Origin of the sequence: Clostridium thermobutyricum DSM 4928 (assembly GCF_002050515.1) — a bacterium.
Taxonomy (GTDB): Bacteria; Bacillota; Clostridia; order Clostridiales; family Clostridiaceae; genus Clostridium; species Clostridium thermobutyricum.
Window position 1 is genome coordinate 57672 of sequence record NZ_LTAY01000103.1, and the last position, 57671, is coordinate 115342.

The 57671-nt window shown below is 26.6% G+C and carries 58 protein-coding genes and 2 pseudogenes (2 of these 60 cut by a window edge); 4 read left to right on the forward strand and 56 right to left on the reverse strand.

Going from position 1 to position 57671, the window contains the following annotated elements; translation table 11 throughout:
- From CLTHE_RS15355 to CLTHE_RS15405, 11 genes are all read right to left on the reverse strand, one after another.
- On the reverse strand, window positions 1-122 hold the beginning of the coding sequence (locus CLTHE_RS15355) for a P-type ATPase actuator domain-containing protein (protein ID WP_080024163.1). It extends 1444 nt beyond the left edge of the window; the window shows 122 of its 1566 coding nt (coding positions 1-122); its start codon is at window positions 120-122; the stop codon falls past the left edge of the window.
- A 65-nt stretch (window positions 123-187) separates the two neighbouring features.
- Complete coding sequence (gene spoVAE, locus CLTHE_RS15360) at window positions 188-541, reverse strand: stage V sporulation protein AE (RefSeq protein ID WP_080024164.1); 354 nt, start codon at window positions 539-541, stop codon at window positions 188-190.
- A gap of 14 nt (window positions 542-555) precedes the next feature.
- Window positions 556-1563 (reverse strand): stage V sporulation protein AD, encoded by a 1008-nt coding sequence (gene spoVAD, locus CLTHE_RS15365; protein WP_080024165.1) that lies wholly within the window; start codon window positions 1561-1563, stop codon window positions 556-558.
- A gap of 9 nt (window positions 1564-1572) precedes the next feature.
- A complete protein-coding gene (spoVAC, locus tag CLTHE_RS15370; RefSeq protein WP_080024166.1) occupies window positions 1573-2040 on the reverse strand; it encodes a stage V sporulation protein AC in 468 nt (155 codons plus the stop codon).
- A gap of 101 nt (window positions 2041-2141) precedes the next feature.
- Window positions 2142-2897 carry an RNA polymerase sporulation sigma factor SigF gene (gene sigF, locus CLTHE_RS15375; RefSeq protein WP_002597961.1) on the reverse strand — a complete coding sequence of 252 codons (756 nt, stop codon included), beginning with the start codon at window positions 2895-2897 and terminating at the stop codon, window positions 2142-2144.
- Between the two features lie 3 nt (window positions 2898-2900).
- A complete protein-coding gene (spoIIAB, locus tag CLTHE_RS15380) occupies window positions 2901-3338 on the reverse strand; it encodes an anti-sigma F factor (protein WP_002597962.1) in 438 nt (145 codons plus the stop codon).
- A 16-nt stretch (window positions 3339-3354) separates the two neighbouring features.
- Window positions 3355-3690 (reverse strand): anti-sigma F factor antagonist, encoded by a 336-nt coding sequence (gene spoIIAA / locus CLTHE_RS15385; RefSeq protein WP_002597963.1) that lies wholly within the window; start codon window positions 3688-3690, stop codon window positions 3355-3357.
- Window positions 3691-3856: 166 nt separating this feature from the next.
- The gene (locus tag CLTHE_RS15390) at window positions 3857-6145 is read right to left on the reverse strand and encodes an AAA family ATPase (RefSeq protein ID WP_080024167.1); all 2289 of its coding nucleotides are present in this window, start codon (window positions 6143-6145) and stop codon (window positions 3857-3859) included.
- 171 nt (window positions 6146-6316) lie between these two features.
- Window positions 6317-6991, reverse strand: coding sequence for a deoxyribose-phosphate aldolase (gene deoC, locus CLTHE_RS15395; RefSeq protein WP_080024168.1), 675 nt, complete (start codon window positions 6989-6991; stop codon window positions 6317-6319).
- A 96-nt stretch (window positions 6992-7087) separates the two neighbouring features.
- A complete protein-coding gene (locus tag CLTHE_RS15400) occupies window positions 7088-8134 on the reverse strand; it encodes a DNA polymerase IV (protein WP_080024169.1) in 1047 nt (348 codons plus the stop codon).
- A gap of 11 nt (window positions 8135-8145) precedes the next feature.
- Window positions 8146-9117, reverse strand: a complete 972-nt coding sequence (locus CLTHE_RS15405) for a DUF4003 family protein (protein ID WP_158082754.1) — start codon at window positions 9115-9117, stop codon at window positions 8146-8148.
- Window positions 9118-9419: 302 nt separating this feature from the next.
- Here CLTHE_RS15405 and CLTHE_RS15410 point away from each other — a divergent pair, with 302 nt between their 5' ends.
- Window positions 9420-9833, forward strand: a complete 414-nt coding sequence (locus CLTHE_RS15410) for a hypothetical protein (protein WP_002597968.1) — start codon at window positions 9420-9422, stop codon at window positions 9831-9833.
- A gap of 29 nt (window positions 9834-9862) precedes the next feature.
- Here CLTHE_RS15410 and CLTHE_RS15415 read toward each other — a convergent pair whose 3' ends face one another.
- From CLTHE_RS15415 to gshAB, 7 genes are all read right to left on the reverse strand, one after another.
- The gene (locus CLTHE_RS15415; RefSeq protein WP_080024171.1) at window positions 9863-10480 is read right to left on the reverse strand and encodes a hypothetical protein; all 618 of its coding nucleotides are present in this window, start codon (window positions 10478-10480) and stop codon (window positions 9863-9865) included.
- On the reverse strand, window positions 10477-11118 hold the full coding sequence (locus CLTHE_RS15420; RefSeq protein WP_080024172.1) for a hypothetical protein: 642 nt from the start codon (window positions 11116-11118) through the stop codon (window positions 10477-10479). Before CLTHE_RS15420 ends, CLTHE_RS15415 begins: the two co-directional genes overlap by 4 nt.
- A gap of 7 nt (window positions 11119-11125) precedes the next feature.
- The gene (locus tag CLTHE_RS15425) at window positions 11126-11977 is read right to left on the reverse strand and encodes an ABC transporter ATP-binding protein (RefSeq protein ID WP_080024173.1); all 852 of its coding nucleotides are present in this window, start codon (window positions 11975-11977) and stop codon (window positions 11126-11128) included.
- The gene (locus CLTHE_RS15430) at window positions 11967-12338 is read right to left on the reverse strand and encodes a GntR family transcriptional regulator (protein WP_080024174.1); all 372 of its coding nucleotides are present in this window, start codon (window positions 12336-12338) and stop codon (window positions 11967-11969) included. The genes CLTHE_RS15425 and CLTHE_RS15430 overlap by 11 nt, the downstream gene beginning before the upstream one ends.
- A 119-nt stretch (window positions 12339-12457) precedes the next feature.
- Window positions 12458-12748, reverse strand: coding sequence for a Dabb family protein (locus tag CLTHE_RS15435; RefSeq protein ID WP_002597973.1), 291 nt, complete (start codon window positions 12746-12748; stop codon window positions 12458-12460).
- Between the two features lie 45 nt (window positions 12749-12793).
- On the reverse strand, window positions 12794-13684 hold the full coding sequence (locus tag CLTHE_RS15440; protein WP_080024175.1) for a CehA/McbA family metallohydrolase domain-containing protein: 891 nt from the start codon (window positions 13682-13684) through the stop codon (window positions 12794-12796).
- Window positions 13685-13702: 18 nt separating this feature from the next.
- Window positions 13703-16030: a bifunctional glutamate--cysteine ligase GshA/glutathione synthetase GshB gene (gshAB, locus tag CLTHE_RS15445; protein ID WP_080024176.1), complete on the reverse strand. Its 2328-nt coding sequence runs from the start codon at window positions 16028-16030 to the stop codon at window positions 13703-13705.
- 269 nt (window positions 16031-16299) lie between these two features.
- Here gshAB and CLTHE_RS15450 point away from each other — a divergent pair, with 269 nt between their 5' ends.
- The gene (locus CLTHE_RS15450; protein ID WP_080024177.1) at window positions 16300-17343 is read left to right on the forward strand and encodes a hypothetical protein; all 1044 of its coding nucleotides are present in this window, start codon (window positions 16300-16302) and stop codon (window positions 17341-17343) included.
- A gap of 37 nt (window positions 17344-17380) precedes the next feature.
- Here the strand turns inward: CLTHE_RS15450 and CLTHE_RS15455 are convergent, their stop codons facing one another.
- Window positions 17381-18169, reverse strand: coding sequence for a MerR family transcriptional regulator (locus tag CLTHE_RS15455; protein WP_080024178.1), 789 nt, complete (start codon window positions 18167-18169; stop codon window positions 17381-17383).
- Between the two features lie 86 nt (window positions 18170-18255).
- Here CLTHE_RS15455 and CLTHE_RS15460 point away from each other — a divergent pair, with 86 nt between their 5' ends.
- On the forward strand, window positions 18256-19581 hold the full coding sequence (locus CLTHE_RS15460) for an MATE family efflux transporter (RefSeq protein WP_080024179.1): 1326 nt from the start codon (window positions 18256-18258) through the stop codon (window positions 19579-19581).
- A 41-nt stretch (window positions 19582-19622) separates the two neighbouring features.
- Here CLTHE_RS15460 and CLTHE_RS15465 read toward each other — a convergent pair whose 3' ends face one another.
- Window positions 19623-22154 carry a calcium-translocating P-type ATPase, SERCA-type gene (locus tag CLTHE_RS15465; protein ID WP_207651215.1) on the reverse strand — a complete coding sequence of 844 codons (2532 nt, stop codon included), beginning with the start codon at window positions 22152-22154 and terminating at the stop codon, window positions 19623-19625.
- A 168-nt stretch (window positions 22155-22322) separates the two neighbouring features.
- On the opposite strand from CLTHE_RS15465, the gene CLTHE_RS15470 reads away from it, so the two are divergent.
- The gene (locus CLTHE_RS15470) at window positions 22323-23963 is read left to right on the forward strand and encodes a putative manganese-dependent inorganic diphosphatase (protein ID WP_080024181.1); all 1641 of its coding nucleotides are present in this window, start codon (window positions 22323-22325) and stop codon (window positions 23961-23963) included.
- 45 nt (window positions 23964-24008) lie between these two features.
- Here the strand turns inward: CLTHE_RS15470 and CLTHE_RS15475 are convergent, their stop codons facing one another.
- The 36 genes and pseudogenes from CLTHE_RS15475 to CLTHE_RS15650 form a co-directional block, all read right to left on the reverse strand.
- Window positions 24009-24782: a flagellar hook-basal body complex protein gene (locus CLTHE_RS15475; RefSeq protein ID WP_080024182.1), complete on the reverse strand. Its 774-nt coding sequence runs from the start codon at window positions 24780-24782 to the stop codon at window positions 24009-24011.
- A 13-nt stretch (window positions 24783-24795) separates the two neighbouring features.
- On the reverse strand, window positions 24796-25566 hold the full coding sequence (locus tag CLTHE_RS15480; protein WP_080024183.1) for a flagellar hook-basal body complex protein: 771 nt from the start codon (window positions 25564-25566) through the stop codon (window positions 24796-24798).
- Window positions 25567-25762: 196 nt separating this feature from the next.
- Window positions 25763-26236 carry a DUF6115 domain-containing protein gene (locus tag CLTHE_RS15490; protein ID WP_080024185.1) on the reverse strand — a complete coding sequence of 158 codons (474 nt, stop codon included), beginning with the start codon at window positions 26234-26236 and terminating at the stop codon, window positions 25763-25765.
- Between the two features lie 15 nt (window positions 26237-26251).
- Entirely contained in the window at window positions 26252-26983 is a 732-nt protein-coding gene (locus CLTHE_RS15495) for a FliA/WhiG family RNA polymerase sigma factor (protein ID WP_080024186.1), read from the reverse strand.
- Between the two features lie 16 nt (window positions 26984-26999).
- Window positions 27000-27608 carry a flagellar brake protein gene (locus CLTHE_RS15500; RefSeq protein WP_080024187.1) on the reverse strand — a complete coding sequence of 203 codons (609 nt, stop codon included), beginning with the start codon at window positions 27606-27608 and terminating at the stop codon, window positions 27000-27002.
- Between the two features lie 11 nt (window positions 27609-27619).
- Window positions 27620-28462 carry a MinD/ParA family protein gene (locus CLTHE_RS15505; RefSeq protein ID WP_080024226.1) on the reverse strand — a complete coding sequence of 281 codons (843 nt, stop codon included), beginning with the start codon at window positions 28460-28462 and terminating at the stop codon, window positions 27620-27622.
- On the reverse strand, window positions 28462-29631 hold the full coding sequence (gene flhF, locus CLTHE_RS15510; protein ID WP_080024188.1) for a flagellar biosynthesis GTPase FlhF: 1170 nt from the start codon (window positions 29629-29631) through the stop codon (window positions 28462-28464). The genes CLTHE_RS15505 and flhF overlap by 1 nt, the downstream gene beginning before the upstream one ends.
- A pseudogene (locus CLTHE_RS16570) lies at window positions 29632-29805 on the reverse strand (FHIPEP family type III secretion protein); the annotation flags it as partial. It abuts the gene before it with no gap.
- A 1-nt stretch (window position 29806) separates the two neighbouring features.
- A complete protein-coding gene (locus CLTHE_RS17085) occupies window positions 29807-30250 on the reverse strand; it encodes a flagellar M-ring protein FliF C-terminal domain-containing protein (RefSeq protein WP_242945663.1) in 444 nt (147 codons plus the stop codon).
- Window positions 30228-30989, reverse strand: a complete 762-nt coding sequence (gene fliF, locus CLTHE_RS17090) for a flagellar basal-body MS-ring/collar protein FliF (RefSeq protein WP_080024189.1) — start codon at window positions 30987-30989, stop codon at window positions 30228-30230. Before fliF ends, CLTHE_RS17085 begins: the two co-directional genes overlap by 23 nt.
- 81 nt (window positions 30990-31070) lie before the next feature.
- Window positions 31071-31373: a flagellar hook-basal body complex protein FliE gene (gene fliE / locus CLTHE_RS15525; RefSeq protein WP_080024190.1), complete on the reverse strand. Its 303-nt coding sequence runs from the start codon at window positions 31371-31373 to the stop codon at window positions 31071-31073.
- 15 nt (window positions 31374-31388) lie between these two features.
- Window positions 31389-31613: pseudogene (locus CLTHE_RS15530) on the reverse strand (flagellar basal body rod C-terminal domain-containing protein); the annotation flags it as partial.
- Between the two features lie 32 nt (window positions 31614-31645).
- Window positions 31646-32047, reverse strand: coding sequence for a flagellar basal body rod protein FlgB (gene flgB / locus CLTHE_RS15535; RefSeq protein WP_080024192.1), 402 nt, complete (start codon window positions 32045-32047; stop codon window positions 31646-31648).
- A 181-nt stretch (window positions 32048-32228) separates the two neighbouring features.
- Window positions 32229-32636, reverse strand: coding sequence for a flagellar export chaperone FlgN (flgN, locus tag CLTHE_RS15540; protein ID WP_242945664.1), 408 nt, complete (start codon window positions 32634-32636; stop codon window positions 32229-32231).
- Window positions 32626-32904: a flagellar biosynthesis anti-sigma factor FlgM gene (flgM, locus tag CLTHE_RS15545; RefSeq protein WP_080024193.1), complete on the reverse strand. Its 279-nt coding sequence runs from the start codon at window positions 32902-32904 to the stop codon at window positions 32626-32628. The genes flgN and flgM overlap by 11 nt, the downstream gene beginning before the upstream one ends.
- Window positions 32905-33046: 142 nt before the next feature.
- Window positions 33047-34171, reverse strand: a complete 1125-nt coding sequence (fliY, locus tag CLTHE_RS15550) for a flagellar motor switch phosphatase FliY (RefSeq protein WP_080024194.1) — start codon at window positions 34169-34171, stop codon at window positions 33047-33049.
- Between the two features lies 1 nt (window position 34172).
- Entirely contained in the window at window positions 34173-35159 is a 987-nt protein-coding gene (fliM, locus tag CLTHE_RS15555) for a flagellar motor switch protein FliM (RefSeq protein WP_080024195.1), read from the reverse strand.
- A 19-nt stretch (window positions 35160-35178) separates the two neighbouring features.
- Window positions 35179-35574, reverse strand: coding sequence for a chemotaxis protein CheW (locus tag CLTHE_RS15560; RefSeq protein WP_080024196.1), 396 nt, complete (start codon window positions 35572-35574; stop codon window positions 35179-35181).
- Between the two features lie 28 nt (window positions 35575-35602).
- Window positions 35603-35962: a response regulator gene (locus tag CLTHE_RS15565; RefSeq protein WP_002598026.1), complete on the reverse strand. Its 360-nt coding sequence runs from the start codon at window positions 35960-35962 to the stop codon at window positions 35603-35605.
- A gap of 19 nt (window positions 35963-35981) precedes the next feature.
- Complete coding sequence (locus tag CLTHE_RS15570; RefSeq protein ID WP_080024197.1) at window positions 35982-36581, reverse strand: chemotaxis protein CheC; 600 nt, start codon at window positions 36579-36581, stop codon at window positions 35982-35984.
- Between the two features lie 16 nt (window positions 36582-36597).
- Complete coding sequence (locus CLTHE_RS15575; protein ID WP_080024198.1) at window positions 36598-38598, reverse strand: chemotaxis protein CheA; 2001 nt, start codon at window positions 38596-38598, stop codon at window positions 36598-36600.
- Window positions 38599-38611: 13 nt separating this feature from the next.
- Window positions 38612-39379 (reverse strand): CheR family methyltransferase, encoded by a 768-nt coding sequence (locus CLTHE_RS15580; protein ID WP_080024199.1) that lies wholly within the window; start codon window positions 39377-39379, stop codon window positions 38612-38614.
- Window positions 39380-39391: 12 nt separating this feature from the next.
- On the reverse strand, window positions 39392-40429 hold the full coding sequence (locus tag CLTHE_RS15585; RefSeq protein ID WP_080024200.1) for a chemotaxis protein CheB: 1038 nt from the start codon (window positions 40427-40429) through the stop codon (window positions 39392-39394).
- Between the two features lie 13 nt (window positions 40430-40442).
- Window positions 40443-40931 carry a chemotaxis protein CheD gene (locus tag CLTHE_RS15590; protein ID WP_080024201.1) on the reverse strand — a complete coding sequence of 163 codons (489 nt, stop codon included), beginning with the start codon at window positions 40929-40931 and terminating at the stop codon, window positions 40443-40445.
- Window positions 40932-40939: 8 nt separating this feature from the next.
- Window positions 40940-41383: a chemotaxis protein CheW gene (locus tag CLTHE_RS15595; protein ID WP_080024202.1), complete on the reverse strand. Its 444-nt coding sequence runs from the start codon at window positions 41381-41383 to the stop codon at window positions 40940-40942.
- A gap of 12 nt (window positions 41384-41395) precedes the next feature.
- The gene (locus CLTHE_RS15600) at window positions 41396-43132 is read right to left on the reverse strand and encodes a FapA family protein (protein WP_080024203.1); all 1737 of its coding nucleotides are present in this window, start codon (window positions 43130-43132) and stop codon (window positions 41396-41398) included.
- 96 nt (window positions 43133-43228) lie between these two features.
- A complete protein-coding gene (locus tag CLTHE_RS15605; RefSeq protein WP_080024227.1) occupies window positions 43229-43867 on the reverse strand; it encodes an HAD-IB family hydrolase in 639 nt (212 codons plus the stop codon).
- Window positions 43868-43991: 124 nt separating this feature from the next.
- Window positions 43992-45185, reverse strand: a complete 1194-nt coding sequence (locus CLTHE_RS15610; RefSeq protein ID WP_080024204.1) for a pyridoxal phosphate-dependent aminotransferase — start codon at window positions 45183-45185, stop codon at window positions 43992-43994.
- A 21-nt stretch (window positions 45186-45206) separates the two neighbouring features.
- Window positions 45207-46019: a PHP domain-containing protein gene (locus CLTHE_RS15615; protein WP_080024205.1), complete on the reverse strand. Its 813-nt coding sequence runs from the start codon at window positions 46017-46019 to the stop codon at window positions 45207-45209.
- 117 nt (window positions 46020-46136) lie between these two features.
- The gene (locus tag CLTHE_RS15620) at window positions 46137-46514 is read right to left on the reverse strand and encodes a DUF1292 domain-containing protein (protein WP_080024206.1); all 378 of its coding nucleotides are present in this window, start codon (window positions 46512-46514) and stop codon (window positions 46137-46139) included.
- A gap of 220 nt (window positions 46515-46734) precedes the next feature.
- The gene (gene nifJ / locus CLTHE_RS15625) at window positions 46735-50244 is read right to left on the reverse strand and encodes a pyruvate:ferredoxin (flavodoxin) oxidoreductase (RefSeq protein WP_080024207.1); all 3510 of its coding nucleotides are present in this window, start codon (window positions 50242-50244) and stop codon (window positions 46735-46737) included.
- A 335-nt stretch (window positions 50245-50579) separates the two neighbouring features.
- A complete protein-coding gene (locus CLTHE_RS15630; RefSeq protein WP_080024208.1) occupies window positions 50580-51662 on the reverse strand; it encodes an undecaprenyldiphospho-muramoylpentapeptide beta-N-acetylglucosaminyltransferase in 1083 nt (360 codons plus the stop codon).
- A 23-nt stretch (window positions 51663-51685) separates the two neighbouring features.
- Window positions 51686-53449: a single-stranded-DNA-specific exonuclease RecJ gene (gene recJ, locus CLTHE_RS15635; RefSeq protein WP_080024209.1), complete on the reverse strand. Its 1764-nt coding sequence runs from the start codon at window positions 53447-53449 to the stop codon at window positions 51686-51688.
- 10 nt (window positions 53450-53459) lie between these two features.
- The gene (locus tag CLTHE_RS15640; RefSeq protein WP_080024210.1) at window positions 53460-54008 is read right to left on the reverse strand and encodes a DJ-1 family glyoxalase III; all 549 of its coding nucleotides are present in this window, start codon (window positions 54006-54008) and stop codon (window positions 53460-53462) included.
- Between the two features lie 11 nt (window positions 54009-54019).
- Complete coding sequence (locus tag CLTHE_RS15645) at window positions 54020-56902, reverse strand: DNA topoisomerase IV subunit A (RefSeq protein WP_080024211.1); 2883 nt, start codon at window positions 56900-56902, stop codon at window positions 54020-54022.
- Between the two features lie 18 nt (window positions 56903-56920).
- Window positions 56921-57671: the end of a DNA gyrase/topoisomerase IV subunit B gene (locus CLTHE_RS15650; protein WP_080024212.1), read on the reverse strand. 1193 nt of this gene lie beyond the right edge of the window; the window shows 751 of its 1944 coding nt (coding positions 1194-1944); its start codon lies beyond the right edge, outside the window; its stop codon occupies window positions 56921-56923.

Genomic DNA, 57671 nt, shown 5'->3' on the forward strand with positions numbered 1-57671 from the left:
ATTTTATTATCTCCCCATTTTTGTTTTCTATATATACATTCTTCTTCTGTTAACCCTTTTTCTAAAGAAGTATCTAAACTTTTTAATACTTCTTTATAGCTTTGGTTATACGGTTTTACCATTTATTCATCCCCCATTTTATCCCCATCTAAATAAATTATAATGTATTTCCCAAATCTTTGAAAGTTTATTTACTTTTTGGATTAAATATAATTGCCATTAAATATCCAAAAATAATTGCTGCTGTTATTCCTCCAGCTGCCCCTTTTACTCCTCCTGTAAAAGCACCTAACAGCCCTTCTTTATTTACTTCTTCAATTGCTGCTTTAGCAAGCGTATTTCCAAATCCAGGTAATGGCACACTTGCGCCACCTCCTGCAAAATCTATTAATTTATCATATAATCCAAAAGCTCCAAGTATTACTCCTAGCATTAAAAATGAAACTAATATTCTAGCTGGTGTAAGTTTTGTTTTATCCATTAATATTTGTGCTATTACACATATTCCTCCACCTACACAAAAAGCTTTTACATATTCCATAAAAAATCCTCCTTTTACATTTCTATACTAACTGCATGTGCAATTCCAGGAATACTTTCTCCTTGCAATGATGATGTTGTACTCATTAAAGCTCCTGTTGAAATAAGAAGTATACTTTTTATTTCTTTTCTCATAAGCTTTTTATAAAAATATCCTGCTGCCACTGAAGCAGAACATCCACATCCACTTCCACCAGAATCTGTTCCTTGAGCTTGGTTATTAAAAATCATATCTCCACAATCCATATAGTTATTTCTTATATCATAACCATATTCAAGTAGAAGTTTTTGTGTTATCTCTTTACCTATACTCCCTAAATCACCTGTAACTATAACATCATAATATTCTGGTTTTCTTCCAGTATCTTTAAAATGATTATAAAGTGTATCTACTGCAGCTGGAGCCATTGCTGCTCCCATATTATTTGCATCTTTTATTCCATAATCTTTTACAACTCCAGTAGTTACATATGTTATCTTAGGAAAATTTCCTCCTTTTCCTAAAACCATTGCTCCAGATCCCGTTACTGTCCATTGACAAGTTTGACTTCTTTGTGAACCATATTCAAGTGGAAATCTAAATTGTCTTTCTGCAGAACAAAAGTGTGATGCTGTTGCACAAACTACATATTCTCCAATATCACTATCTATTAAAATACTTCCTAAACTTAGAGACTCTGTCATTGTAGAACAAGCTCCATAAAGTCCTAAAAATGGGATTTCTAATTGTCTTGCAGCAAAAGATGATGATATTATTTGATTTAATAAATCTCCAGCTAAAAGATAATCTATATCTTTATTTTTTAAGTTTGCTCTTTTTATTGCTTCTTGTATTGTATTAGTCAAAATTTTAGCTTCTGCTTTTTCATAACTCTCGGTTTCATATAATTCATCTTTTAATATTTCATCAAAATATTGTTTTAAAGGTCCTTCTCCTTCACGTGGTCCTACTATAGAAAAGGCACTTATAATTCTTGGTTCATTTTTAAGTTGTACTGTTCTATTTCCAATTTTCTTATTCATATTCCACCTCTAAAATAGCTTAATTATATAGTATACAAGTCCTACGATTACTGATGAACCAATTCCATATACAAGTACTGGCCCTGCTATCGTAAATATTTTTGCTGCAACACCAAAAACAAACCCTTCTTTTTTAAATTCAATTGCAGGTGCTACAACTGAGTTAGCAAATCCTGTTATAGGAACTACAGTTCCAGCTCCACCAAAAATCGCAATTTTATCATATATTCCAACACCAGTTAAAAGTGCACCTAGGAATATCATTACAATAGATACTATAGTCCCTTTATTTTCAGCTGGAATTCCTAACTCTAAAATAATCTTTCCAAAAAACTCTCCTATTACACAGATTATTCCTCCAACTATAAAAGCCATAATACAATTTTTAGCTAGCTTTGGTTTTGGTTCACTTTCCTGAGCTAATTGTTCAAATTTTTTCTGTAGTTTTTTTTCTTTTTTATTATTTTTATTATTCATAATTTCAATCACTCCTCTATTTTATTATTTCAAAATAATCAAATTTTATTAAATTAAAAAAATCAGCTTAAAAGATTTCTCTTTTAAGCTGATTTAAAATTTTACTCTTCTAATTTTTGTTTCATTTTCTTTAATACTTTCTTCTCTATTCTTGACACTTGAACTTGACTTATACCAAGCAATTTGGCTACTTGTACTTGTGTTTGGTCTTTAAAATATCTAAGCATTATTATTTGTCTAGATTTTTGATCTAAACATCCAATTGCTTCTTTTAGTGCAATTTTATCTATTAAAGAAGTATCTTCCTCTCCATTTTCACTTAATTTATCTATTAAAAGTACTGGTGAACCATCATCTTGATGTATTGTATCATATAAATATTGAAGGCTTGACGAAGCTTCAATGGCAATTACTATATCTTCTTTTGGAATTCCAGAGTATTCTACAATCTCTTCTATAGTTGGCTCTCTATTTAAAGTTTTAACTAACTCTTCTTTATAAAAATGAATTTTTCTTCCTAATGTCTTTACATTTCTACTTACTTTTATTATTCCATCATCTCTTAAGAATCTTTTTATTTCACCTATAATCATTGGGACTGCATAAGTAGAAAATTTTACGTTAAAAGAATCATCAAAGTTCTTAATAGCTTTAACTAATCCTATAGACCCAATTTGAAAAATATCTTCATAATCATATCCTCTATTTAGAAATTTTTTACTTATCGAAGATACTAAAGGTAAATTCATTTCTATAAGTCTATTTAAAGCTTTTTCATCTCCAGCCTTAGCTAAAGGCAAAAGTTTACAATTATTATCATAATCATATTCCTCTCTACTTAAATTCTCAATATTCATGCTTTATACCTGACCTATTACTTCAATTTTTTTTCTAATAACCACCCTAGTCCCCTTATTTTTTTCACTATATACTTCTAAAGAATCCATAAAACTCTCCATTACAGTAAATCCCATTCCTGAACGCTCTAAATCTGGTCTTGATGTATACAATGGTTCTTTTGCCTTTTCCACATTTTCTATTCCAACACCAAAATCACTTATAATTATTTCAACTTCATCATCTATTAGCGCAGCATCAATTCTTACTCTACCATCTTCTCTATTTTCATATCCATGAATTATTGAATTAGTAACTGCTTCTGAAACAGCTGTTTTAATATCAGTTAATTCTTCTATAGTAGGATCAAGCTGTGCTACAAATGCAGACACTGCAACTCTAGCAAAAGCTTCATTTTCAGATTTACTTAAAAATTCTATACTTATTTTATTATCGTACAATTTAAACCCCTCCAATTTAAATGCAATTTAATGCTTCCTCTACAGTACTGAAGTTTTTTATTATTTTATATAAGCCTGATAATTCAAAAACTCTATTTATACTTTTATTAGCTCCTGCTATGTAAAGTTCGCCGCCATTTTTACTTACCTTTTTTTGTCTCCCCACAACAACCCCAATACCTGAACTATCCATAAAAGTAACTGAATTAAAATTTAGGATTACTTTTTTTATATTTCCTCTTTCTATCCTATCATCCATTTTAACTCTAGCCTCTTTTGCATTGTGGTGATCTAATTCGCCAATTAAGGCTATTTCTAATATATTATCGTAGTCATTAAACTTAAGATACATACATATCACTCTAATATATTTATATTAGAGTAGCTCACCTCCCTATTTATTTTACTGTTCTTTTCTTCCATATTTTAACATATAATAATATTTATAGTCAATACGTTCATTATTTTTTAGAAATAAAAAGCAATTTACTTATTTTCATAAATAAATTGCTTTTAAATTATTTCTTATACTCTTCAATTTTTTCAACTAAATATCTATTAAAATCAGCTACACTTTCATTTTCATCTAAAATCAGTATTTCTATAGCTTCATCTAATTTATCCATATAATAAATAGAAAAATTTCCTTTTAGTATTTCTTCTTCAACTTCATCATTTAATACTAATTCATTTATATTTGTTCTAGGAATTAATACTCCTGAACCTTTCATTAAGTTTAATTCTTTACAAATTTTAAAGAATCCTTCAATTTTCTCATTTACCCCACCTATTGGCTGCACTTCTCCAAATTGATTTAAAGAGCCTGTAACAGCTATATTTTGTCTTATTCCTCTCTCAGTTATAGCAGATAACATACATATCATTTCTGCAACTGATGCACTATCTCCTTCTATTAATCCATAACTTTGTTCAAAACTTAAATAAAGATTGATAGGCAAATTTTCGGTTTTCTTCCACTTGCTCAAAAGTATACTTTTCAAAATTGAAATAGACTTTTCATGAATTTTTCCACTTAACTTAGCTTCTTTGTGTAAATCATGTACAGTCCCATCCCCTTTAAATACATTGCAAGTGATTCTCATAGCTTTTCCAAAAGTATGAGTTCCAGTATCTAATACTGCTAATCCATTTATATCTCCTACTCTTTTTCCTTTCAGATTAACAAAGACTTTATCTTCTTTATACATATTGATATATTCTTCTTCAATCATATCATCTTCATATATGACTTTGTTTATTATATCTTTATCAATTATTTCTTTTCCTTCGCTATATGCAATTTGCTCACTTAATAAAATAATTTTTTCAATTTCTTTATAATCTATATTTATATTTTCTCTACTAGAAGCAATTCTAACAAAATGCTTAAATATGCTATTTATTCCTTCTTCAGTTATTTCTAAATCACAATTTTTTTCTCTTATATTTTTTATAAGGTTTTTAATTTCTTTAACTTTGTCATTTAATTTAACTTCGATAGGAATCTGAACTTTAACTGGAAAAAGATTTTTAAAATCTTCATCATTATTATATAGAATATTATAACTTTCATAATCACCTATTAAAATGACTTTAACGTTAATATTTATAGGTTCAAGTTTTAATCCATTAATAGATAACACTTCTAAATAATTTCTATTTGAATCAAAATTTAATTTTTTTGATAATAAAGCCTTTTTTAAATATTGATATGAATTATTTGCTATAAGATCCTTTAATCTTAATATTATACATCCTCCATTAGCTTCTAATAATGATCCTGCACTTATAAGAGAAAGATCTGTTGTATAATTTCCATTTTGATTTTCATATTCTACAGTTCCAAGTAATTTTCCTATATTAGGATCATCTTCAAATATTACTCTAGGATGATTATACTCACTATTATCTACTATTACTTCAATAGAATATTTTTCTATAATTTTATCTAATTCTTTTTCTTCTTCCTCTATATCAACATTATAAATTTCTATAAGCTCTTCCTCTATTTTTTTATAGAATGTGTCCAAATAATTATATACATCATCATCTACAATATATTCTAATAGAATATCGTCTTTAAAATCTTTCAACTTTTCTTCTATATATTCACTTAAAATATTTTTTAATTTTTTTAAAGATGTTACCTCTACATCTTTTAATGCTAATAAAATTTCAGATGATTCTTCTTTTAGCTTTTCTGCTTTATCAATTAATTTCTCCTTTACCTCTTCATCTAAATTATCATAATCATTTTCACTCATTTCTTTTCCATCTTTTAAAGGTATAAATACAAAGCCGTCATTTGTTGCTTTCATCTCAAATCCTTCATTTGTTGCAAGTGTTATAAGTTCATTTAAATGATTATCTCTACTTTCTTTTAAATTATTTAATATATCATCTTTTTCTTTTGTATAACTATCTGATGTAAACTCTAATATAGTAGTTTTATATTTTTCTTTTAAAACTTTAATATCTTCTTTTAATTGAATCCCACGACCATTACTTACAAATATCGGAAATGGCTTTTCTTTATCATTTATAGAAGCATAACAAATATCATTTGGAGCTTCTAAACTTTCATATTCTTTTTCTATAATTGATATTAATGTATTTACTTTTTCTTTTAAAAATGAATCTATAAGATAAATATTATATTCAGATTTTTTTATCTTTAAAATTCGTTTTATTTTATCATAAGGAGTTTTAAATTCTTGTACATCCAATAAATCAATATTCTTTTCACTCACATTATCATCAGAATTTAAACAAAATATTATTTCATTAGGATTTAATTTGTTTTTCATATCTATATTTGAACCAATTTATAAAATAAATTGATCTAATTCCTCCTTAAAGCATTCGTATAATATATTAATATTCCAATATTTTGTTTTAGGGATACTTTTAACGTAAAAAGATATAATTTTATGAAACATAAAAAAAGCTAACTAGAAAATTTCTAATTAGCTTTTTTTTTAATAATCACTATTTGATTTTTTTCCTTCACATATTTCAATTGAAGCTGATGCTCCAATTCTTGAAGCTCCATTTTCTATTAAAGCTAAAGCAAATTCTCTATCTCTAACTCCTCCTGAAGCTTTAACTCCCATATCATTTCCTACAGTTTCTCTCATAAGTTTTATATCTTTTTCTGTTGCTCCTCCAGTTGAGAAACCAGTTGAAGTTTTAACAAAATCAGCTCCTGCTTCTTTTGATAATTTACATGCGATAACCTTTTCATCATCAGTTAAAAGACATGTTTCAATAATAACTTTAACTATACCTCTTCCTTTTGTTTCATTTACAACAGCTTGTATATCTTTTTTAACAAATTCAAGATCTCCATCTTTTAATTTTCCTACATTTATAACCATATCTATTTCATTTGCACCATTGTCTAAAGCATTTTTTGTTTCAAAAGCTTTAACTTCTGTTGTTGTTGCTCCTAAAGGGAACCCAATAACAGTACAAACTTTTACTTCACTACCTTTTAAAAGCTCACTAGCTTCTTTAACTCTAGTTGGATTTACACAAACAGATGCAAATTTATATTCTAAAGCTTCTTTGCAAAGTTTTTCTATTCCTTTCTGTGTAGCATCTTGTTTTAATAAAGTATGGTCTATCATTTTAGCCAATTCATTTTTATTCATCCTTGGTCACTCCTTAACCTTTTATTCACATTTTAATTATAGAAGCTTATATACTATTATGTCAATTAGTTAAACTCCTATAATAAAATGTTTTCATTAAAATAATTTCAATTGAACTTCCTTTTCTTCCCTAAACGAAGAAATGCTAAGTCCTATAAGTCTTATTTCTTCTTCTATAGGTGTTTCCTCTAAAAGCTCACATCCTACTTCATATATCTCTTCAAAACTTTTTATATATTTAGATAAAGTTTTACTTCTAGTATGATTTTGAAATTCACCTGTTTTATATTTTAAAGTTATAGTTCTTCCACTTTTATCTGTTTTATCTAAAATTTCATTTATTTTTTTAGCAAACTCCATTAAATATTCTTTTAATTCATCTATATTATTTGTATTACTTTTTAAAGTTCTTTCTTTTCCTACAGATTTTCTATCTCTACTTACTTTGACTTCTCTTTTATCTATTCCTCTTATTCTTTCATATATTTCAATTCCATATTTGCCTAAATATTTAATAAAAAATTCTTTATCCATTTTATAAAGATCTTCTACTTTAAATATTCCCATATTATTAAGCTTTTCACATGCCTTTTTTCCAAGGCCGTGTATTCTTCTTATTGGTAAAGGAAATAAAATATCTGGTAGCATATTTTCATCTATAATTTTTATTCCATTTGGTTTATTCCAATCAGATGCAAGCTTTGCTAAAAATTTATTATATGAAATTCCAATAGATAAAGTTAATCCTAATTCTCTATAAACTCTAGTTTTTATATATTTTGCTGCCTCTTCCCCTGTCTTAAAAGTACTTTCTGATAAATCCAAATAAGCCTCATCAATTGATAAAGGTTCAATTAATGGTGTTACTTCTCTAAATATTTTAAATATTTTTTCTGACACCTCTTTATATCTATTGTGTCTAACAGGTAAAAATATACCAGTAGGGCATTTTTGTCTTGCTATAAAAGCAGGCATAGCAGAGGAAACTCCATATTTTCTTGCCTCATATGAGCAAGTTGAAACTACTCCTCTTTCACTTACTCCACCAACAATTACTGGTTTTCCTCTTAAACTTTTATTATCTACTTGTTCTACTGATGCAAAAAAAGCATCCATATCTACATGTAAAATAATCTTTTTCATCGCTTTCCTCTCTAAACATAAGCTTCTTCAAATAGTCCTTGCTTTCTGCTTAATAAAAAAGAATATACTGAAAAAGCTAAAAGTTCTTCTAAATATTTATTATAATTTTGATCTCTTCTCCTATTATAAAATTCAACTATAGATATCCCTATCATAACTCTAAAAGTTTTATCCATATAATATGAATAAGCTCCCTCTTCTTCACAAAGATATTCTATAACCTCACTTACTTTAAAAATATAATTTTGAATATCTTCATTTCTACCTGCAGCTCCTACTAAAGATAAAAATTCATCACCAACTACCATATCATGCTCTCTAAAAGCTCTTATAAGCTCTTTTACTTCAAATTGAGATTCTATATTTTCATTTAATAAAACACTTGTAGCTAACATTTGAAGATGATTTTTAGAGTAATGTTTAAGACTTAATAAGTAATTAAACATATATTCAACAAATTCTCCTGTTTCTCTTGCATCTTCATTTTCTTTTGCACATTTTATCCCTAATAAAGCACAAATCAAATAATCATTTTCATCAGTTATATCTTTAAATTCTTTTCTTAAAAGATCATATATAAGCTTTGTATTATTAAAAATCTTATCTTCTAATCCATTAATTCCATGCTTACATATTGAATATGATGCTAGTATCAAGCCTGGTGAGTCTTTAAAACCTATATTTTGCAAATTTTCATTTATATCAATTAATTTATCTGCAAACAACTTTGGATTTTCTTCATTACTAATAAGTATAGAAATCATATAAAGAGTATCCCCTCTAAAATTTGATAATTGACTTGTCATTTTTTTCATGTATTTTCTTATTTTTTTAATTTCTTCTATATTTATCTCTTTTCCTTCTCCTCCAAATATAATTGAAGAAAAATGATTTATATATTCTCCATCAAATCGTAAGCCATCTTTTACTATTTTATAAGTATCCATTACGCTATTACATATATCTAATAACCCAACATTCATTTTTTCCGCTTCCTTTTCCCCCATTAAGATTTTAACTTTACCTATTAATTATACTATAAATCTATTTTCTTTTAATGCCCATAATTAAATTTATATATTTTATTGTTAAAATTCTCCCTTCATTAACAATTAGTATTTTATATTCATCCTATTATAAAATATTACTTAAACCCTATTATTTATGCTACATTAAATAAATTTTGATATTTTATTAAAAATATTTTTATGTTATAATGGATTTGTTATGTTCTATAATAAAAGCTAAGGACTTATTTTTATTATTTAATAAAGGAGAATTAATTATGGGATTCAAAGATAAATTTAATAATTATTTTAGAGATTCATATTTTCAAAAATACGGAGACAGAATAACAAGTACAGCTGGTACTGTTGTTTCATTTAAAATAGAAGAAAAAAATTATATTTTCTTTCACAGATTAATTGTAGATATTATTGTTAAACCTGACGCTGGTAAAGGTGCTGTTAAATGTAAATACAAGAAAAATAAATGGTTTAAGAAACCTGAATTTATTCCATTAAATAAAGGTCATAAGGTTATGATAATGGGTCTTACTGGTGTTAAAGGAAAAGCAGATGCTTCTGTAATTCAAATTCAAAACATATTAAACCTTACTGCTAAAAGAGATTTAATTCCAATAGACCATTCAGAAATCAAAAAAGCTCGTCAACAAGCTACAAGAATTCAAAGACGTTAATAAAAAGCACTCAAATCTGAGTGCTTTTTTTATTTCCATTCTAATTTTAAAATATTTTTTCTTATATTAAAAACTATCCCTGCACCAATTACACCTATAAAAATTATTAATAATATATCAGCAATTATTTTATAATTACCAAAAATAATTATATTTAACACTTGGAAGTAATTTGTAAATTCCATACCTAGTACTATAAGTACAGATAATATCCCACATAAAACACTTAATTTAAAAATAAATTTTTTTCCGGCATTTAAATTATTACTTGTAAATATTCCTACTTTAATTCCTAATAATCCTGATAATAAATATATCCCTACTATTTGAATTATTCCAAGCACCCCATAATTTCCAAAAATTCCTTCTAAGTTAAATAATTTAGATATAATCAAAATACATAAACAATATACTGTTGCCATTATTAGTGAACCTACTATAATATCTTTAAACATCTTTCCTCTTGTATATTTCATCATATTACTTAATTTAATATATTCTGTAATTATACTTGAATTAAATATAAAAAATATAAATACCATCATATCTCCATGACTATTAAAATAATTAAAGACAGATAAAAAAATTAATAACACTATATATTCTAATTTAAAAAAATATTTTAAATATACATTCTCTTTTATCATTCAAATATTCCTCCAATAACCTTAAACCTTTTAACTCTCCAATAAAATACAAAAATTAAAATTCCACTTAATAGACAAATGCTTGAAATAATAAAATTTAAACTTAAAGGTATATTCAAAATTGAGTCCTTAATCATTTTAAATAATATAAACATTGATATAATACTAATTAAACTAAAAAACTTATTTTCTCCTACTCTATAAATTAATAAAGCAAATATCCATATACAAATTAATCCTATAAATGTTATTCCAAAAACAAATATAATTTTAAAATATATTTTATTTAAATCTATATAATTTTCTATTATCATAGTTCCATTTAAGATATAATCTATTAAATTTACAATTAAACTGTTCATACTTGATAAAGTAATTCCATAAAATAAATAAACTATTCCTATAGTTCTTCTTTTGAAATTATTTCCTTTTAGAAATAAAAAATCAAATAAAATCTTAACACTATTAGGTATTAAAATCACTAAAGCACCTATTATTTCTACTCCACTTATCCTCTCAATTAAATTAAAATATTTAAGAGAATACATCATCATTAAAAACAATATTAAGCTAAGAAAATAAACTAATAAATTAAATTTAATATCTTTAAATACATATTTAATAACCCTTTTATCCATTTTACACCTACCTATTCGTAAAGCTTAAATACAAATCTTGTAGTTTAATTTTTTCTATCTTAATTTCTGATATAGCTTTCTCTTCTATTTCATCATAAATTACTGCTTTTGTTATTCCATTAAAATTCTCTTTACTAATAACATTTTTATTTTCTATAAATTCTTCCACTGCCCTACTTTCACCACTTATTTTAAAACTCTTAAATAAAATTTCATCTACATACCCATCTAAAATTATATTTCCTTTATTTATTAAAATAGCTTTTTCGATTATTCCGCTTACTTCTTCAATTAAATGTGTTGATATTATAATAGTATTTTCATTTTTATCATAGCTCTTAAGAAGCTCTTTATAAAATAATTCTCTATGATTTACATCTAACCCTAATACAGGTTCATCATATATTATAATTTCTGCATTAGATGCAAGTGCTCCTATAATTTTATAAATTGTTTTATATCCAGTTGATAAATAACCAAACTTTTTATTAATATCTAAATCAAATTTCTTACACAGTTCCTTTGCATAATTAACATCAAAGTTTTTATAAAATTTACTCATCCAATAAAAAAATTCTTTTACTTTCATGGATTTAATCATATAAATATTTTCACTCATAAAATAAATTTTTCTAAGAGCCTTTTCATTTTCATGTACATCTTCATTAAATACTTTTACTTCTCCAGACTCTTTGAATATTCTATCTGCTATAAGATTCAAAATAGTTGTCTTTCCAGCACCATTTCTTCCGATAAGTCCATATATTTTTCCTTCCTCAATACTAAAAGATATATTATCTAATACATTAATTTTTCCATAAGACTTACTTACATTTTTAAATACTATACTATTTTCCATAATTACCTCTCTCTTTAATTAATTCAATTATATCCAAGCTAGATATTCCTAGTTTTTCTCCCTCTTCTAAAGTTTTTTGAATATAATTTATAAAAAATTGATCTTTTCGTTTTTTCTTTATTTTTTCTCTACTTCCCTCTTTTATAAACATTCCAATTCCACGTTTTTTATAAATTATATCTTCATCTACTAATATTCCAAATGCTTTTCTTACAGTAGCTGGATTTATATTATAGTTAGTTGAATATTCTGTTGTCGAAGGTATCTTACTTTCTTCTTTAAATATTCCTTTTAAAATGTAGTCTTCTATTTCTTCTGCTAATTGTTGATATATTGGTTTATTTAATTCATCAAAATCCATTTTCCACCCCTTGGTTAGTTACTTGTATAACTAACTATATAACAAGCTAAGCTTATTGTCAATATTTAACTTTTATAAAAAATAAAAGCTATCTCAAAAAATTTTGAGATAGCTTTATATTAAACTTCGTAATCTACTACTTTTCTTTCAGTAACAACTGATTTTACAAAATTACTTGTCTTTACATGATGTGGATTTACTTGATAGCTATTTAAATCATTCATATTATCAAATTCTGAATAAAGAACAACATCCATTGCTGCACTTGTATTATTTAAATTTATTCCAACTTCTATATGTTTTATTTCTGGTATAAAATCTTTTAAATCTTCTAATGCAACTTTTATTTTTAATGCATTCTCCTTTTTATTTTCTTCTTTTAATTTCCAAGCAACTATATGCTTTATCATAATAACACTCCCCAATATATATATTAAATTAATAATTAAGATTAATTATTCTTCTATAAAAAATGGTTGAAGCCATGCTCTACATCCATCTTCTCTATAAACTTCTACTCTAACATAGCCTTCATCACCTTTTACTCTGTAAAATCCTTTAATTCCTTTTTCTTCTTTTAAAACTCGTCCATCTTTACCTATGAATTTAAAATAAACGTAAGGTACTCTATCATCACCTTTTTCTACTGAAATGATATCATTATAAACCTCTATATTTTTTACTTTTACTCCAAAAGATGCATAAAAACTTCCTCTTCTTATTCCATTCATAATAGAATCTATTGTTTTTTCTTCTGCTAATACATAATTGCATCCTCCACCAACTCTAGAAAATATATGCATATCATCATTAGCAAAACCATAAACTTTTCTTCCGTTAGATAAAAGTTCATCCCAAACATCAGACGCAACAGCTATTCCTTTACAATCCATTCTAACATTATTATTGAATACTTCTATTCCTAAATATCCTTCTAATTTCATCAACTCTTCTGTTTTCCAATAATCTAATGATCCTAAATGAGGGTGACAAATTATATTTATTCCCCCTTGCGCATTTACTTTTTTAAAAAGTTCATTATGATTTGTATAATCTTCTCCATCATCATCATATTCTTTAACATTTATACCTAAAGTCTGTTTTCCATGTCTTTTATATTCTACGCCTGGTATTAATAGCATATCTGTTTTATCTTTTAAATGACTTAAATCAGTTATCATACAATGATCTGTTATACTTAAAAAATCATATTCTACCTTATAAAAAGTATACATATCTATTATTTTTTCTAAATCATAATGACCGCATGGACTATTTTCTGAATGAGTATGAAGATTACCTTTTAAAAAGGTTCCTTCATACTTATATGGGTTAATTATTTTCATCTTTTGTTCACCTTCTAGTTATTCTATTTCTGGGAATAAAAGTTTTATTACCTTTTCACCAGCTTTTCTATTTTCTCCTTTATATGGGAAGCAATGAATATGAATAGCTGGATTAAAGTTTATCTCTATTATTCCATAGTTATCTCCATTTTCTTCTTCATAGATGTTTTTTATCATCATATCAACACCAGTTATTTTAGCTCTTGCAGCTTTTGCACATTTTATTGCAACCTCTTTGTAACTATTATGAATCTCATCTGTAAAATCTATACTGTCTCCACCAGTACTTATATTAGAGTTTTCTCTTAAATAAACAATTTCATCTTTTTTAGGAATATAATCAAAATCTAATCCATTATTCTTTAAGAACATTTCTTCACTTTCACCAAGTCTTATTTTTTCAAGAGGTGTCTTATATCCTTTTCCTCTTAATGGATCTTTATTTTTTTCTTTTACAAGTTCTCTTATATTAGATTTTCCATCACCTTTAACATTTGCAGGAACTCTATGAAGTATTCCTACTACTTCATCATTGATAACTAAAAATCTATATTCTTTTCCTTCTATAAATTCTTCTATTAAAACAGAATTATCTTCTTTAAAAGCTAATTCTAATGCTTTTTTATATTCTTCTTCTGTTGGAGGATTTTTAAATATAGTTATTCCTATTCCAAAATTTGTTGTCTTTGGTTTTATAACTATCTTTCTTCCTTCATATTTTGAAAAATCTTTAATAGCCTTACCTATAAAAGTATAATCATTTCCTAATGGAACTCTTATATTTTCTTTTTCTAAAACTTTTTTAGAAACAAGTTTATTTTCCATTATAAGAGCAGTTATATAATTATCTTTGCTTGTCTTTGTCGCTTGTTTTACATATTCGATTTTTCCATTAAGCTTTAATGCAATAAAGTTTTCTTCTCTATCTAAAATTTCAAATTCTATTCCATGTTTTAAAGCTTCTATTATTAATATTTGTGTTGAAAGCTCTAAATCTTCATATCCAACTAATTTAAAAGCATTTCTTTCACTTTCTTTTCTATTTTCTATAGCTATTTTTGTATAATAATCTATATAGTTACATTCTTTTATTCCTTGGATAAGTCTACTTGCAATAGTTGCATTACTATCTTCAAATCTTAATCTAGATTTTTTTAGTATTCTTGAGAAAACTTCTTCATACTCAGTATTATCAAATGCTACTGCTTTTATTTTTTCCATTTCATCTATTATTTTAAGTCCTGCTTCTTTAACAGTAGTTTCTTTTCCATTTATTATTAAAGTGCTTTCCTCACTATTTTTAATAGCTCTATTATCATTTTCTATACATTCATTATGCACTTCTAAAGTATATTTTTCGTCCTCTTTAAAAAGACAGAAAAGTGTATATAAATGTATTAAATATAGAGAATTTTTTGATATTCCAAACTTAGTAGTTGGGTCTAAATCAAGAAGTCTAATTTCTATGTATCTAACTCCATTTTCCTCTAAATTATCAAGCATATCTCCTGCTTCTTTTGATTTAAATCTAATTGAGCTATAATATTCTTTTGCTTGTTGAATGCACTTATCATTTATAAGTTTTCTTATATCCTTTATGTATTCTTCTAAAGAATTATATGAAACAAAAAAGTCTTCTTCATTTCTATATCCACATCTACTGTTTCTTAATGATCCTACTCCTTTAAAGTAAAAATCGTCACCATTTAAATTCTCACTAGAGTTTCTACACTTCTCTACATAACTTTTATGAAAAACTGGGCTTGCACCAGTTAAATAGTTTAAGAACCATTTATACTTCAAAAAGTTCCTTCCTATTTTAAAATATAAATCATTTTTAAATTCTCTAATAGATTCTTTTCTATCTTGTAATTTATATAATTTTTCTATAAATTCATCCCTAAATGAAAAATTATAATGTACACCACTTACAAGTTGTCTTTTCTTACCATATTTCTTAACTAAATTTTCTCTATATTTTTTTGCTTTTTCATCTTTTAGTTCTGCCACTTTAATTTTCTCTTCACAATCTGGAAGTGCTGGTGGGTTACTTTGTGGCCATAAATATTCATCTTCTAATTCTAAAGAAGCTATATTATTTAAATTTTCCATGAAATTATATGCTTCATCTATTGATGGACATATTGGAGTAACCATTTCCATTTGACTTTCAGCAAAATCTCTTTTTATAAAAGGATTATCCTCTTTGAATACTTTTGGATGACTCTTTAAAGAAATCTCTCCATTTTTATTTACCCTTATATTTTCTTTTTCTAAACCATAATTACATTCTATTAGTCCATCTAAAAGAGAATTTTTTGCTATTTTATTTAATAAATCTATCATTATAAAAATCCTTTCTTCTTCCCTATACCTATTATTAACTTCTACTTATCTTATTATAAAGTTTTATTTATAAATTTATATTACACATTATATCATAATATTTTTAAATAAAAATAAATGCTTATAGTATATTATTCCTTTTAATTCTAATATAATATTTTTCATATATCCTTAATATCGATTTAATAATTAATTCACTATTTGTTCATTTTGTTCCATTTTTATGATAAAATTTAATTAAATTCAATTTTTTGTAAAGGAGTATTTATATGAATCTGAATTACACATTAACTAAAGAAGAATTTAGAGATATTTGTAAATTCCAAGAGCTTGATATTATTAAACCTATTAAATTAATTACTTGTATTCAGTCAACTTTATTATTATTATTACTTATAATTTCTACTAAAATATTTGATATTACTTTAAATTATTCTTTTATTCTGATACTTATTATATTTACTATTATTAGCATCTATATTAATTTAGCAAAAATAAGAAAAATAATTTCAAATAAAATTAATTATAAAAGCAAAAAATATACGAACTTTTCTAATGCTGATATACTTGAAAAAAGATTAATAATTAATTCTGATTCAGTAATACTATCTTCTAAAATTTCAACTACACAAGTATTCTTAAACTCAATAAAAAAAGTGAAAATCAAAGATGATTATATAATTTTAAATAAAATATATATTCCTATTCGTTTGTTTGATACTGAAGAATCATTAAAACAATTTATAGATTTTTTAAATGACTCAATAGATAATTCTAAAGCTAACTTATGTTTTGATTTAAATAATCCTGAATATGTTGCAACTTTACAAACATATTTGCCTCATAGATTTTATTTTCACTTTAATATCACTCCAATTATAAATTATATCGCTATTATATTATTTATTATTATAACTTTTATTTCTAATTTATTAAAAACTTATTACATAGACTCTACTCTAATACTTCTTATAATCTTCTCTTCTGTTATTATTTTAATATTTACTACTTATTTTTTATTAGAACTAAAAAATTTAAGAAGTGAAAAATATTTTTTTAATTGCCCAAAATTAAAGAAAACACCTTATATACAACTTCCATACAGAACTTATATAAAAGGTGACTATATATATTTTGTAAAATCTAAAAAAGGACAAGATATTAGTATTCAAAAAACTCATATTTATGCTTACTCTCAAATCGAAGAAAAAGGAAATTTCTTGTCACTTAATGATGGTACTTTGTTTATACATAAAAATAGTTTTGAATCTGTAGAAGATAAAAATAAATTTATAGAATTTTTTGATAAATAAAAGGCTGCCTTTTTAGGCAACCTTTTATATTTTTAAGTTATTTTATTTTTATAGAAATTCTAGTTAAATAATCCTGTTCATCTTTAACAGCAAAAAAATCTAATAAACCATCTTCATAGCTACAACTATCTATTGTATAATTATTCTTTTTTATAAAATCTAAAAGCTTTTTATAAGACCTTCCTGTCTCTTCATATGGCCCTTTATGATTTATACAAGCATATATTCCTTTTTCTTTTTTATAATTTCCTTTGTCTGTTTTTAAATACATTTTGTCTATGTTTAAGAAATCCCCATTTTCTAACTCTTCAACATCTAATGTAGTGCCTATAGAATAACCTCTATCTATATTTTTTTCAGAACAATAATTTATAAATTGTATAAATTCTTCCATATCTTCACCATTTTTTACATTCTTTATATAAAGCTCTTCTTCTCCAAATTCTTTTAAATATGGCTCATTATTTTTTTCCTCTTCAATACCTTTTTCAGTTATTTCAATTTTAGATTCTATTTTTTGCTTTATATCATCTAATATTTTTAATTTTTCTATAACTCTTTCTCTTTCTTTATCTAAAATATTTAGATATTCTTTTGGATTTCTGTCTTTTAAATATTCTTTTATTTCATCTATTGAAACCCCCAACTCTCTAAATGCTTTTAATATATTAAAAGTTTCATACTGATTTATATTATAGTATCTATATCCATTTTTCCCTATTTTCTCTGGAGAGAATACACCTGCATTATGATAATATATTAATGTTTTTCTATTTACATTGCATATTTTCCCAAATTCACTTATACTTAAATATTTTTTTCTCATAAAAGTTCTCCTTTTTCTCTTGACTGTATATCTACTATACACTTTATAATTGCTATAAGAATAACAAATGTTAGGGGATATTTCAAATGGAAACTACTTTTTCGAAAAAATTTAATTTTTTTCAATTTTTAAAATTCGTACTGCCCGCCATAGCGTCAATGGTATTTTTGTCTTTATATACAATAATTGATGGAATTTTTGTCTCAAACTTAGTTGGGGCTGATGCTTTAGCTAGTATAAATATAATTCTTCCACTTACAAGTTTTATTTGGGGTGTATCAATTATGTTTGGTACTGGTGGCGGTGCTATAATTTCTAAAATTCTTGGCGAAGAAAATTTAAAAGAAGCAAGTGAATCAATGTCTCTTTTTACTTTCTTTCCAGTTTTACTCGGTGTAATTTTTGGTGCTTTAGGCTTTATTTTTATAGAAGACTTATCTTATGCTTTAGGGGCTACACATAATCTTATACCTTATTGCATACCTTATGGTTCTATAATTTGCATTTTTACACCTATATTTATTTTTAAGACTATTTTAGAATTTTTTATAAGATCTGATGGTAATTTTTCTTTTAGTCTTTTCCTTTCTATAATTGGTGGAGTCATAAATATTATTTTAGATTATGTTTTTATAAAAATTCTAGGTTTTGGTATAGCTGGTGCAGCTTTAGCCACTGGCCTTGGAGTACTTTTTTCAACTCTATGTGGAATTGGTTATTTTTTATCTAAAAAATCTACTCTTAAATTTAAAAAATTTAAATTTGACTTTAAAAGATTATATGAAGCTATATTAAATGGATCATCAGAAATGGTTACAGAATTATCTACTGGAATAACTACATTTTTATTTAATCTTTTAGCACTTAAATATGCTGGTGAAACTGGTGTTGCTGCATTAACTATAGTACTTTATGCACAATTTTTCCTTGTATCAACTTATCTTGGATTTGCTACTGGAATTTCACCTTTATTTAGCTATAATTTTGGAGCACAAAATTATCCTAAATTAAAAGAAACTTTTAAACATTCGGTTAAATTCTTAGCCTTATCATCAGTTTTAATATTTATACTTTCAATAGTATTTTCTAAAAATCTTATAGGAATATTTGTTTCTAGTGATAATGAAGTCTTTTCTATGGCTTTAACTGGACTTTTAATATTCTCTTTATCATTTTTAGTAATGGGATTTAACGTATTTGCATCTGGACTTTTTACTTCATTTGGTAATGGAATAATATCTTCTATTATTTCATTTTCAAGAGCTTTTGCATTTATATTAATTGGTGCTGCATTCTTACCAAACCTTTTTGATTTAAATGGTGTTTGGCTTATAGTTCCTTTTGCTGAAATTTTAACTTTAGTTTTATCATTTTATTTAATAAAAAAATATAAACCTAAATATAATTATTAAATAAAAAAACTTCACCTAACTTTGTAGGTGAAGTTTTTATTTTACTTCTTTATAAGCAAATATACACTATTTATAAGTGCTATTGTACCTGAGAATACTAATACTATTGTCCAATGTTTGAACATAAGTGGTACTGTATGGAATATTCCTTGTAAAAATGGAATGTATAATATTGAGCAAAGCATTAATATAGATACTAAAACTGCTCCTACAAGATATGGATTAGTAAATAATTTTATTTCAAATATAGAATGTCTTTCTGAACGACATTCAAATACATGGAAAAGCTGTGACATTACAAGTGTTGAAAGTGCTATTGTTCTGCATGTATCTAAATTCATTCTAAAATATCTTCCAACCATAAATGAAAGCAAAGTACATACTCCTATAAGACTTCCTCTAACTAATATTTTTTCTGTTAATCCTCTTGCAAATATACCTTCTTTTTTATCTCTTGGACTTTGTCTCATTATATCATTATCCGCTGGATCTACTCCAAGAGCTATTGCTGGTAATCCATCTGTCGCAAGATTTACAAAAAGTATTTGTATAGGTGTCATTGGATTTGGAAGTGTAAAAAGTGAAGCTAAAAACATAGTTAAAACTTCTCCTAAGTTACAAGATAGAAGATATCTTATAAATTTTCTTATATTATCATAAATATTTCTACCCTCTTCTACTGCATCAACTATTGTACTAAAATTATCATCCATAAGAATCATAGAAGAAGCCTCTTTTGTTACATCTGTTCCTGAAATCCCCATAGAAATTCCTATATCAGCTTCTTTTATTGCCGGTGCATCATTTACTCCATCTCCAGTCATAGCAACTATATTTCCACGACTTTTAAAAGCTTTTACTATTCTAAGTTTATGATTTGGAGAAACTCTCGCAAAAACTCTTACATTTTTTACTTTATCTCTAAGTTCTTTTTCTGTTAATTTTTCTATGTCACTTCCTTCTAAAACTTGATCATCACTTTTACATATATTTAATGATTTAGCTATAGCAAGTGCTGTATTTTTATGGTCACCTGTTATCATAACTGGTGTTATTCCAGCAAGTTTACATTTTATAACTGAATCTCTTGCTTCTTTTCTTGGTGGATCAATACTACCTACAAAACCAACAAAAATTAAATTTTCTTCTACTTTTTCATCTCTTCTAATCCCATCTTCTCTATAAGCTCCTGCTAAACATCTAAGAGCTCTAGAAGACATAACATCAAGAGATTTTTCTATACTTTGTTTCTTTTGATGAGTTAACTCCTTTACTCTTCCATCTTCAAATATATATTTACATTTTTGAAGAACTCTCTCTGGAGCTCCTTTTACATAACAAGTTTCTTTATCTCCTTCTTTAACTATTACAGACATCATTTTTCTTGTAGAATCAAAAGGTATTTCATAAACTCTTTTTACTTTATTATTGAAAGAAATTGCTTCATTAGAATCTTTAAAAAACATTCTTATAAGTGCTGTTTCAGTAGGATCTCCATGAAGAGCACTTTCAATTTTTTTATTTTTACTATCTATTGTACAATCATTACAATAAACAAGAACCTTTCTTAACTTTTCTATTCCTTTAATTTTACTTATGTCTTCTTTTTCTATTTCAAATATTTTTCCATTTAAATATGTTTCTTTTACAGTCATTTTATTTTGAGTTAATGTTCCTGTCTTATCTGAACATATTACAGAAGTACAACCTAAAGTTTCAACAGCTGGAAGTTTTCTTACAAGGGCATTTTTCTTAAGCATTCTTGAAACTCCAAGAGCTAATGCAACTGTAACTATAGCTGCAAGCCCTTCTGGTATAGCTGCTACAGCAAGAGAAACTCCAAGTAGAAACATTTCGCCTATTTCATTTCCTCTAACTATACCTAAAATTGTTACTACCGCACATATTATTAAGCAAAGAATAACTAATATTTTTCCTAAAGATTCTAATTTTATCTTTAATGGTGATTTATCCTCATCAATATTTTGAAGAAGATTTGCTATTTTTCCCATTTCAGTATTCATTCCTACTGATATAACTTTAAACAAAGATTTTCCTTTCAGAATATTAGTACCCATATATCCTAAATTATTTCCTTTTTTATCTTCTTTGTTTACTCCAACAGATTCACCAGTTAAAAGAGATTCATCAACAACTATTCCTGAACACTCATAAAATTCTCCATCAGCTGGAACTCTATCTCCTGCCTCTAAAATAACTACATCACCTATAGTTAATTCAGCTGATTGAATAACTTTTATTTTTCCATCTCTATAAACTTTACAAGTAGGGGCTGCTAAATCTTTTAGTGCCTCTAAAGATTTTTCTGTTTTAAATTCTTGAACAAATCCTAAAATTGCATTTACTAAAACTATAATAAGTATAGTTATTGCATCTGCAACATCTCCCATAAGTCCTGAAATTACTGTTGCTCCTATAAGCACCCAAACCATAAAATCATTAAATTGAGATAAAAATACTTTTATTAAAGATGCTTTTCTTTTTTCTGATAGTTGATTTAGACCAAACTTTTTTAGTCTTTTTTGGGCTTCTGATGTAGATAATCCTACCATAGAATTTTTCTCTCCTACCACTTTACTCTCCTCCTTTTTCTACCCTCTACTATATGTATATTTAAAAGAAGAAAACTTATGAAGACTTTCTCTACATCTTTTCTTTACAAATTTCGATTAAGGTTTTACAATTAGAGTAGAAATTTTATATTTTAAGGAGGAAAATAGATGAGAAACGTAATTTACGTAACTGGTCACAAAAATCCTGATTCTGATTCAATTTGTGCTGCTTACTCATATGCAGACTTAAAAAATAGAATTGGCGATATTCCAGCCATTCCAGTTAGATTAGGAAATGTTAATCCAGAAACTCAATTTATATTAGATTATTTTGGGGTAAATGCACCTCAATTATTAGATACAGTTAAACTTAAAGTTGAAGATTTAAAAATTGATAATATAAGCCCTGTATCACCAGAAATTTCATTAAAAATGGCTTGGAATATAATGAAAGATAAAAATATCAAATCAATTCCAGTAGCTGATGGAAATGAACATTTAGTAGGGGTTTTATCTCTTTCAAACTTAACTTCTTCATATATGGATATTTGGGATAATCAAATATTAGCTAAAAGCTGTACTTCAATAGAAAATATAATTGATACACTTTCAGCTAAAGCTATAACTATAAATGAAGAAAATAAAATCTTCAAAGGTAAAATTTGTGTTGCTGCAATGCAACCTAATTCAATGAAAGAACATATAGATGCTGAAGATATTGCAATTGTTGGAGATAGACCAGACGTTCAAGAAAATCTTATAAACGTTGGTGTATCATTAATGATTATCACAGGGTCAAATGCTTTATCAAATGAATTAGTTGAAAAAGCTAAAGATAAAGGAGTTACTGTTATTTCAACTCCTCATGATTCATTTACAGCTTCAAGACTTATAATACAAAGTATTCCAGTAGGATTTGTAATGGCTAAAGAAAATTTAGTTTCATTTACTACTGATGACTTAGTTGAAGAAGTTAAAGAATCTATGCTTGAAACTAGATACAGCAGCTATCCTGTAACTGATCCAGATGGAAGAGTTATTGGTACAATTTCAAGATATCATTTAATTTCAAACTTCAAAAAGAAAGTTATTCAAGTTGACCATAATGAAAGAGGTCAATCTGTAGATGGACTTGAAGAAGCAGAAGTTCTTGAAATAATTGACCACCATAGAGTTGCTGATATCCAAACAAATAATCCAATTTACTTTAGAAATGAACCAATTGGAAGTACATCTTCAATAGTTGCTAAATGCTTCTTTGAAAATGGTATTAGACCTTCAAGAGAAGTTGCTGGTCTTTTATGCGGGGCTATTATTTCAGATACTTTATTATTTAAGAGCCCAACTTGTACACCACAAGACAAGCACATATGCCAAAAACTTGCTGATATAGCTGGTGTAAACATAGAAGAATTTGGTACTGCTCTTCTTAAAGCAGGAACATCTTTAAAAGGTAAAACTGTTGAGCAAATATTCAACCAAGACTTTAAACCTTTCTCAATGGGTGATATAAAAGTTGGTATTGCTCAAGTTAATACTATGGATATTGATGGATTCATGCCTTTAAAAGAAGAAATGTTAAATTACATGAATAAAAAAGCTCAAGATAATGGATTCCATACAGTAGTGTTATTATTAACTGATGTATTAAATGAAGGTTCACAAATCTTAGTAGCTGGAGAAAGATCTGATTTAGTTGAAAAAGCATTTAATGTTAAGCTTGAATCTTCAACTGCTTTCTTACCTGGGGTTCTTTCAAGAAAGAAACAAGTAGTTCCACCATTAACTAATACAGCAATGGGAAACTAATTAATAATAAAAAAAAGAGATAGAATTTTTATTCTATCTCTTTTTTTATCTTCCACGCATATTATTAATCATTCCCCACATTTCATCTGCTGTAGTTAGGCTTTTTGAACTCAATTGAAATGCTCTTTGTGTTACTATCATATCTGTAAATTCTTGTACAATATCTACATTAGATCCTTCTAAAACTCCTTGATAAATATCACAATCTCTAGTTCTATAAACATTAGCTGAATCCATTGGTAAATATAAATTTTCTCCTATTGATTTAAAAGATTCATCACCTATTGCAGTATACGTTGGAATTTCAGCAACTTTATTAAATTTACCTTCTTCTTTTAAGAAAACACTTCCTTCTTTATCTATTAAGAAATTATTTGTAGTAAATTTAGTATTTCCTTCATTTCTACCATTTATATATTCTAAATAAACTTTATTTCCTCTTCCATCTACAAGTCTTCCATTTCCATCAATTGAAAAGCTACCATCTCTTGTATATGCACTAGATCCATCTTTACCAATAATTTTAAAGAACCCCTGTCCATCTATTGATAAATCTGTTCCCCTTAGAGTCTCTAATAAATTTCCTTGTCCATTATCTCTATACCACTCTGAAGTTTTAACTCCAGTTCCCATATTAGCAGTCTTATTATTAATAGGATATCCTTTTCTATTTAAAGATTCATTTAATAAATCTTTAAATCCAACATCTACTTTCTTATATCCTATTGTATTTGAATTTGCTAAATTATTTGAAATTACATCTAATTTATTTTGATTTGCATTCATTCCACTTTTGCTTGTATAAAGAGTTCTTATCAAATTAAACTCCCACCTATCTTATAGCCCCAATTTCACTTGCTGCTTTTCCTAAAGATTCATCTATCATTGAAACAAATTTTTGGTTTGTTTCAAAATTTCTCATAGTAGTTAACATATTAACCATTTCATTTGTTATATTTACATTTGAAGTTTCAATAAATCCTTGATAAACAGTTACATTTGCATTATATATAGGATTATTTCCCTTATAATAATTATCTCCAATTTTATCTAAAGTTGAATAATCTCTAAAATCTGCTGTTGCTAAATTATGAGTTTTTCTTCCACCTATCTCTAAACTTCTATCTGATTGTAAAACAAATCTAGAATCACCAACAAATATTGGTTCTAAATTTCCTGTAGCTCTATTAACTCCTAAAACATTATCTCCTGTAGTTGTTATTAAAAATCCATCATTATCAACTCTAAAGTTACCATCTCTAGTAAACAGTCTTTCACTACCTCTTTGTACAACAAAAAATCCTCTTCCATCTATGGCAAAATCTCCTGCTTTACTTGTTTCTTTAAAATTTCCTTGAGTAAATACTGTATTCACATTATCCATAGCCACTCCTAAAGATAATTTTCCTAATTTATTTTGTACATTTTGTCTACCAACTATTTTATCTTTATTTTGTATCATAACATCTTTAAAACTTTTAAATGATAACTCTTCACTCTTAAAACCATTTGTATTTGCATTTGCCATATTATTAGATATAACTGCTTGTTTGTTTTCAAGAGAAATTAACCCTGAAACAGATGTATAAAGACTTCTTATCATTTTTTCTCATCCCCCTTAAAAAACACTTTACATTCAGATTCATAATGCATTCCAAGTGCTCTTGCTTTTTCTTCTATTTTCATTTCTTTTATATTTGAATTATTTTCATTAAAAACTCCAACTAAAACTCCTATTATTATTCCAATACCAATACCTAATAATACTTTTCTATCACTTAAAAAACTAAGTTTCTCTATTACTTTAATAAACCTCTTATTAATAAAACTTCCCCCTTACCAATATCTAAGCTTGTACATATTTCTTCATCTGTTAACCCATCTTCTATAAGTTTTTTTATTTTATCTTTTTTAGATTTATTTTCAAAATTTATTTCATTTATTACACTATTTTTTATTACATTTTTTTCTTTTTTTTCAATTTTATTATATCCTATATTTGTCAATTCTTCTATATTTTTATTTTTTCCTAACTCATTTATTTTAAACTTCAAATAAGAAACTTGCTCTCTTAAATCTTGTATTTCTAATTGTAAATCTGTTAAACTTTCACCTATATTTTTTCTTATTTTAGCTATCTCCAAATCTATATCAGAAAAATCTTTTTCTTTTTCATTTATAACTGATAAAAAATTATTTTTTTTATCATCTTTTAATTTATTTATATTTAAAGCTATAAGTGCTATCCCTATACCTAAAAAGATTATTATCATTTATTAAATACCTTTTTAAACCTTTATATCAAATTTATTTTTAATTGTACTCTTTAAATTTCTTAATGCTCTACTATGAATTTGACATACTCTAGATTCGGAAATATTTAAGATTTTTCCTATTTCTTTTAAAGTAAGTTCTTCATAATAATAGAGATTTAAAATTATTTTATCTTTTTCTTTTAGCTCATCTATGGATTCTTTCAAAATTTCTTCTAATTCATCATTTAAATATTCCTCTTCTGGTGTTTTACAATTTTTATCTTCTATCGTATTCATAACAGCCATTTCATCTTCATCTCCAAGAATAAGATTATCTAATGATATTACCGCCATTAGATTTATATATCCTTCAATTTGGAAAATCTCTTGAATGCTTATATTTAAATATTTACTTATTTCTTCGGTTGTAGGTTCTCTAAGTAACTTATTTTGAAGAAACTCTATTCCTTCATTATATGTTTTTAATTTATCCATTGCACCCTTAGAAATTGGTCTATGTTTTCTCAATTCATCAATCATAGATCCCTTTATTCTTATAGAAGCATAAGACGAAAATTTCATTCCTTTTGTTTCATCATATCTATTAATAGCATCCATAAGACCAATCATTCCATACCCAACTAAATCATCATATTCAATTGTTTTATTTCTCCCTATAGAAACTCTCGAAGCTATATATTTTACAAGTGGTATATATTCCTCTACTATATGTTTCTTTACATCCATAGATTCTAAGGTTGCCATATTCTTTCACCTCTTTTTAAACTCTCTTTCTTTCTTTTACTATTATTGTAAATACCCTTTTTACAAGTTTATCCCTTTTACGCTCATCAATATTTTTAAACTCTACACCATATATTTTTTCTGTTTGTTCTACCCTAACTACTTCACCTAATACTGAAATTTTCTCTCTATTTTCTTCAATTTCTAATTGAATCTTTTCTCCAATATTAATATCATCTTTTAAGTAGACTTTCATTCCTCCACCACTTAAATCTAACATTATTCCATCTTTCCATTTAGCATCTTCTGAATTTAATTTATATTTTATAGATTCCAAAGTTTTTGCTCTAACAAAATTTCTTCTTTGAATTCTTTTTAAGTTAATCGGTCTAGTTAGCATGTACATATTTATATTGTTTTTATATCTCTTAATTACTGTACATAATCCACTATAATAACATTCATTTTCTACTAAATATAAAATATCTATTTTTTGATTTTTACTTAAAAATAAATATTCATGTCCATATACTGGAATATCTATGCTTATAGTATCTTTACTTTCATCTAAAACTCTACATTGATATTTTTTATCATCTTCTTCAATTTCTATTATTGTATTAAGTTTTATTTTGTCATTAACCATAATTCTCTCCTCTAAGAAAAAATATTAAAAATCCTAGAAAATATATTTTCCTTTTTTTCTCTATAAATATTTTTATTATTTAAAATTCTCTCACAAATATGCTCTATACTAATAGAAGCTTTACTATTCTTATAATTGGTTAAAACTGGAGTTTGTAATCTTATACTTTCAACTAATTTTCTATCTTCTGGTATACACCCTAAATATTCTAAACTCATAGATAAAAATTTATTTACTACAGCTTTAAATTTACTATATGTAACTAACCCTTCTTTATCAGTAAGTGTCCTATTGACTACCATCTTTATTTTAGTTTTTACATTGAAGTGTTCTGTGACTTTTAAAAGTGAATATGCATCAGTTAATGCAGTAGGCTCAGAAGTCGTTATAATTATAAGTTCCTCTGCTGAAGAAATAAATTCTAATGAGGTTTTATTAATCCCTGCTCCAACATCAATTAAAATATAGTCAAATTTATCTAGTGAACTTAACTTTTCCAAAAAGATTTTTCTTTCTCTATCATCTATTTCATGCATGCTATTTATTCTTGATCCACCTGATAAAAGCCTTACTCCTTCAGTTCCTTCTTCTAAAACTTCTTCTATAGATTTACCTTTTATAACATCAAATAAATTGTATTTAGAGTAAATTCCCATTAAAATATCATCATTTCCCATTCCCATATCAGCATCAAAAATTAAAACTTCTTTGCCTTTTCTCTTTAATGCTATTGCTAAATTTACAACAAAATTACTTTTTCCAACTCCACCTTTTCCTGATGCTACTGTTATTATTCTCGTTTCATTTTCTTTTTGTTTTGCTAAATTACGTAATTTTTCAGCTTGATCCATAATCATATGCATTCCTCCAAAAATAAAAGATCTAATACTTTTTCTTTTTTTGCATCTATTATGTCATCAGGAACATTTTGTCCAACTGTTAAATATCTTATTGGTTTTCCACTTAGTTTCTGTAAATTATAGATATTTCCATAAGAAGTTGTTTCATCTAATTTAGTTATAATTATTTTGTTGTATTCTAATCCCTTGTAACCTTCTATTATATTTTTTAAATCTTTATTTTTTGTAGTTCCACTAATAACAAGATATGTGCTATCTACTTCTGCTTTTCCTATAAGATTTTTAAGCTCTTTTATTTGCATTATATTTTTACTACTTCTCCCTGTAGAATCTATTAAAATAACATCTAAATCTCTCATAGCTTGTACAGCTTCTACCATTTCTTTATTATTCAGTACAACTTTAAAATCTATATCCATTATTTCTGCATAAGTTTTAAGTTGATCAACTGCTCCTATTCTATATGTATCTACAGTTATTAAACCAACTTTTTTTCCCTCTTTCAGAGCTAATTTTCCTGCAAGCTTTGCTATTGTAGTAGTTTTTCCAACTCCTGTTGGCCCTACTAAAACAATCTTCCCTTTTAATTCTTCAGTATCTATAGTTATTTCTTTGTCTATTATTTCTCTTAAAGAATTTCTTACTTCTTCTTTATCATTTATATTTTTTATTTTCTCTTTAAATTCATCATAAAACTGCTCATATATATCTAACTCTTTTAATAATTCATGTAAATAATCTATTTTTTCTGTTTTTATTAATGTTTTATTTAAAATTTCTTTTATATCTGAAATTTCATTTCTTAATTTAACTACCTCTTCATTACTTGTTTCATTAGTATTTTCTATTAATTTATTATTATCTATTTTATTGTTTAATTTTTTATCATCAATTGATTTATTTGATAATTTTTCTTCCATTAATTTTTTTATACTATTTATTGAATTTTCCATATCTTTTTTTTCATCTAAATTAGTATTCCTAACTATTTTAGAATTTTCTACTGCTGCTGTAACTTCTATTAGTTTAGGTTTAAATATTCCTAAAACCCCTTCTTTTCTAACTTTTCTTTGCGTTATTATAACTGCATTTTTTCCAAGTTCACTTCTTATCATTGTTAGAGCTTCATTCATATTAGAAACAAGATATTTTTTTATAACCATTTATATATTTACAACCCCTTCTGTTCTTATTTCTACATCATTTGGAATTTCATTTAATGAAAGTACTATTATATGTGGAAAAACCATTTCTATAAGTTTTCTAAAAGCTGGCCTAATATTTGGTGAAACAAGTATTATCGGTTGATTATTATTAAAATAAACCGAATCTACAGTGTTACGTACTCCATTTATTAAATTCTTTTATTTGATTTTCTTGTTCCATTTTTATAGCTGGATCAAAATCCATACTTGCAACTGATATTTTATCTCCTCTTTCAGAATTAAGTCCTATTGCATTTTCTACAGATTGAGTAATAGTATTTATAGTTCCTGTATCAAGGTTACCATCAATTATTACAGAAGCAGTTAATCTCTTGACTTCTCCTGGTGCACTTATTACTTGAGTTTCTGTTTTTCCGCTCTCATAATTTGTGCTTTGCTCATTTTTACTTGATTTTACCCCTGAATTATTTTCTTCTATTGTGTTACTCATATTATTATCTACTGGACTTTCACTTGTTGCTCCATTTGAAGTTGAATTTCCTTCGCTTATAGTTTGTTGACTTACTATAACTTTATTTGGATCTATAACTGTCTCAGTTTTTTTTCTTTGAATCAAAATCTAAATCAACATTTACTGTTGCCTTAACTTTTCCTCTTCCTAAAACAGGTTCTAAAAGTGACACTATTTCTTTTTGTAACTTTTCTTCATAATCTCTTTCACTTTTATATTGAGTATCTAGTGAATTTACTCCACCTGCACTTAATCCATTTTCATAATCTATTCCTTGAGATAAAAGATTCATATTTTGATCTATTACTTCAATGTTTTCTTTAGGAATATTTTGTGTACTACCTGATACAAGTGAAACTATAGATTTTACTTGCTCTGTATTAAGCTTTCCTCCAACATTTAAAATAACTGCTGCTTTTCCTGGCTCTTTATCTTCCACGAAAACAGAATCTTTTGCTGGTGTTATGTGAACTCTAACATCTTCAACTTGTGGAAAGCTTTTTATAGTTCTTTCAAGCTCTCCTTGAAGCATTCTTTGTTTCTTTAAATTAAATTCTTCATCTGTCATTCCAAATGATCCACTATTATCCATAAGCTCATACCCTTTACTTCCTTCTGATAATTGTGGAGCTAATTCTAACCTTAATCTATCAACTTCATCTTTATTAACTAGTATGCTATTTCCTTGAACTTTCATATCTACTTTATTTTCTTTTAATTGATTAGTAACTATTTGTGCATCATTTGGATCTAAATCTGAAAATAAAACTTTATATTTGTTTGCAGAATTATAAAAAAACAACATGATTATTGCTATTATTATTGAAACTAGAGCTATTTTCACACCTTTACCAAGCGATTTGAATTTTTCTCATACCCCTTTAAAAACTTCTTTAAGCTTTTCCATTTTCTCTGCTCCAATCTTTTATAACTGCATTCTGTTTATTTCTTGATAAGCCTCTATAATCTTATTTCTCACCTCAACTGCAAATTGTAATGAAAGTTTTGCTTCTTGTCCTGCAAGCATAACTTCATGAATATCTACATCTTCTCCTTTTATAAATCCAATTTGTTTCTCTTCTGAAATAAGTTGTAATTCATTTATCTCATCTAATTTCTCTTTAAATTTATTGGAAAAACTTATCTCTTTCACTTTTTCTTTTTTACCATTTTGAAATATCTCTTTATTAAATATTTCTTCATTTGGCGTAAATCCGTTAATGACCATTTAACTTCCTCCTAATTATTTACCTATTTCTAAAGCTTTCATAAACATACTTTTACTAGCATTTAAAGTATCAATATTTGCTTCATAAGCTCTAGTTGCCGCAATCATATCTGCCATTTCATTTAATACATTTACATTTGGCATTAATACATATCCATTTTCATCAGCATCAACATGTCCAGGATCATAAACCTTTCTTAAAGGTGATTTATCCTCTACTATACCAATAGCTTGTACTCCATTTCCTTTTAAATAAAAACGCATTCATTTAATTACCTCCCACCTCTTATTACATAGCTAATATTATTAAGTTTTCCTGATGCTTGTTGCACTAAAGCATTAAACTTAAGAGTATTAGCAGCTTGATTTATTTTTTCTATATCTAAATCAACATTATTTCCATCACTTCTCATACTAGTTGATGTATCCTTTGCTAAAGTTATGTTACCTAAATTCTCCCCATTTTCTAAATGTTTTGAATTTGTTTTCTTTAATTTAAAATCACTTATAGCTTTATTTAAATTTTCTTCAAAAACAACAGTATCTCTTTTATAATTTTTAGTATTTATATTTGCTATATTATTAGCTATAGCTTTTCCCCTAAGACTTGAAGCTTTTAAGCCCTCTTTCAATAAACTATATGAATCTGATGAATTTATAGCTTTAATAGTCATTTTTCACACTCCTCGTCTAAATTATGTATTAAATTTTACATTAATTTAATTTATTATTAACATTATACATTTATATTATAATTTATTTTACAATTTTTTTCTATTTAATTTTACAAAGTTATAAAATTTCTTTTTAAAATAAAAAAAAGTTAAATCTTATTTTAGATTTAACTTCTCATTATTATTTTCTTATTCTTTCTAAAATACTTAATATTTCTTTAGGTAATTTATTGCTTTGAGACATTAATGCCATACTTGCATTTATTAATTGATTAAAACTTAATCCTTGTCTTATAAGCATTTCATTAGTTTCTTTTTGAAGTTTCAAACTATGAAGAGTTTTCTTTATTTCTCTATAGATATTATCTGCTTCCATGTCATCTAATTTTTCTATTAGCTCTCTCATACTATTTCCATTTGAAATTTTTCTTCTTTCTACTTCCCCTTTATTGCAAAGCTTTATTTCATCTACAATCTCTTCTAATCCAAATATATCTTTCTTCATTATTAATTTAAATTGTTTATCCAAAAGTCCTAGCAATCTATTTAAGGATTTTAATTCTTCATTTAAAATCTCCTTAATTCTCATATCCCTTATCTCCCATGTATTTTAATATTTTTTTTGTAAGTTTTCTAGAATTTACTTTATAAGTTCCACTTTCTATTTTTTCTTTTATTTCAGCTACCTTTTTTTCTCTATCAACTTCATTATAATTAATTGAATATTCATTTAATGCTTTGCCTAAAGAAGATATTTCTATTTTATCTTTACTGAAAGTTTTATTTATTTTATTTTTTACATGAAGCTTATTAACTGAATAAATTCTTATATTATTATTTACTCCATTTACTTTCATTCTTACTCCTCCACAAATTTATATAACTTATTATCGTTTACTAAAAAAAATACTTTAAAATTTTTTTTAAATAAATATTAATAAAATATTATTTTTAAATAAAAATAGAGCAGTAAATTTTATTTACTGCTCTACAATTATGTTATTTTAATGATTTTATTCTATCTGAACTTGAAGCTATACTTGTTATTCTAACACCAAAATTTTCATCTACAACAACAACTTCCCCATAAGCTATATTTTTTCCATTAACAAGTATTTCAACAGGTTCTTCTGCAAGTTTTTCAAGTTCTATTAACGAACCAGTTCCAAGAGATAATATATCTTTTATACTTTTTTTAGTTCTTCCTAGAACTACTGAAATTTCAAGTGGAACATCTAATATTAAATCAATATTATTAGGAACTTCACTTTTATTTTTACTTTCTTCTAACTTTCCAAAACTTGCCTCATGAACTTGAACTTTTTCAACATTTATATTTCCAGAAGATAATCTTGTATCATTATATGATGTATTTTTATTAATTATTTCTTTTTCAATTACATCATTTTTTCTTTCTACGATAGTTTCAGTATTAATTTTTTCTTCTTTATATTCCTCTTCATTTCCTGTCATTATTGAAACTATTTTTTTTGCAGTTTTTAATGGAAGTATTTGCATTATATTACTATCAACTAAATTTCCAATAGTCATTTTAAATGAAACTCTAACTATCTCTTCATCTTCTGGAATTTTATCAGTTAAAATATCTCTTTCATCACTCCATATTTTACAACTTGGAGGAGATATATTTACTTCTCTAGCAAACATAGTTGCCATAGATGTGGCAGATGAACCTATCATTTGATTCATAGCTTCACTTACGGCACTTAATTCTAAATCTGATAAAATCTTATCTTCTTCAACAGTTCCATCTCCTCCCATCATAAGACTTGATATAACTGCTGCATCCTTTGTCTTTATTATAAGAATATTTCTTCCTACTATTCCTGATATATATTCAACATCTAAAACCACATTAGGAGTATCAAAATTCTTTTTTATTTCTCCTAAAGTTGTCATACTTACTACTGGAGTAGTAATATTTACACTTTGTCCTATTATTTGATAAAGTGCTGTAGAAGCTGACCCCATAGATATATTACCAATTTCCCCTAATAAATCTTTTTCAATTTCAGTTAAGTCATTTCCAATTATTTTATCACTACTTCCTCCACCATTTAATAGCGAATCTATTTCTTCTTGCGATAAAAAACCATTACTCATATTAATTCACACCCTCATATATTATATCTAAGATTGATACACCTAAATTTTTTCCAATAATCCCTGGCTTAGCATAGAAACATTCTTCATTTTCTACATATACCTTTATAGGATCTACTGTCTTTCTTTCTAATCTTATAACATCCCCTACTACAAGATTTAAAAAATCATCTACAGTTATAGTAGATTTTCCCAAATCAGCATGGATATTAACATCAATCTTATCTAACCCTTCTCTTATTTTTTCTTTAGATATCTCTTGTAATCCATTTTCCTCTTCATTTCTGAACCAATATTGAACTACAAGCTTGTCCAAAACTTTTTCAACACTTAAATATGGAATACATAAATTCACAAAAGTTATTGTTTTACCAAATTCAACAGAAAAAGTTATTAATGAAATTGATTCATTTGGTGCTAAAGTTTGATTTAATATTGGATTTGTTTCAAGTGCTTCAACTTCTGGTTCAACATTTAATATATCTTCCCATGCATTTTTCATATATAAAATCATTTCTGTTGTCATTTGCTTCATTATATTTTTATCAATTTCTGAAAATTCTTTATTTATCTTTATTTTATTTCCACTTCCACCTAATAAAACATCTATTACTGAAAATGAAAATTCTGGATTACATTCTAACATTAAACTTCCCGCAAGTGGTGGCATTTTAAATATAGTCATCATCGTAGGATTTTGAACTGAATGTATAAATTCATCATAAGTTATTTGCTGTACCATCTCTATTTTCATTTTAACATTCTTTCTTAATTGTCCTGTTAAAAAGTTTGATACTCCTCTTGCAAAATTATCATATATTAATTCTAAAGTCCTTATATGTTCCTTAGAAAATTTTTGTGGACTTCTAAAATCATAAATTTTAACTTTTTGCTTTTCTTCTTCTTTAACATTATCTGCTTCTATCTCACCTGAAGACAAAGCAGACAATAGAGCATCTATTTCACTTTGAGATAAAACATCTGCCATATATATTCCTCATTTCTAACTAATTTAGTAATTTTTTAATATCAATTACTGTTAATAGTTTATCCTCATACTTTATTATACCTTGTATATAATCTTCACTATTTTCACTATCTAAAGTTCTTAATTCTTTATCATCTAAAGATAAAACTTCTTCTACCCTATCTACTAATATTCCTATTTCTTCTCCATCAACATCTAAAATTATTATATTCTCTTGATTTTCTGAATGACTTATATTTAATAATAAGTTTATATCTACTAAAGATTTTATACTTCCCCTTAAATTTATTAAGCCTTTTATGTGACTTGGGGCTTTTGGTACTTTTGTTATGCTCATAATATCATTTATACTTTGAACTTTTTCAGTATTAACTGCAAAATATTCATCTCCTAGTTTAAATACAACTATTTGCATTGTAAAAATTCCCCTTTATACTTTAATTTTATCCTAATACTTTTTTAACTGCTTCTAAAACTCTATCAGCTTGGAATGGTTTTACTATAAAATCTTTAGCTCCTGCTCTTATTGCATCCATTACCATTGATTGTTGTCCCATTGCTGAACACATTATAATTTTTGCTTCTGGTGAAAATGCTCTTATTTGTTTTACTGCTTCTATTCCATCCATATCTGGCATTGTTATATCCATTGTAACAATATCTGGTTTTTCCTTTTTATAAAGATCTACAGCTATTTGTCCATTACTAGCTTCTCCTACTACTTCAAATCCATTTTTCTCTAAAATATCCTTTATCATCATTCTCATAAAAGCTGCATCATCAACTATTAATACTCTTGCCATTATAAATTACCTCCAATTCTTAATTTAAACCTATCTTTTTTAACATTTTTTCTAATGATCCTGGCACTGGTATGTAGTAAAAATTTATGCCAAAATCTCTTTCACTTGAATCTTTAAATCTCGTTTCAATATCTAATATATATTCATCATATTGATATGATTCTAAAAATACAGTACCAATTATTGCACTTAACATATCATAAGCAACAGCTGGTACAGATTGACTAATAGAAAGTCCTGTAAATTCAGATATAGAATTCATATATCCTGCTGACATAATATTTCCTATTTCACTTAAAACTGAAATACCTATCTCTGAAATTTTTTCTTCTCTCATTCCAGATAAACCTTCTATTATTTTTTCAGCTAATTCCTTTTCAAAAATTATTAATATATTTCCTTGTATATCTCCAAGCACTCTTAATATTATTCCATATACTTCTTTTTCTCCTGCTACTTCATATATATCATTTAGTTTCACCATATTAACTGATGGCACATTCATATCTACTTTATGTCCTAAAATCAAAGATAAAGATGTAGCTGCATTTCCTGCACCTATATTAGATACTTCTTTTAAAGCATCTAATTGTATAGGTGTAAAAATAGATGAATCCATAACCACCCTCCTAAAGCTAATATAAAACTCCAACATCAAGAATTAGTGTTACAAGTCCATTTCCAAGTATTGTAGCACCTATATATTCATTTAGATTTTTTAATGTTCTTCCAAGAGGTTTTATAACAATTTCCTGTTGTCCTATTAAAGAATCTACAAGAAGTCCAAAAGTTTTATCTCCAGCATTAACTATTATCACAAATTTTTTATTTTTATCACTTGAATTAATACCTAATCTTTCATTTAATCTAACTAATGGAATTACATCATCTCTATATATTATAACTTCTTTTCCATTAATTTTCTTTATATTTTCTTTACTATAACTTATAACTCTATCAATAAATCCTAAAGATATAGCAAAGGTTTCTTCTCCAACATTTATTAATAAAGCTTGTATTATTTGAAGAGTTAAAGGAAGTCTTATTATAAAAGTTGATCCAATTCCTTCTTCACTTGTTAACTCTACAGATCCACCAAGAGATGAAATTTTTGTTTTTACAACATCCATCCCAACTCCTCTTCCTGATATATCAGTTACTACTTCATTTGTACTAAATCCTTGAGCAAATATAAGATTTATTATATCATTTTCACTCATTCCTTCAGTAGAAATTCCAAGATTTTCAGCTTTTTTTCTTATCTTATCTACTTTTATTCCTGCTCCATCATCAGTAACTTTTATAAGTGCCTTAGTACCTTCTTGATAAGCTTGAAGCTTTATAGTTCCAATAGGATTTTTTCCTGCCTTTATTCTATCTTCCCTACTCTCTATCCCATGATCTGCTGCATTTCTTAAAAGATGAATTAAAGGTTCTCCTATTTCATCTATTACAGTCCTATCTAACTCTGTATCTGCTCCTTCTATAATGAAATTTATTTCTTTATTAAGCTCAACAGAAATATCTCTTATCATTCTTGGAAATCTATTAAATACAACATCCAACGGAAGCATTCTTATCTTCATTACAAGATCTTGAAGCTCTGATGTTGTTCTTCCAACTTGTTCTAAAGTTTCATTTAACTCTGTTGATTTATTATCTATAACTATTTGCTCTAATCTAGTCCTATAAATCACCAATTCTGAAACCATATTCATAAGATTATCTATTTTCTCTAAATCAACTCTTACAGATTGATGAACTTTTTTATTTTTTATCTTTTTCTCTTCTTTAATTTTTTCTACTTTATTTATCTCTTTTGGTTTAACTTCGACAGTTTCTTTTATTATTTTTTCATCTATTTTAGGTTTACTAATATTTTTCGTTTTTGTAATTTCTACATTTTTAATTTTAACACTTTCAACCTCAGATATATTTTCTATAAGACTTTTAATTTCCTCTTTTGTACTAGTAGTTAATATTATAAATTCTAATGTAAAATCAAATTCTTCATTTTCAATTTTTTCTGTAGAAGGATTTGATTTAATTATTTCACCTTTTTGTTCTAAATCCTGAACTATCAAAAAAGCTCTAGCAGATTTTAGTAAAGTAGTTTGGCTTAATACTATTCTCAATTCTAAAGCATTATAATCTCTTTCTATAGCTTGCTTTATTATTGATAAATCATATTCATTTAATTTTAATGACTCTTTAGAATCTAATATTTCAACTTCTTCCTCTTTACTTTCTTCAAAATCAACTTTTTTAGTTTTCTCTAAATCTTCAATTATTTTTTTTATATCTATAACAGAGTCTGAACCCTCTTCAATTATATTTATCATTTTTTCTAATGTATCTAAGCAATCAAATAAAACAGTAACAACATTTTGAGTTACTTTCATTTTTCCATCTCTAAATTCTGATAGGACATCTTCCATATTATGTGTTAAATCTGCTATATCATTAAATCCCATTGTAGCAGCCATTCCTTTAATTGTATGTGCCACTCTAAATATTTTATTTAATGTATCTACATCTTCAGGACTTTTTTCTAACTCTAATAATGACTCATTTAAAGTTTGTAAATTTTCCATTGATTCTTCTAAAAACATTGTCATATATTGAGATGTATCCATAATTAACCCCTCCTTAGATTTTCTTATATATAAATGTAGATTCTTTTTCTAACCCATATTCTCTACAATTATATATACTTTCTGTTGCTCCTACAAATAAAAAGCCTCCTACTTTTAAAGAATTAGAAAACTTTCTGAAAATTTCTTTTTTAGCTTCATTTTTGAAATATATAACTACATTTCTGCACACAATTAAATCAAAATCTTCTTCATATTCATCCATAATTAAATCATGCTTTTTAAATGTAACTAATTTTTTTATATCATCAGAAATATAATATTTTGTATCCAATTTCTTAAAATACTTTTTTTCTATTAGTGGCAATATATTTCTAGTTTCATTTTCATTATAAATTCCAATTTCAGCTTTTTTAAGTATAGTACCATCTATATCTGTAGCAATTATCCTATGATTTATTAATGGATTAATTTCCTTTAACATAATTGCTAAAGTATATGGTTCACATCCTATTGAACAAGCTGCGCTCCAAATTTTTAAACTACTTTTATTTTCCAAAATATTTTTTTTAAGTAATTTATTTAATTCTGAAAATAACTCTGGGTTTCTAAAAAATTCTGTAACATTGATAGTTATATAATCTAAGAATTTTTGTCGCTCTTCATAATTAGTTTTTAATAATTTCGAATATTCTTCTAGACTATTTATTCCTATTCTATTCATTAAAGTTTGAATTCTTCTATTTAATTGAGCTGGTTTATATGCTGATAAATTTAATTTTAACTCTTTATATATCCATGAATGGAACTGATCAAAATTCATAATTCCTCCTAATTACTCATTATCCTCTAATAATTCTCCTATTTTAACTCCTATTTGGTCTATTTCTAATACATAATCCACTTTTCCTGTTTCTATTGCAGCTTTTGGCATTCCATAGATTAATGCTGTTTTTTCACTTTCAGCAATTATTGTTCCACCTAATTCTTTTATTTTAACTATTCCATCTGCTCCATCTTTCCCCATCCCAGTTAAGATACAAGCAAGTATATTTCCTTTGTATACTTTAGAAGCAGACAAGAATAATTTATCTACAGCAGGCTTTACTCCCCAAATTGAATTACTATCATCAAAAATAATTTTCTTATCCTCTGAAATACACATATGTATTCCACCTTTTGCTATATATACTTTATCATTTTCTATATTCATTCCATCTTCTGCTTCAACTACTATAAAATTTAAGCATGATTTATTTAATCTTTCAGCAAAAGATTTTGTGAAACCAGTTGGCATATGTTGAACAATTAAAATAGGTCTGTTTATTTTTCTTTTTATACTTGTCAAAACTTTGGTCAGTGCCCTTGGTCCTCCTGTTGAAGCTCCAATTAATACGACATCTATATTCTTTTTTATATGTTGCTTATTAAATAAACTAACTTTATCTATATAATTTCTCCTATGTTCACTATTAATACAAGCTTCAATTTTACTTATAAGTTCTTTTTCTATCACTTTAATTCCATCTGTTGTAAAGTCACACGTATTTTTTATAAAATATGTATTTTTATAATTTTCAAACTTAGAATTTTTTAAAAATTCTTTTTTATCTGACTTACTTATAACTAATATATTTGTATCTATTTCACTTAGAATATTTTCTTGAATCATATCTAACTTATCATATTCTTCTTCATTTAAATCTAATATAATTACATCTGGTTCATATTTTATTATTTGTTTTACATACATTTTAATATTTCTAAATCTATTTATAATTTTAAAATTATTAGTTTTATTTATAAATTCAGAAATTTTTCCTCTTATAAAGGCTGATTCATCTATGACTATAACTTTTTTAATATTTTTCATAAATATATCCTCCTTATAACTCTTTTATACCTTCTCCAACTATTCTCAAAGTAACCTTTCCAGTTAAGGAATCTACTATCATCGTTCTTCCTTTATTTCCTCCAATATCTTCTGCAACTATATCTATTTCTTCTTTTTTTAATGCTTCTCGTACTGCTATCCCATTTCTTTTTCCTATATCACTTATCATTTTAGAATCACTAAAATTAAACATTGATGCTCCACCAGCTATTTTTGCTATTAAACTACTTCTTTCACAACCAATATCTATCATTTCATTGACTAATTTCGGAATAGCCAAATCAGCAAATTTTATTTCATTATCAATATTCTTAAATCTTTTACTATCTGATAACATTATATGAGCAAGTCCAACAATTTTTGTTTTTGTATCATATATACAAATTCCTACACATGAACCTAATCCAATAGTCATTATCTTTTTAGGTGCTTTTACAATTTTATAATCAGCAATTCCTACTTTAACTTGTTCGACTATCATTTTTCCTCCTAAAATATAGAATCTTCTTCTTCCTTCTTAAGAATTTTATCTAAATCTAATAATATAACTATTTTTTCATCAAGTTTTATAAGTCCTTTTATATACTTTCTTCCTATCCCAATAGTTATTTCCGGAGCTTCCTCTAAAAGTGATTCTTCAACATCTTTAACTTCATAAACATTATCAACTATTATTCCAAATTTATTTTCATCTCTTTTTATTATTATTATTTTTTTATTTTCATCATTTTTTTCAACAAATCCGAATTTTTTATTCATATTTATTATAGGTACTATTTTATCTTCATGTTTAATTACTCCTTGAACAAAATTCGGTGTTTCTGGAAGGGGGGTTGGTTCTTCATAACCTATTATTCTTTCTACTTGATTTATATCAGTTGAAAAATTCTCATTATTTAGACTAAATATTAGTATTTTTAAATTTTGATCCAAAGTAAATCACTCCTATAAATTTAATTTTTCTATTTCTATTTCCCCATTATTCATAAAAGCTTTTAAATTTTTGCTATCTTCATCTATTACAATGCTTTTATTACCAAATTTAATTATTGTATTTCTATATACAATATCTCCAATTATTTTGCCTTTTTCTCCAGCTTTAAGTATTGTAGTAGCTCCTCCACTACTTCCTACCATCTTACAAATTATACTTCCTTCTGCAGTAATACTTCCACCTCTTAAAACAGAATTTTCTAAGAGAAATTTGACGTCACCTCCTGCTCGTATTTCTGATATATATTCACCTTTCCCAGTGAAAATAATATCTCCTGAGCAGTCTATTTTAGCATCTTGTGCGTAACCTATTGTTAAATTCCATTTTTCTTTTATAGATTCTTCTCTATTATTTATTTCATTTTCCAATAAACATATTATTTTATCTAATTCTTTTTTATTTTTTATTGTAAGAATTCCAACTCCCATGAACTTTTTTCGTATCAAATCTAAAATAGATTCATTTTTATTTTTGTGACTTAACACTTTAAATAATACTTTATTAAAATCTAATAATTTTTTATCAATTATTACTCTAAGAATACTTCCATATTCTTTACTTATAAAATTTCTATTATTATTAATTAATTGTTCTGAGTATTCTTTTAAAACACTTATTTTATTTTTTAATGCTTTTAAATTCTCTATATACTCTAATAAATTTTCATCTTTGACTCCAACTAATACAGTTGATTGGATTACACTCCCATCAATAAAAGCATCCTTTTTTGAAACTACTTTAGCACTTTCTGCATTCCCTTTTATAATCATAGTATCTCCAGAAGCTACAGTCATTCCAACTCCTACACTTCCATTTATACATAAATTACCTATAAATTGTATATTTCCACTCTCCATATTAATATCTTTATTAATTTCTAATACTTTTGAAACATTAAATGTATTCTTTTTATAATCAAATTTTCCATCAATAGTTGCTATAATTTCATCACCATTTATATAGCAGCCATTTTTACAAATTATCTTTAGAGTCTTTTTAATTTTACGATGTATTATTTCTCCATATACATCTTGTCCATCTTTACCTAATTCACCTCTAATTATTTTACCTATACATTCCCCTTTTCTAACCATATTAATATTATTCTTATTTCTATAATCAATTCTATCGTTTACAATTTTATTTTCTTTAAAAAATAAAGGTTTTACTATATCCTCATTATCATTTATAGAATTTACTCCAAGAGCAAAAATTCCTGATAGTTTCATATCATTTTTATCTAATAATTTTTGTATATTTTCGTTTTGTATTCCTATTTTTATTCCAGATTTATTTAAAATAAATAAAACTTCTTCTAGTGTATACCTATTAGCTTTTATAATCTTATCTTCTTTTAGAAACACCTCTAAAAATCCATTATTTAATCTTTCACATAATTTATATTTTATAGAATCTTTATAGGTTATTTTTCCCAAAACTTCTAAATTATTATTTCTTACTTTCAATTCTAAATTTCTTTTTGGAGTCTCATTATTTAAAATACATATTATTTTATCTTCTTTATTTACTCTTATATTTCCTACTACCTTTTTTTCATTTATTAAAACTGTAATATTATCTTTGCATTTTAATATAAGAGAGTCTAAATTATATTTACTTATATCTATTGTTATAATTTCTTTAGATTCAAAAGCTTTATTTTCTATACAAATATTTTTTGAATTCATGATATACTACCTCAATTGTAATTATTCTCCTTTAGTATATCATATTTATGTCAAATTAGTAATTTTTTATTAACTTTTTATACATTATTCTTTCTTTTATTTCCAATTCAATATTTTAATATCACTATTTTTTTTAAAATTTATCAAATAAGGATTTCCAACTAAATCTAACAATGGTTTATCACTTAAAGAATCTGAAAACATATATGAATTTTTAAAATCAACTTCTATATTATTTTCCTTCAAATATTTTTTTAATCTAATTACCTTTTCATTTCCTTTACAATTTAATCCATCCATCTCTCTTTTAAATTTTCCATTTTCAAATTTAAATTTAGTTCCTATAATGTGATCAACTTCTTTTATATTATAAAATTCATTTAAATAAAACTCCGGAGAAGCTGATATTAAATATACATCTAACCCTTCATTTTTTAACTTTTTAATCATATTAATAGCATCTTTATAAAGAATACTACTCAATCTATTTTTATAAAAATCTTTTACTTCTTCTGCAAGCCTTTTTTCTTCAATTCCTTCTATGAATTTTAAAAAACTTTCTTTAACTCTTTTTTCATCATAAATTTTTATTCCATACATTAAACCTGAAAATATTGCTCTAGGCAAAAATTTCAAATTTTTTTTATCTTTTTTTATCATATAAGCAAAAAATTGCATTAAAGTTTCTTTTCTAGTTATTGTGAAATCTACATCAAATATTGCTAATCTTTTCATCATTTATTTAATCCTTTCTAAAATCATATCCTATATTATTATATAATAAATTTTAATTTATTAAACAAAAAAAAATACATTAAAGCATAGATAGAAACTATACTTTAATGTATTTAAAATATCGTTATTTTAATTCACTTAAAAACTTTTCAATTCTATTTAATCCTTTTTCTATATTTTCAATAGAAATAGCATAAGATAATCTAATATATTTATCTAAACCAAATCCTATCCCTGGTATTACAGCTGTATCTTTATTTTCTAAAAGAATTTTTGAGAATGTAAGTGAATCATTTATTTCTTCACCATTAAATTTTTTTCCATAATACTTGCTAATATCAACCATAACATAAAAAGCACCTTTTGGTCTTATTATACTTATATCTTTTATAGATGTTAATTTATCTATCATATATTTTCTTCTCTTATCAAATTCTTTTATCATTTTATCCAATTCATCTTTTGGACCATTTAGAGCTTCTACTGATGCATATTGAGTTATAGAATTAGTATTAGATGTCATATGACTTTGTATACTTGTCATAAGTTTTATAACTTCTTCGCATCCAGCAGCATAACCTATTCTCCATCCAGTCATTGCACTTGATTTAGATAATCCATTTATAACTATTGAATTCTTATAAGCATAATTTGAAAGAGATGCTATACTTATGTGTTTTTCTCCTTCATAAACTAATTTTTCATAAATTTCATCTGATATAATTATAAGATTATTTTCTTCTGCAAATTTAGCTATTTCTATAAGCTCATTTTTTGAATATACAGTTCCTGTAGGATTATTAGGACTATTTAATATTATTCCTTTTGTTTTATCTGTTAAAACTTCTTTTAATTTTTCTACAGTAAATTTATAATCATTTTCTTTTCCTGTATTAACATATACAGGAATACCATCTGCTAATTTTATTAATTCCGGATAACTAACCCAATATGGCACTGGCACTATAACTTCATCACCTTTGTTCAAAATCGCCAAAAATGTATTTGCAAGACATTGTTTAGCACCTGTGCTTACTATTATTTGTGAAGTTTTATATTCTAAATTATTATCTGTTTTAAACTTTTTAACTATAGCTTCTTTTAACTCTTGTATACCTGATGTAGCTGTATATTTAGTTTTTCCTTCTTCCATAGCTAAAATAGCTTCATTTATTATATTTTTAGGAGTATTAAAATCTGGCTCTCCTGCTCCAAAGCTAACAATATCTATTCCTTTTGCTTTTAATTCCTTTGCTTTTGCAGTTATATTTAATGTTATAGATGGTGCTATCTCCATTGCTTTTTTTGAAAATTTCATACCTTACATTCCCTTCTATATTTAATTACTATTTAAAAGTTTATTTAATAAAATCTCATTTACTCCTTGACTACCTATTATTACTCCATCAGAATTTAAATCATGAAAATCACTTCCTCCAGTAATAATAAGCTTATATTTCTTACTTATATTATATAGAAAATTTGTTTGTTCTTTACTATGACTTGGATGATATACTTCTACCCCCATAAGTCCATAACATTTAAGTTCTCTTATTATCTTTTCTATATCCATAGCTCTATATATTTTACCTGGATGAGCAATTACCGGAACTCCACCACTTTCTTTTATTAATTGTATTGCTTCTTTATATGTTAGCTTTCTTCCTTTTTCATAAGCTTCCTTACCCTTAACTAGATATTTATTAAATGCTACTTTAAAGTTATCTTCATAACCACATTTCACAATTTCATTAGCAATATGTGCCCTTCCAACTGATGAATTTTCTGATATAAGTTTTTCAACATCTATATATATATCAAATTTCTGTAGTTTATAACAAATTTTCCTTGCCCTATTAGCTCTTTCTTCTTTTAATTTATTAACTCTTTCTATCAAAAGCTCATCTTTATGATTTATAAAGTATCCAAGCAAATGGATTTCTAATTCATCAATTTCTGTACTAAGTTCTATCCCAGAAATTATTTCTATATCTTTAAAATCTTTTTCTAGAATATATTGAGAACCTATAGAGTCATGATCAGTTATAGATATATATTTAACGCCTTTATCTATTGATAACTTTATTATTTCCTCTGGTGTAAGTTTGCCATCTGAATAGGAAGAATGAATATGTAAATCAGCATATTTCATAACTTAACACCTTCCTTTTCTCTATATAGAATATACCATTATTAATATCTAATGTAAATCAATTATTTTACATTTTTTCACAAAAAGAGAGTGGCAAATACCACTCTCTTTAAAATCTTATTCTGCTGCTAATGTTTCATTATAGTGTTTAGCTACTCTATCAAATTCTTCTTCTTCTGGAACTACTAATTCCTCATCTTCAGCTCTGAACATAAATACAGAATCATCTTCTGGATTTTGAGCTAATACATATTCATTACCTTCAAATTCAAAAGCATCTATAATAGGGCAAGAAATTTCATTACCTTCATCATCTACTAAATCTACAACGAAGTGTTCGTGTTCATGTTCTCCACATCCACATTCGTGACCATGTTCATGTTCATGACCATGATTTCCACATCCACATCCTTCTCCGTGTTCATGGTTTCCACCACATCCACATCCTTCTTTTTCTTCTCCATGGCATCCACATTTATTTAATTCTTTATCCATATTGAATTCCTCCTTGTTTTCCTTTATGTTATAATTCTACCCTTAAACAATAAAAATTAAAAGTAATTTCTTTAATTTTTAATCTTTTATAAGTGATTTTTTTCTTAATAAATCCAATTAAATTCATATTTTCCATATTAAGTTCTAAAATTTCATTTAACTTTAGATTTAAATGAAAAAAGAACCTAGATTATAATCTAGGTTCTTTATATATTAAAGATTATTTTCCAGCTAACTTTTTGTAACCTTCTAATCTTTCCATTGCATCTTTGTAAGTTTTTTCAAATAATGCTTCTGCAGCTTCTGGGAATGCTTTAGCAAGTGAAGCATATCTAACTTCTCCCATTAAGAATTCTTTGAAGTCTCCAGTTGGTTCTTTTGAATCTAAAGTGAATGGATTTTTACCTTCATCTTTTAATGCTGGGTTAAATCTGTATAATTGCCAGTATCCACAATCAACAGCTTTTTTAGCTTCTACTAAGCTGTTACCCATACCAATCTTAATTCCGTGGCTAATACATGGAGCATAACCTATAATTAATGATGGTCCTGGATATGCTTCAGCTTCAGCTATAGCTTTAAGAACTTGGTTCTTATCAGCTCCCATTGAAACTTGTGCAACATATACATATCCGTAAGACATTGCAATCATTCCTAAATCTTTCTTCTTAGTTCTCTTACCAGCAGCAGCAAATTTAGCTATTGCAGCAGTTGGAGTAGATTTTGATGATTGACCACCTGTATTTGAATAGATTTCTGTATCAAATACGAATATATTAATATCTTCACCTGAAGCAAGAACATGGTCAACTCCACCGAATCCGATGTCATAAGCCCATCCGTCTCCTCCAAATATCCATTGTGATGGTTTTATTAAGAAGTCTTTTTCAGCTAAGATTTCTTTAGCTAATTGATTATCTGAACCTTCTAAAGCAGCTACAACTCTATCAGCTCTTTCTCTAGTTCCTTCACCAACTTCTACTTGGCTTAACCAAGCTTCTAAAGCTTCTTTAGCTTCACCAGTTAATACTTTTACAGCTTCTGTAGCTTTTTCTACAAGTCTTTCTCTTATAGTCTTAGCTCCTAAGAACATACCTAATCCGAATTCAGCATTATCTTCAAATAATGAGTTAGCCCAAGCTGGACCGAATCCTTTGTGGTTAACTGTATATGGAGTAGCAGGAGCTGATCCTCCCCAAATTGATGAACATCCAGTAGCGTTTGCTATCATCATTCTGTCTCCAAATAATTGAGTTACCATTTTAGCATATGCAGTTTCTCCACATCCAGCACAAGCTCCTGAGAACTCAAGTAATGGTTGCTCGAATTGGCTTCCTTTTAAAGTTGTTTTCTTCATTGGATTAGCTTTTGCTGAAACTTTTTCTATAGCGTAATCCCAGTTAGCTATTTCAGCTTCTTGAGTGTGAGCTGGTTTCATAACAAGTGCTTTTCCTGGTGCTGGACAAGCTACAGCACAACAGCTACATCCTGTACAATCAAGTGGAGTAACTTGGATTCTGTATCCCATTTCTTCTTCTGATTTAATTCCTTTAGCTGGAACTATAGTCATTCCTTCAGGTGCATTAGCTTTTTCTGATGCATTGAATAAGAATGGTCTTATAGCAGCATGAGGACATACTACAGCACATTGGTTACATTGAATACACTTATCAGCATCCCATTCAGGAACATTAACAGCGATTCCTCTTTTTTCATAAGCAGCAGTTCCTGCTTCGAAAGTACCATCTACCATATCCATTAATGTTGAAACTGGTAAATCAAATCCTTCTTGTTTGTTCATTGGTTCAACTATTTTCTTAACGAATTCAGTTTTCTTGTGGTGATCTTCTACAACTTCATCTTTAGCGTCTTTCCATGAAGCTGGTACATTTATTTCTACTATTGATTCAATTCCTTTATCTATAGCAGCATTGTTCATATCAACAACTTTCTGACCTTTTTTACCGTATGAAGTAACAACAGCGTCTTTTAAGTATTTAACTGCATCTTCAACTGGGATAATGTTAGCTAACTTGAAGAAAGCTGATTGCATTATCATGTTGATTCTTCCACCTAATCCAATTTCTTGAGCTATAGCAACAGCATTTAAAGTATAGAACTTAATGTTGTTTTCAGCTATATATCTCTTATATGATCCTGGTAAGTGTTCTTCTACTTCTTCTGGTGTCCATATTGTATTTAATAAGAATGTTCCATTTTTCTTTAATCCATCTAGAACATTATATTTGTGAACATAAGCTTGGTTGTGACATGCAACAAAATCAGCTTTATCAATTAAATAAGGAGATTTGATTGCTTTTTTACCAAATCTTAAGTGTGATACTGTTATACCACCAGATTTTTTTGAATCGTATGCAAAGTATCCTTGAGCATACATGTCAGTGTGGTCACCGATAATTTTGATAGCACTTTTGTTAGCACCAACAGTACCATCTGATCCAAGTCCCCAGAACTTACATGCAGTAGTTCCTTCTGGAGTTGCATCTATATCTTCATGTACTTCTAATGAAGTATTTGTTACATCATCATTAATTGCAAGTGTGAATCCATCTTTTGGTTCTGCTTTAGTTAAATTTTCATATACTGCAGCAATATGTGATGGGTTAGGGTCTTTTGATCCTAGTCCGAATCTTCCACCAACGATTACTGGAGCATTTTCATCACCATAGAATGCACTCTTAACATCTAAGTATAATGGTTCTCCTGCTGATCCTGGTTCTTTAGTTTTATCTAAAACAGCAATTTTCTTAACTGTTGTTGGTATAGCTGCTTTTAATCTCTTAACGTCAAATGGTCTATAAAGTCTTACTTTAACTACCCCAACTTTTTGTCCATTAGCATTTAAGTAATCAACAGTTTCTTCACATACGTCTGTAACTGATCCCATAGCTACGATAACTCTGTCTGCATCTTTTGCTCCATAGTAATCGAAACAGTGGTATTCTCTTCCTGTTAATTTAGTTATTTCAGCCATGTATCCTTCAACGATATCTGGAACTGCATTGTAGAATTTATTAACTGCTTCTCTTGTTTGGAAGTAGATATCTGGGTTTTGAGCTGTTCCTCTTGTTACTGGATGACTTGGGTTTAATGCATTTGCTCTGAAAGCATTTAAAGCATCCCAATCAACTAATTCTTTTAATTCTTCATGTTCTATAACTTCTACTTTTTGTATTTCATGTGAAGTTCTGAATCCATCAAAGAAGTTTAAGAATGGAATTCTTGATTTGATTGCTGCTAAGTGAGCAACTGCTGATAAATCCATTACTTCTTGAACTGAACCTTCTGCAAGCATTGCAAAACCTGTTTGTCTTGCTGCCATAACGTCTTGGTGATCTCCAAAAATACTTAATGAAGATGTAGCTAATGCTCTAGCTGATACATGGAATACTCCTGGAAGTAATTCTCCTGAAATTTTATACATATTTGGTATCATTAATAATAAACCTTGAGAAGCAGTGTAAGTAGTTGTTAATGCTCCTGCTTGTAATGATCCGTGAACTGCTCCAGCAGCACCTGCTTCTGATTGCATTTCCATAACCTTTACTGGTTGACCGAATATGTTTTTCATTCCTTTAGCAACCCACTCATCTACGTGTTCTGCCATTGGTGATGATGGTGTAATTGGGAATATTGCTGCAACTTCTGTAAAAGCATATGAAATATGAGCTGCTGCAGTATTACCGTCCATTGTTTTCATTTTTCTCATCGCGTGACCCCTCTTTCATTATAAAAAATTTATAAATTTAGAAAATTTAACTCTAAATAAGCGACATTTATTTAGAATTTTTTATAATAAATAAAATTCAATTTTAAGAAACTTTAAGTTAGTAAAATTTAATTTTATTTAATAATAAATGGCTAATATTAAAAAAATATTTATCCACAGAACATTTTTTTAATATTTCACTATAAAAATAGGTACTATTTTGCACCTACTCTTATAGTTTTACCCATCCTCTTTATTATATATCACTTTTTTATTTTTGCAAGTTTTGCTTGAAAATACTTTGTATTTTTTTACATTTTACTTTTATTGATATTTTACTTACGTTTACTCTCTATAGTACTAGTTATAACGCGTATTATCTCTTTAACTCCGTCATTCATATTACTTTTATTCATAGAGTCAATTAAATTTTGTTTACTGTTTTTTAACATTAACACATTCTTTACTAATCCAGTTTTCGCTAATTCCTCTTCTTCTACAGCTAAGGCAAATCCTTCTTTTTTAAATGAGTTTGCATTTAATATTTGATCTCCTCTACTTTGATTTCTTGATAATGGAATTAAAAGAGTAGGTTTTCTTAAAGCTAAAAATTCAAATATAGAGTTTGCCCCAGCTCTAGAAATTATATAATCTGCTGCTTGCATTAAGTTAGGTAACTCTTCTCTTACATATTCAAATTGTTTATAACCATTTATTCCTTCTAAATTTTTATCTAAATTTCCTTTTCCACATATATGAATTATGTTATTATCTTTTAATAATTCTTGTAAATTTTCTCTTATTCCATCATTTATCACTTTAGCTCCTAGACTTCCTCCCATTGCTAAAATAATATCTTTATCATCTTTAAATCCACAAGCTTCTTTTCCAAGTATTTTTGATCCTTTTAAAATTTCTCTTCTTATTGGGCTTCCGGTTAAAATTCCTTTATTATTTTTTACATGTTTTAAGCTTTCTCTAAATGTTACACATAATTTATCACAAAATGGTGATGCAAGTTTATTTGCAAGTCCTGGAGTCATATCTGATTCATGTGCAATAACAGGAATTTTTTTTATTGAAGCTGCTATTACCACTGGTACAGTTACAAATCCTCCTTTTGAAAATATTATGTCTGGCTTCTCTTTTCCAAGTATCCTTAATGCTTGAGCTACCCCTTTAGCTACTTTAAATGGATCAGTAAAGTTCTTTATATCAAAATATCTTCTAAGTTTTCCAGATGATATTCCATAATAAGGAATTCCCTCTTTTTTTATAATATCTTTTTCCATTCCATCTTTACTACCAATATATTTTATTTCAAAATCTAATTCTTTAAGAGCTGGTACTAATGCAAGATTTGGTGTTACATGTCCTGCTGTCCCGCCTCCTGTCATTATTATCTTATATTTACTCAAAAAATATCCTCTCCTTAATTTTTCTAAAATCTAAAGCTTTTTATTCCTAATTGAATAGTTTTTTTATTATTAAATTCATTTATTTCTGGATAATAAATTATATCCATTTCAAAATCACAGTATCCAATATCTTGAAGCTTTAAAAATTCTTCTTCTCCAAAGGCATTTTCATACGCCTCTTTAAAATCATAAAATTTAGTAAAATTTACTCCATCTATAGTTTTACCATTTTTCATAGATATTTTAAACCTTAAAAAATTTTTTTCTTTTCCCATAAATATAACTCTTTTTACATTAATATTTTTAGCACCAAAACTTGGCATTCCATTTCCTTTTCCGAAAGGCCTCATTCTCTCCAACTCTTCAATTATTTCAAAATCTAAATATTCTATAGAAAGTGCTGTATCTAAATGAGTTTTAGGAATTATATCTTCTTCTGTTAATTCACAATTCATATTTAATTCTTTTCTTAATTTTAATATATTCTCTTCTTTTAAAGATAAACCTGCCGCCATTGGATGTCCACCAAATTTCTCCATTAAATTTTTACACTTACTAAGTTCTTCAAACATATTGTATTCTTCTATAGATCTTCCAGATCCTTTTGGCATATCTTTTCCTTTTGTTAAAACTATAGTTGGAAGATTATATCTTTCTCGTATTCTTCCTGCAACTATTCCTGCAATACTTTCATGTATAGTCCCTTCATAAACTACTATAACTTTATCTCCATCTTTAAGTTCTTTCTCAACTTTTTCTGTTACTTTTTCTACGCTCTCTATAGTTAAATCTTGTCTTGTTATATTTAAATCATTTAATTTTTCAGCTAATTCTTTTGCTCTATCTTCATTTTCTGTAATTAAAAGCTCTACTGATATGTCTGCTATTTCTAATCTTCCTGTAGCATTTATACAAGGCCCTATAACAAATCCAAAATGATATTCATTTATTTCTTTATCATTTAAGTTTTTGATTTTTATAAGCTCTTTTAATCCTAAATTTTTAGTATTATTTATTAATTCTAAAGCTTTTTTAACTATTATTCTATTTTCGTCTAAAAGATCAACAACATCACATACAGTTGCTATTCCAACACATTCTAAAAGTTCTATTTCTTCACCTTGAATTCCAAACTCTTTATATAAAGCTTGAATAAGTTTAAAGCTTACTCCTGCTCCACAAAGACTTTTAAAAGGATATTTACAATCTTCTCTCTTAGGATTTATTATTGCATCTGCTTTAGGCATCTTTTTTGTTTTAACCCCATTTTCATCTACAATAGGTATATCATGATGATCTGTTAAAACTACTGTTAATCCTAATTCTTTTGCTAACTCTACTTCTTCGAATGCAGAAATTCCATTATCGCAAGTTAATATTATTTCTGCTCCTTCTTCTTTAAGAATTCTTATCCTTTCTTTATTCATACCATAACCTTCTGATTCTCTATTTGGTATATGATAAGTAAAATTAGCACCTAATTTTTTTAATCCTTTATATAAAGTTGCTGTACTACAAACTCCATCACAATCATAATCTCCATAAATAACAATTCTTTTTTGATTTTTAATTGCATCTTTTAATATTTCTACACCCTTCTCTAAATCTTTTAGAAGATAACTATCATGCATATCATTTATATCTCCATAAAGAAAAAGAGAAGCTACTTCTTTACTATCAATTCCTCTATTACTTAAAAGTCTTAATGTCAATTTTCCCTCATTAAGCTCATTAGATAACTTTTGGAATTCTGTCTTTTTATTCTTTAAAAGCCACTTCTCTTTCATTATTTACCACCTATCTAATTTTATAAAGCATTCCTTTTTCTAAATTTATCGCTTCATCTTCATAATCTAATTCTCTTAAAATTGTATATGAAAATTCCATTGCTGTTGCTGGACCTCTACTAGTTATTATATTTTCATCTATAACTACTTTATCTTCTTTATAGTTTACTTCATTTTCTCTTTCTAATGCATTAGGATATGAAGTAACATTTTTCTCTTTTATTAAACCTGCTTTTTCTAAGACTATTGGTGCTGCACAAATAGCAGCCAATTTTTTTCCTTTCTTATACATTGATTGTATAATTTCTATTACTTGTTCATTATCTCTTAAATTAGCAGCTCCAGGCATTCCTCCTGGTAAAACTACCATATCATAATTTTTTATTTCTTCACTTAATAAACAATCTGCTTTTACAGATATTTTATGAGAGCCTTGAACTTCAATATCATTTATTGATACCATTTTACAATCTACATTTGCCCTTCTTAAAATATCTACAACTGTTAAAGCCTCAATCTCTTCAAATCCGTTAGCTAATAAAACAGCTACTTTTTTCATGAACATCACCTCTATTTTATTAATTGAACTGATTTTATTTCATCATCCATAGTAAGTTCAACTACACTTGCACCTCTTCCTGCTCTATTTTGTAGTTTTAACATACCAACTATTATTATATCCTCTTTTTTATTTTTAGTAGTTACAGAAAGTTTATATTCATCATTTTCCATATATTTTGCATAAACAACTTCTTCACCATCTTTTAATGTTATTCCTGTAACTCCTGATGTAAATTTACCCATAGCACTTACTCCATCAACTGGGAACTTAATAGCTACACCTTTTTTTGTTACCATTACTATATTTCCCATTTCTAATGGGTTTATTAAAACCATTATAACTCTATCATCTACTGATTTTAATTTATAATATCCTTGAGTTACATAATCTCCATCAAATTCCTTAAGTGATGTTTTCTTTATTATACCTTTTTTAGTTATAGCATACACTCCTAACTCCTCAGTATAATTTTTAATAGAAGTTATTTTTATTATTTTTTCATCTTTCTCTAATCCATCTATTACATCACTTAATTTAAGATCTTCTTTTATAACATTTTGAACTAAAAATGTTTTTATTTTAAACATATTTCCTTTATCTGTGAATAATAATAAATCACTTAATGTATCTGTATATGTTTTTAATTCATCATTTCTACTAATTCTACTTGAAAGTTTTAATACATTTTTATTTCCTAATGCTATTCCAAACTCTTTAAACTCTAATTCTTTTATATATTCATATTCTATAACTTTATCTTCTTTTGATAAATTAAATAAATATGTTCCTAAAATATTTCTTGGTTGATTTTTAACTTCTCCAATTTCTAATTGGAATTCCAATCCTAAAGCTGTTTTAACTCTTAAGAAATCTTCTTTATTTTCACCTTCAAAGAGAGTTGCTTTAACCACTTCTTCATCTTCTTTAAGTTTTATTGCTTGAAGTTTAGTATAATTTGTTTTGAAATTATCTAAAGAAGTATTTTTTATCATTCCTGTATTAGTTATAAATTGAATATAGTTATTTTGATTTAAAGTAGTAACTGAAATTGTATTAATTATCTTTTCTTCATCTAAATTAAATCCTTTAATTATATTTTCTATTCTTTCACCTTTATCTTTCCATTTACCTTCTGGAATATTTATGCCTCTAATTTGATACATATTTCCCTTATCTGTAAATATTAAAAGTGTATCTCTAGTATTAGATTCAATTAAAAATCTTAAGAAATCGCCTTCTCTATAGTCAATTTCATTAGCATCTGCATTAGATCTAATATAATTTTTATAAGGTATTCTTTTTATAAACCCATCATTTGACATTGTAATCATAACATCTTCAACAACTACTAATTCTTCTACATCAATTTTTGCTTCACTATCATCTTCAATTATAGCTGTTCTACGATTATCTCTATATTTTTCTGTAATTTCTACTAATTCTTTTTTTATAACTTTAAGCAATTCTTTTTCATTACTTAAAATTTTTCTTAATCTTTTTATAGTTTTTTCTAATTCTGCATATTCTTTTTTGTATATATTTATTTCTAGTCCAGTTAATCTATATAGCATCATTTCTAAGATAGCATTTGCTTGTATTTCACTAAATTCAAATTCATTCATTAAATTTACACAAGCATCTTTTTTAGATTTTGACTCTCTTATAGTTTTTATAACTTGGTCTAAAACATCAATTGCTTTAATAAATCCTTCTACTATATGAAATCTTTTTTCAGCAAGTTCTAATTCTTTTTTAGTCCTTCTTGTAACTATATCTTTTTGATGAGTAACATAATGCTCTATTATAGTTTTTAATCCCATTTTTTCAGGTTTACCATCAGCTAAGGCAACCATATTAAAACTTATATTACATTGAAGATCTGTTTTCTTAAAAAGATATTTTAAAACTTTATCTACTGTTTTTTCATCTGCTGCTTTTTTAAATTCTATTACTGCTCTTATACCATTTCTATCAGATTCATCTCTAATATCAGTAATACTTTCTAAAACTTTAGAATGCTTTTTATCACCTGTCATTTCTGATATAGTTTGAAGAATTTTTGCTTTATTTCTTCTATACGGAAATTCATTTATTACTATTCCAAGTCTTCCATTTTCTAATGTTTCAATACTTGTTTTAGCTCTATAACTAACTTTTCCATCTCCAGTTTCATAAGCAGAAAGAAGCGAATTCTTTCCTATAAGAATTCCTCCTGTTGGAAGATCAGGGCCTTTTATATATTCCATAAGACCTTTTGTATCTATATCATTGTTATCTATATATGCAAGTATTCCTTCAGTTACTTCTCCTAAATTATGTGGTGGTATATTAGTTGCAAGTCCTACTGCTATACCAAATGCTCCATTTACAAGTAAATTTGGATATCTACTTGGCAATACTTTAGGTTCCATTTCGCTATCAGAATAGTTAGGTACCATATCTACTGTATCTTTATCTATATCTCTAAGCATTTCCATAGCCATATTTGAAAGCCTAGCTTCTGTATATCTCATGGCCGCTGCTCCATCTCCATCTTGTGAACCCCAGTTACCATGACCGTCAATAAGTGGATTTCTAGTACTAAAATCTTGAGCTAAAATTACCATAGCATCATATACTGATGTATCTCCATGAGGATGATATTTTCCTAATATATCCCCAACTATTCTTGCTGATTTATAGTAAGGTCTATCCGGAAAAGCCTTTAAGATATGAGCCCCGTAAAGTATTCTTCTATGAACTGGCTTAAGACCATCTCTTACATCTGGAAGTGCTCTATCTTTGGCAACTTCTATTGCATATGGAAGATAGTTATCTGGCATTGCTTCTTCAAGAGGCACTCTTATAATATTTTTATCTATTGGTATTGTATTACTTATTTTCTTTGCCATAAAAAATTCCTTTCTTAATTAAAATTCGCCATATTTATACATATACTTTCTTCTTGGCTCTACTATGTCTCCCATTAAAAGAGAAACCATTTTTTCAGCTTTTGCTGCATCTTCAATAGTAACTTGAAGTAATGTTCTTGTTTCTGGGTTTAAAGTTGTATCCCAAAGCTGATCTGGATTCATCTCTCCAAGTCCTTTATATCTTTGAATTAAAGCTCCTTTTCCAATTTTCTTTTTAACCTCTTCTAGTTCTTCATCTGTATATGCATATTCAAATACTTCTTTATTTTTAACTTTTTTATATACTTTATAAAGAGGAGGCTGAGCTAAATAAAGATGACCATTTGCAATTAAAGGCCTCATATATCTATAAACATATGTCATCCAAAGTGTTCTTATATGATATCCATCTACATCAGCATCACTCATTATTATTATTTTGTTATATTTTAAATCTTCTTCGCTATAATTATCTAATGTCCCTGTTCCAAGAGCAGTATTAAATATTTTAAGTTCTTCTGAAGCAAGTACATTTTCCAATTTTTGCTTTTCCGTATTCATTATTTTACCTTTTGAAGGCATTATACTTTGGAATCTTCTATCTCTTGCTTGTTTTACTGATCCTCCAGCTGAATCTCCCTCTACAACAATAAATTCATTGTAAGTTTTATCTTTTCCAGTACAAACTGCAACTTTTCCTGCAAGTGGAGCTGTACCTTTTCCTATTTTTTTCTTTTCAGCTTCATTTATTTTTTTAATTTTTTCTCTT

Excerpts from the sequence above, each read along its gene's own strand:
- fliM (WP_080024195.1), bottom strand. The coding sequence starts at position 35,159 with ATGGCAGATGTTTTATCTCAAAGTGAAATAGATGCTCTATTGTCTGCT.
- fliE (WP_080024190.1), bottom strand. The coding sequence starts at position 31,373 with ATGGTCATTAACGGATTTACGCCAAATGAAGAAATATTTAATAAAGAG.
- CLTHE_RS15410 (WP_002597968.1), top strand. The coding sequence starts at position 9,420 with ATGGGATTCAAAGATAAATTTAATAATTATTTTAGAGATTCATATTTT.
- CLTHE_RS15425 (WP_080024173.1), bottom strand. The coding sequence starts at position 11,977 with ATGGAAAATAGTATAGTATTTAAAAATGTAAGTAAGTCTTATGGAAAA.
- CLTHE_RS15490 (WP_080024185.1), bottom strand. The coding sequence starts at position 26,236 with ATGATAATAATCTTTTTAGGTATAGGGATAGCACTTATAGCTTTAAAT.
- flgN (WP_242945664.1), bottom strand. The coding sequence starts at position 32,636 with ATGAGAATTAAGGAGATTTTAAATGAAGAATTAAAATCCTTAAATAGA.
- CLTHE_RS15640 (WP_080024210.1), bottom strand. The coding sequence starts at position 54,008 with ATGAAAAAAGTAGCTGTTTTATTAGCTAACGGATTTGAAGAGATTGAG.
- CLTHE_RS15420 (WP_080024172.1), bottom strand. The coding sequence starts at position 11,118 with ATGGATAAAAGGGTTATTAAATATGTATTTAAAGATATTAAATTTAAT.
- CLTHE_RS15465 (WP_207651215.1), bottom strand. The coding sequence starts at position 22,154 with ATGGTAGGATTATCTACATCAGAAGCCCAAAAAAGACTAAAAAAGTTT.
- CLTHE_RS15500 (WP_080024187.1), bottom strand. The coding sequence starts at position 27,608 with ATGGTTAATGACAAAATAAAACTTAATACAATAATAGAAATTGAAGAA.
- spoIIAA (WP_002597963.1), bottom strand. The coding sequence starts at position 3,690 with ATGTATCTTAAGTTTAATGACTACGATAATATATTAGAAATAGCCTTA.
- CLTHE_RS15450 (WP_080024177.1), top strand. The coding sequence starts at position 16,300 with ATGAATCTGAATTACACATTAACTAAAGAAGAATTTAGAGATATTTGT.
- CLTHE_RS15455 (WP_080024178.1), bottom strand. The coding sequence starts at position 18,169 with ATGAGAAAAAAATATTTAAGTATAAGTGAATTTGGGAAAATATGCAAT.
- spoVAE (WP_080024164.1), bottom strand. The coding sequence starts at position 541 with ATGGAATATGTAAAAGCTTTTTGTGTAGGTGGAGGAATATGTGTAATA.
- CLTHE_RS15405 (WP_158082754.1), bottom strand. The coding sequence starts at position 9,117 with ATGAATGTTGGGTTATTAGATATATGTAATAGCGTAATGGATACTTAT.
- fliY (WP_080024194.1), bottom strand. The coding sequence starts at position 34,171 with ATGAGTAATGGTTTTTTATCGCAAGAAGAAATAGATTCGCTATTAAAT.
- CLTHE_RS15605 (WP_080024227.1), bottom strand. The coding sequence starts at position 43,867 with ATGAAAAGATTAGCAATATTTGATGTAGATTTCACAATAACTAGAAAA.
- CLTHE_RS15575 (WP_080024198.1), bottom strand. The coding sequence starts at position 38,598 with ATGGATACATCTCAATATATGACAATGTTTTTAGAAGAATCAATGGAA.
- CLTHE_RS15560 (WP_080024196.1), bottom strand. The coding sequence starts at position 35,574 with ATGCAAATAGTTGTATTTAAACTAGGAGATGAATATTTTGCAGTTAAT.
- flhF (WP_080024188.1), bottom strand. The coding sequence starts at position 29,631 with ATGGTTATAAAAAAATATCTTGTTTCTAATATGAATGAAGCTCTAACA.
- CLTHE_RS15470 (WP_080024181.1), top strand. The coding sequence starts at position 22,323 with ATGAGAAACGTAATTTACGTAACTGGTCACAAAAATCCTGATTCTGAT.
- nifJ (WP_080024207.1), bottom strand. The coding sequence starts at position 50,244 with ATGAGAAAAATGAAAACAATGGACGGTAATACTGCAGCAGCTCATATT.
- CLTHE_RS15585 (WP_080024200.1), bottom strand. The coding sequence starts at position 40,429 with ATGAAAAATATTAAAAAAGTTATAGTCATAGATGAATCAGCCTTTATA.
- CLTHE_RS15435 (WP_002597973.1), bottom strand. The coding sequence starts at position 12,748 with ATGATAAAGCATATAGTTGCTTGGAAATTAAAAGAAGAAAATAAAAAG.
- CLTHE_RS15580 (WP_080024199.1), bottom strand. The coding sequence starts at position 39,379 with ATGAATTTTGATCAGTTCCATTCATGGATATATAAAGAGTTAAAATTA.
- sigF (WP_002597961.1), bottom strand. The coding sequence starts at position 2,897 with ATGAATATTGAGAATTTAAGTAGAGAGGAATATGATTATGATAATAAT.
- CLTHE_RS15615 (WP_080024205.1), bottom strand. The coding sequence starts at position 46,019 with ATGAAATATGCTGATTTACATATTCATTCTTCCTATTCAGATGGCAAA.
- gshAB (WP_080024176.1), bottom strand. The coding sequence starts at position 16,030 with ATGATAGATTTATTAAATAAAATAGCAAAAAATTCTCTTTTAGATGGA.
- CLTHE_RS15600 (WP_080024203.1), bottom strand. The coding sequence starts at position 43,132 with ATGAATTCAAAAAATATTTGTATAGAAAATAAAGCTTTTGAATCTAAA.
- spoVAD (WP_080024165.1), bottom strand. The coding sequence starts at position 1,563 with ATGAATAAGAAAATTGGAAATAGAACAGTACAACTTAAAAATGAACCA.
- CLTHE_RS15390 (WP_080024167.1), bottom strand. The coding sequence starts at position 6,145 with ATGAAAAACAAATTAAATCCTAATGAAATAATATTTTGTTTAAATTCT.
- CLTHE_RS15415 (WP_080024171.1), bottom strand. The coding sequence starts at position 10,480 with ATGATAAAAGAGAATGTATATTTAAAATATTTTTTTAAATTAGAATAT.
- deoC (WP_080024168.1), bottom strand. The coding sequence starts at position 6,991 with ATGAATAAAAATGAATTGGCTAAAATGATAGACCATACTTTATTAAAA.
- recJ (WP_080024209.1), bottom strand. The coding sequence starts at position 53,449 with ATGAAAGAGAAGTGGCTTTTAAAGAATAAAAAGACAGAATTCCAAAAG.
- CLTHE_RS15430 (WP_080024174.1), bottom strand. The coding sequence starts at position 12,338 with ATGGATTTTGATGAATTAAATAAACCAATATATCAACAATTAGCAGAA.
- CLTHE_RS15565 (WP_002598026.1), bottom strand. The coding sequence starts at position 35,962 with ATGGCAAGAGTATTAATAGTTGATGATGCAGCTTTTATGAGAATGATG.
- flgM (WP_080024193.1), bottom strand. The coding sequence starts at position 32,904 with ATGAAAGTAAATGGAGTAAATAATAATATAAGAATTTATTCAGTTAAT.
- flgB (WP_080024192.1), bottom strand. The coding sequence starts at position 32,047 with ATGACTATTAAAGCTATAAATTCATCAGATTCATATAGTTTATTGAAA.
- CLTHE_RS15495 (WP_080024186.1), bottom strand. The coding sequence starts at position 26,983 with ATGGCAACCTTAGAATCTATGGATGTAAAGAAACATATAGTAGAGGAA.
- CLTHE_RS15400 (WP_080024169.1), bottom strand. The coding sequence starts at position 8,134 with ATGAAAAAGATTATTTTACATGTAGATATGGATGCTTTTTTTGCATCA.
- CLTHE_RS15610 (WP_080024204.1), bottom strand. The coding sequence starts at position 45,185 with ATGAAATTTTCAAAAAAAGCAATGGAGATAGCACCATCTATAACATTA.
- spoVAC (WP_080024166.1), bottom strand. The coding sequence starts at position 2,040 with ATGAATAATAAAAATAATAAAAAAGAAAAAAAACTACAGAAAAAATTT.
- CLTHE_RS15590 (WP_080024201.1), bottom strand. The coding sequence starts at position 40,931 with ATGATAGTCGAACAAGTTAAAGTAGGAATTGCTGATTATAAAATTGTA.
- CLTHE_RS15570 (WP_080024197.1), bottom strand. The coding sequence starts at position 36,581 with ATGGATTCATCTATTTTTACACCTATACAATTAGATGCTTTAAAAGAA.
- CLTHE_RS15440 (WP_080024175.1), bottom strand. The coding sequence starts at position 13,684 with ATGAAAATAATTAACCCATATAAGTATGAAGGAACCTTTTTAAAAGGT.
- CLTHE_RS15480 (WP_080024183.1), bottom strand. The coding sequence starts at position 25,566 with ATGATAAGAAGTCTTTATACATCTGTTTCAGGGTTAATTTCTCTTGAA.
- CLTHE_RS15620 (WP_080024206.1), bottom strand. The coding sequence starts at position 46,514 with ATGGATAAAGAATTAAATAAATGTGGATGCCATGGAGAAGAAAAAGAA.
- CLTHE_RS15460 (WP_080024179.1), top strand. The coding sequence starts at position 18,256 with ATGGAAACTACTTTTTCGAAAAAATTTAATTTTTTTCAATTTTTAAAA.
- CLTHE_RS15645 (WP_080024211.1), bottom strand. The coding sequence starts at position 56,902 with ATGGCAAAGAAAATAAGTAATACAATACCAATAGATAAAAATATTATA.